The following is a 57,671-nucleotide window of genomic DNA, read 5'->3' as shown; positions in this document are numbered from 1 at the left end:
GCAATGTATAACCATCTTTATCCTATTCCAGAGGGTAAAGAAAACTTTATAAAATGGAATGTTCCTAGATGTTACGATTATTAAATTACTAGAAAAATAATAATAAAATACAGTTTTAGTTATCGAAAATTTAAAATATTTATGGACTTGGAGGAAAAGTTTGGACTATGAGAAATGATATCTTTATAAATGAAACTGTCTTAAATAGTTTTGTAGATCAAATCCCAAGAAATTTATATCCGAGAGATTATAAAAAAAGAAAAACAGTCTCTTATAGCTTAGCAGGTATAAAAGCAGATATTAGCGAAGAAAACGTAGTTCGAAATATGAATAACCATGAAAAAATTGAGCTACTGTTAAAATATCTTAAAAGTAAGGATGCTTTACAATATAGTAGACCTAGGGATATGTATGATTCATTTAATAATAATGGAAAAGCATTTGTTCTTGAAACAATGAAAGCAACACAAATAATATTTCCACCGGAATCTTTAAAAGATACTCCTGACCTTAAATATTTTGCTCTTTGGATTTCCGATCCTAATACAAGTGATATTCAACATGGAGAAATAATTCATAACTATACTGGAACATTTTTGTATATTACTCAAATGTGGCTAGATAATGGTTGGTATTCGCCTATACGGTCTGGATGTTCCGCACTTCAAGCAATAGTTAACTATTTAGAAGGCAGACCAATACTGAATACAATTCTCCATGGAGGACGTGAGAAATTTGGTAGAAGTAATTTTCAACACCCTATAGATAAATTAATTAGTTTAGGTGCAAAGAAAGGGAGTGTAGACGTCAAGTTGAATTTTACACTTTTTGCTCATTTCCTTTTTACACTTTTGCTAAAAAGATGCTTTTCCGATTTTTCATTCGATGACTTTCTTCATCTTCTTTCCCATAAATGACTTCTACACGATGAAGTAATCGATCCAAAATGGCCGTTGTTATGCCTTGATCCCCAATTAAATTCCCCCATTCATCTGGACTTTTATTGGATGTTAGAACGATTGAACTTCGTTCGTATAGATGGTTGATCAAATGAAAGAATAAGTTTGCCTCTCTCTGGTCCATCGCCATGTACATCAAGTCATCAACGATGACCAGGTCTGCACTTCTGAGTCTCTTAAGCTGCGCCTTTGACTTGTTCAAATACTCCTCTGTTTTTAAGAGCTGGATAAGTTCTCCCATCGTGACAAAGTAAACGTGAAATCCTCTTTGGACTGCTTCAAGCCCTAACCCAACGGCGATAAATGTTTTCCCTATGCCTGGAGGCCCCAAAAGGATTAGGTTGTACTGCTGCTCCAGCCAGTTCAATTCCCTAAGCTGGTTCAACTGACGGGCAGTCAACACATTTTGTCCTTCCAATTCGAATTCCTCTAACGATTTCACAAAGGGAAAGCGAGCCCATTTCATTCTTTTCTCTAGACTTTTGGCTTCTCGTTTGACCAATTCATACCGGGTGATGGCCTCTAAAAATTCCAGATAGGTCCACGATGCCTTTTCAGCTTCGCGGAGAAGCCGTGGCGGCTCCTCCGCTGTTTCTGCTAAACGTAACTGACGGAATTGATTCTGCAGTTCATTCACTGTTTTATTCATCATGCCCGCCCTTCTAAAATAGAGGTGTAGGTATTTAGAGAACGGGCAGAGGCCTTGATTTCGGAATGTCTGGCCGAGTGGGCCTGAAGAGCTTTGATTTCCTGCACCGGGACATGACTGGATGTATGATAATGATGGGCCATATCCCGGAAATTGGCACTATACAATCTTTCTGTCGAGCACCTGGTCATAACCGCATCGATACTGGCTGAATACTTTTGGATCACCTCTTGAATGATGGAGAAGTGATCCCGCCGATACCTAGGGTATCGCTTACTGATTTCATCAAGATAGACGGCTGCTTGCCTCTGATCGGTAAAAGAGGAGATCAACCGTTGTTTTAATTCATCGATTCCTTTCGAGCGATCACGTGTATGGCTGCGATTCTGAATCAGCTTTCCTTTCTCTAAGCTGATTTCATGCTCGGCCAAGATCTCCCCTTCGACTTGTTCTTGAATGATAAGTGTTTGGGATTCTCCTGCTTTAACTTCAATGAAAACAAGGTTTTCAGAATGGGTTTGATAGGTCCCAAGCGGGACCAAATACCGATTTGACTTATAACGTATCGTGTTGTCCTTACTAACACTTCTTGTTATACTTTGGGTATGGGTGCTTTCATAGGAAAGCAGCGAAGAGACTGGCTGTAAGTGTTGCTTTTCGAGGAGAAACACTTCGGCTGGTCTTTTTTTCGTTGTTTGATGAACCTGATGGTAGAGCGCGCTGATTCCAGTCCTCTATGTCGCTGAACACTCGGCTGTCCGCAAAATTGCCTTTTATGTACTTCACCACGTTTTCAATCATGCCCTTGGATTCCGGATCAGCTCGTCTGCATAGATGGACCTTAAACTTGCGTTCACTCACATACCGTTGAAATTCAGCGGTTAAAAGCAGTTGTCCTGCATTCTCGCTGACTGCGATCAAGTGATCCTGATCATAGACCATCTCTTCTGTACGTCCTCCATAAAATTGAAAGGCATGCTCATGGCACCGGATCGCATCTTTTGTGGTGAAAGGACGCGTCTGCCATTCCATGTATTTTTGTCTGGAATGCGCCATCACAAACGCAATGAAGTGCAGCTTGATTTCCTTGTTGTCGCTCGTCCTCTGCTCTGTTTCTCCCCAATCAACCTGAAGCTGTTTGCCCATTGGCTGTTCAGGAACGGCTTCATACTGGCGAACGGTCACTTTCTTTTCAATCTGATAGATCTCCCTTATTTCTTTTACATAAGAGCGTACCGTACTTCCTCCGACTGCCAGCTCAGGATATCTCTCAAGCAGCCAATCATGATTTTGTGCACCACTCAAATGAGGGTACTCTTCTAACTAGGCAAGGATCCATTCTTTATATTGGTCTAATTTTTTCTTTCTCCCATGTGGCTAAACCGAGTAGGCCCTCGCTTCCTCCAATGTCATCTCTAGATATTTATAAACCGTTGGTCTTGAGATCTTAAGCTCCTTAGCGAGTTGTGCTACTTTAAATTTCCGTCTAATCAATTCCTGAATCTTTACATACAACACTAACTTATCCTCCAAAATCCTATCCTCCAGTAAAATAACGTCTCCAACTATTTTACTAGATTATTAGGGTAATAAAGCAAAAGTCTAACTAAGCAAAAACTGTTAACTTTATTCTAGCGTTTACAAGAATTTATGAAAACGTTAATTATTGTTATGGATGAAGATGAGTTTGGTAGAAAAATACTAGATAAAATTAGAAAAAAAGTATAACTCTATTGGCTGGCCTGCAATTATTTTGCGGGTTTTTTTATTTCAATGTTACAATTTCGATGTGTAAGGGATTAATACATAGTAAAACAGTATTTTGGGCAACTAGATTTATTTTTATTAACAAGGTTATTACAAGGAAACCTGTTTTATCAACGTTTAGGAAAGATTTAATGATGGAGATAACAGAGAAAAACGCAATTATCTTTAAAGTGAGCCCATTAGGTAACAAGATAAGAGACAGCAACAATCACTGTCTCTATCTAATGTATCTTATAAATATCCTTTTTCCTTTAAAAATACATATGACAGGGCACCTACGATGATATGATCTAAGACATCAATTCCAAGAATCTTCCCTGCCTCACTTAACCTTTTAGTCACTTCAATATCTTCACGACTAGGATCAGGCTGGCCGGATGGATGGTTATGTGCAACGATAGCACTTGCGCAGCTACGACGGATTAAGTGTTTGAACGTTTCGCGCGGATGTACGATGGATGCATTCAATGATCCAATAAAGACAGTCTCTTTGAAGATGATCTCATTTTTTGTATTTAATCCTAGAACCACAAAATGCTCTTGGCTAAGGTACTTCATTTCGTTAAGGTAATTATAAGCATCTTCAGGTGAGCGAATGGTAAAGCGGCTTTCAACAGGACATGGATTCATACGAGCCAGCTTTAACGCAGATAAGATTTGTTTCGCTTTTACTTTACCAATCCCATTGATTTGTAGTAATTCTTCCTCTGTAACATCAAGTAGTTCTTGGACAGAAGGATAACGGGTGAAGATTTCATTTACGACATAGCCATCTTCCTTCTCACGAATAGTTGAAGCCAGTAATAGTTTAAAAGTCACTTTATCAAATATATTGTTCATGATATATTCCTCCAATTTGTTTGATAGAATTAAAAAAGGAGAGACGATGATCGTCCCTCCGATTGAGTGAATGAATCTGATGCGATATACTGTTGTTAAGAATTTCAGTTGTAGATGAGTTCATTGGCAGATGATCTCATCTATTTTTGTGCAAAAAAAGCCCATTGACTGCAGATGCAACCCATGAGCTTCATTTAGTATATTGCCAATTCTTTCATCTCCTTAGAGACATCCTTTAACTGAAGTAAGTCTTGAATGAAATTAGATGCCTGCTTTTTCGTTAGCTTTGTACTGTGTTCGACTTGGTACATCATCTGCATCATCTCTTTTGCAACTTCGGGACGCATATTGAGTTCAGCAACGATGCGGAAAATGGTCTGTAGCTGGTGCTTGGTTGCTACTGCATCAGCCCCTTTAATCGGTAGTTGTTTCGGAAAATCCTCTATGTCTTGTGTAAATAATCCACTTGCACGTGTTGCTGATAAAACAGCATCAATCAATGCTCGTTTCTTTGCCATCTTCAAAACGGTGTTGACGATGGTAAATGGATTCTGTTGATTATTGAAGGTAGCTTCTTTACTATCGCATGATCCAATTCCTTCAGCCTCAATTACTCCATTATCCTTTCTTGTAAGTGTCATCTTCACTTCATAAGCAAATATACCAGTATCCCATTGTTCGATGCGGTTGACCACGTCAACGGACTTTGAAAATCCAAAAACATCACAAAGCTTTTCAGCACCAGGCTTTAACAGTGTTGGTCTTGAGAAGCCATCTATTAAACCATAGTCGATGCCTTTAACCATTACCTCTTCAACGAATATTTCTAGCTCCTCAATTCGACGTTTGGACTCTGATGATGATACAACCACATTTGGTAACGAAGATGTGCTAGAGTATTCACTACTAGAAAATGGAACTACATTATTAATGGATGAATGATTCTTTGGCTTCATATGAATGTTTTCACCTCCTTTCAATAGATTAGTATCTTTTTTGAATGATATCTGCCAGTCTTGATAAGCCTTCAGATGTTTTTCAAATAAGTAATTTACTCGCATCATGACCAAGTTGGTTTCCTTTGCTAATAGTTTTATTAGAAAGGGCTGTTGCAATTGACATCATAGTCGTGTTGAGTCATTTAACTTTTCTAGATTGCTAGCTACCTTTATCAACATGTCTTCGCCTTTAGCTTCCATCTTTGAAGCAGCGTCCTTCAGTACATTACTAATATGATGTTTCGTTTCCACTTGCTCTTTAAACTCTGACTCATAAGCTGACTCAATCTCATTTATTGCTGTTTCAACTTTGGATCTCGTAACAAGTAGATGAGCAAGTTTTACATAATCGTTTTGTTCTACTACATCTGCTATTTCATCCGAAATGTTTGCATGTTGGTTTAATAGATTCTGGTGTATTTCCTTTACCTCAATAAGTGATATACATCGCTCATTAGATGATTCACGATGGTATTGCTTTACACGTGTCATATTTTTCTCAATAATCATTTTCCTCCTATAAAGTTTTGATGGTTTCGTTTCCAATTACTGTTGATTAAAGTAGTGATAGCCTTTTAGAGTTAACTTTAGTAGTAAGCCATCCGATTTACTTCTCTTGGTAAGAATGAGGTAAGATTCCTCAAGTTCTAATAGATTTACATTTTTGATGTCGTACTTTACTAGTAACCTGGCTGGAACCCATTTGTTTAGTTCTTTTGCCTTGACTAGAATTTCTACTAATGACTGGTTCATCTCATTAACCTCCTTTGATATGCGCTCCTCTCATCATGCAAGTCGTCTCTGTAAAACAAAAAAACGCTATCTATCCAAATGGATAAACAACGGTCTTATAAAAGGGGTGGGGCATGAAACGGGAGGGTACCCCCCTTACATTTATAAAACGTGGAGGTGCCAAAAAAATTTGTATATTTTTCCATCCCTATTGAGTTACGAAAGTACTAGAGATAAAATAAAGATAAAGTATAAAAAAAGTAAGAGTATTGAGGTGGCTTCCGTGGAAGTTAAACTATTTCAGAAAACACAGAGAGATTTAGCAGGATCGATTAATTTTGTTATAGATAAATATTGGAATGACGAGATAGACGAAACGAAAATGATTGAATTGATTCAAAAGTTGTATATAACTAATACGCGCAAATTTTTTAAAAATGGTAAGTATACAACCATTATTCGTCAACAATGTGGAAAGAGAAGACTTGAAGTCATTGATCAAGTACTTAATCAAACTAACGTCATTTAAGAAGGTAAGGTGAAGGAATATATATGGAATATTCCGCAGGTTTTACGAAGGAAAAGTGGTCTGAAAATGAGATTGAAGTTGTTTTAAAGCTCATGTCAGAAGGAAAAGTGAAGAAAGAAATATTAGATGAAGTAATGGAGCAAAATTCATTTCAGTTAAGGAGCCCAGTAAGTATTAAAAATCGCTTTAATATGGTCTACAATCGAGCAGCTGTCCTTGACGATGAAATGAAGAAACACTTTTTAAACGCAAGCGACTATGATCGGAAGGCATTGACATTATACTCATTTTTAAAAGTATATCGAATACCATTAGAGTTTTACATAGAAGTTATTGTATTTAAGTATGAACAGCAGGAGCCTTTATACAGTAATGACTTTCACTATTTCTTTGAAGGGAAAGCTAATGTAAGTGAAAAAGTCAGTAGTTGGAGACCCGAAACCATCAAGCGGCTTGTCAGTTCATTGGTATTGTTTTTCAGGGATTCAAAGATGATTGATAAGGTTGAACCAACAAAGTATCAAGTTAAACCGATATATATGAGTCAGTCATTAAAAACATATGCAGAGAGGAATGCTCCTCTATTATATTCTTTTACAATTCTAGAAAAGGTGAATGAAGAATGAAATCGACGTATGAACGATTAGAACAAATGGAAAAGCGGATTCAACAAGATAGCTTTACAAACCCAAGAGGCATTGGAAGTGACATTCCTCATTTTGTCTTAGACTATCCTCCTGAAGATGAATTACAAGTTCGTGTGTACATAAAGAACATGTTGAAAAGAACAAAAATGGAAATCAAAGAAGTAAATTTATTTGAATTTCTCCTTTCATTGTTTGATGAAGATGAGTTGGATGAACTATTTGAAATGGAAGAAGAGGAAGGATTACAAGGCTTGATTGATGTATTCGAACCGATATTAAATGAAAGCAATACAATGATCCAACAATTTAAAGACATAACAGAAAATGCGGAGCTTATTTTTATTACTGGGGTTGGTTCAGCGCATCCATTTTTGCGGTCGAGTCAATTACTAAAAGCCGTCTCTAGTAAAGGTTATAAAAAACCAGTCGTATTATTCTATCCGGGTGAATTTACAGGATTGCGATTAAAACTATTTGGCATTCTTGACTATGAAGATGACTATCAATTATCACGTATTTCCTAGGGGGTAGGGACATGAAAATTAAAGATTTATTTTTAAAAGATATATTCCGTCCAATTAATAATGTTGTTCAAGCTGAGCAAATGGATGAAAAAACAATTGAAAATGAATTGGATGAGTATGTATTAACAGAAGAAAGCGAACATTATTTAGAACGTTTTTATCGTAATTATCTTGCCATTTATAAACAGCCATCAACTAAAGTCGGGGTTTGGATATCAGGTTTCTTTGGATCCGGTAAGTCTCACTTTTTAAAAATCTTATCTTATTTGTTACATAACCAAACGATTTCAGGTAGAACACCTGCAGATTACTTCAAAGATAAAACAAAGAATCCAGAGTTGCTTAAAATGATGGAAGAAGTATCTGCAAAAAGAACAGATGCCTTATTATTTAATATTGATTCAAGATCAACATCCTCATCTAAAGATGCACAGAAAGAACGTATAATTGAAGTTTTCTTACGAGTGTTTAATAATCATTTAGGTTATTCAGATACATTGTGGGTTGCTGAAATGGAACGTCAATTAGATGATGACGGAAATTATGAATCTTTTAAGCAAGCCATTTACGCCCAACACGGAAAGCCATGGGAAGAATTTCGATTAAAAATATTATTACGTAAGAGAAAAGTTATACAAGCACTTGAATCAGTCGGCTATGATCAAGATACTGCAGAGACGTTCTTTGATATGAGTAGAGAATGGTTCTCTATTGACGCACAGCGAGTAGCTGAATTAGTAGCAGATTATTGTAAAAAACAAGGCCGGGATTATCGAATTGTATTTCTTGCAGATGAAGTAGGACAGTATATCGGTAGTAATACCAGTTTAATGCTTAACTTGCAAACGATAACGGAAAAACTCGGTGACTTATGTCAAGGTCAAGCATGGGTAATTGTAACATCACAAGAAAAACTAGAAGCAACTGTTTCAGATCTTGATAGTACGAAAGACTTTTCAAAAATCCAAGGACGATTTGAAACAAAAATCAATTTATCCAGTGCGAATACAGATGAAGTTATCAAAAAACGTTTGTTAGAAAAAGAAGACGTTGGTGCAGATACATTAATAACGATTCATGATCAAGAAGGAAAATTAATTCATAACCGTTTAGCGTTTGATAAGCAAAATACACAATTACGTTCAGGGTATCGTTCAATAGATGAATTTGTATCCTTTTATCCTTTTGTTCCTTATCAAATAGAGTTATTACAAAAGATTTTCACGAAAATCCGTAATTTAGGAGAAGGTGGACAGCACACTTCACGTGGTGAACGTTCATTACTTAAAGCATTTCAGGAAGCAGCACAATTAAATGCTGGGGAACCTATCGATAATATGGTAACCATGGCGGAATTTTATCCTTCGATACGTGATTATTTAGAATCGGCAATCACCAGTACAATAACAAGAGCTCAGGATCGAGCGAGAAATAATGAAGGTTTAGAAGAATATGACGTAAAGGTTTTGCAAGTGCTTTATCTAATCAAAGGGATTGATGATATAAAATCCACACCTAGTAATATCGCAACCCTTATGGTTGAGACAGTTTATGATGAACGTCAGCCTTTAGAGTATCGCATAAAAGAATCCTTGAACCGACTTCAAATGGCAATGTTCATTGAACAACATGCAGATGGGTCATACTCATTCTTATCAGATGAAGAACAAGAAATTAATCGTGAAATACGTGTAGAAGAATATAATACTGCTTCTGTTAAAGAACGGTTAGGTAACCTTTTTTTTAATGTGATGTATCGCTTTACCAAGTATGAATATAAGTATAAAGAACAAACTAAACACTTTGATTACAATAAACGATTTGATAACTACATGAAAGGTCAGATGAATCATGAATTAACGATGCAAGTGTTCTCTGAAGGCATGACAGATTCAGAAGCAGCGTTACAAGCTAACTCTGGTCATTTAATTATTCTTTTAGACAAAGACCTTGTCGCTGAAGCAGAAAGTGCTTTAGCCTATATTCAACAAGTGGATAGCTATGTACGTCGTAAACAGTCAAGCACGACTAGCCAGCAGCAGAAGAGAATATTTGATGCAAAAATTGCTGAAGTTGATGAATATGCAGATAAGGCAGAAGAATTATTAAATAAAGCGTGTGAGAAAGCAGAATTTTATATCCAAGGTCAACGTCGTGATTTTAATGGTGCTTTTGAAAGTAAAGTTAGCCAAGCTATGGATATGCTGATTCGCAACACATATACAAAATTTCACTATATTGAGGATCCTATTTCATTTAAAAATAGTAAAAATGAGTGGATGCAAGTTGCAGAAAATTTAGGGCAACAAAGCTTATTTAGTGACTTAAACAAAAATGCAATTGATGAAGTCAAGCACTTTGTAGAGGAACTTGAACGTTCCCATGACCAGCGAACATTAAAACAAGTCATACAAAAATATAAGGCTGTTCCATATGGATGGGAAGAACAAGATACAATTGGTATTCTAATGGGATTAATGAATGCGGGAAAAGTTCGTTTTACTTATGCGGGTGAAGCCTTTAACCCAAACTCCAATCAATTCTATGATCGACTAGAAAGGGTTTCAGAACGTGATCGTATTGTTGTTTTACCAATCGTTGAAATGGATTATCACGTTAAACAAGAGCTTATTGCATTAGTTCGTGATTTCTTTTCGAATACACAAACATATGACACGTATGATGCTTATGAAGAAGTTATACGCGAGAAGATTGACGAAGAATTTGTTCAACCGATTGAAAAGATTCGAGGGAGAAGACGTCAACAAGAACCAACAAGTGAGTATCCATACCCAGGTGAAAGTGATATACGAACAATTGTAAATGGTACTCAAAAATTACTAGCTATCCGTGATCCCGAACAATTCTGTCGTATGTTTATTCAATATGAAGATGATATAGAAAATTGGTATGACATTTTAGAGACACTCCAAGGATTCTATGAAGGAAATCCTATCGTTAAATTTGACGAAGCGGTTCAAGCTCTAAAAGACCATAAGCAAGACTTAGAAATCATCCATAATGAAGAATTAGAAGAAACAGCTCAACGAATGAAACACATTTTACTACAGGAAGAACCTACAAAGGAAATAAGTCAATTACCTAAGTTGACAGATGTTCTGAAGAATCTAATTCAGGAAGAAACTAATAAACAAAAACAGGCGGTAATGGTTCAAGCAGAAAAAACATTGCAGCAACTTGAAAACTTAATAGATCAATATCGTCAATCTGAAAGCATTTTAGAATATATTCAATCACGAAAAAATCAAGCCACTCTACTTTATGAAAAAATTAAGAAGAGTGAACGTATATCTAGCACTCGAATCAATCAACAACAGCTTAGTGAGCTTGTTGAAGCAACAAAAGCAAAAGCACGCCAGATGTTCAATGATTTAATAGATGACCCAGATACAGTTAAGAGACAACCGAAGAAAATTACAGAGCAAGAATTGTATACCTCTTTCTTTAGTCAGTTAGATAAAATTGAGTCCGAAGAAGACTTAGAGCGTGCTATTGAAGCATTGAAGAAAAGTCTATTAAAAGAATTACAAACACACTACTTCTTGAAATAATAAATCGTGGGGCGGATGGTTATCTGCTCCTCTACATATAGAGGTGAAACAATGAATAAGGCGGAATTAAAGAAATTTGCTGTAGAAGCAAGAGGAGACTTAATGGCTAAAGTCTCATTAAAAGCAGAGCAATATGGTATTACCAAAGCTAATCAGGATTTAAAGATTGAAGAAAACTATGGAAAATTATTTATAAACGGTAATCCCTATCCAATTGAAAGAAAGCACGCTTTTCATACGTTAAAACAACGATTACAATCTGCTGGTTATGATCAGCTTATTGAAGAAGTGGCATATACATGGTTTAACCGAATCATTGCGATTCGTTATATGGAAGTGAACAATTACTTGCCAGATCGAGTAAATGTATTATCAAGTAGTACAGGTAAAAACGAGCCAGATATTTTACTTCAATATGAAACGATGAACCTTGATGTGGATTATCAACAAATAAATGAATGGATACAAAAAGGTGAAAGTGAACAAGCTTATCGTAAATTATTTGTCGCTCAATGCAATAGCCTGAATAAACTATTACCTTTCTTATTTGAAAAAATTGATGATTTTACAGAACTATTATTACCCGACTATTTATTAGATCAGGAATCTATTATACGCAAAATTGTAAATGGTTTATCTGATGAAAACTTTTTCCAGATTAATGAAGACGGTTCTCGCTCAGATAATGTTGAAGTATTGGGTTGGCTTTATCAATACTACATGTCTGAAAAGAAGGAGCAGGTCGGTGGACTAAGAAACAATGCTGTTAAGAAAGAAGATCTTCCTGTTGTCACACAGTTATTTACACCAAAATGGATTGTCCAATATATGGTACAGAACTCTTTAGGAAAACTATATGACGAAAAATATGAAGACAATAAATTAGCTCAGAATTGGGAGTATTATTTAAAACATGAAGAAAATTACCATTTGTACCCTGAGTTCGAATCATTAGAGGATTTAAAAATTATGGATCCGGCATGTGGATCTGGTCATATCCTTATATACGCTTTTGAAATGTTATATGACATGTATGAAGAAGCGGGATATCCATCAAGAGAAATTCCACAGTTAATTTTAGAAAAAAACTTGTATGGTCTAGATATTGATAAACGAGCTCAACAAATTGCGAACTTTGCATTGTTAATGAAGGCTGCTGAAAAACAACCACGTTTTATCTCAAGATTAAGTCGTAAAGGGATAAGTCCAAAGTTAAATGTATATGAAATTATTGATGTAGATCAGTCTCTATCTCAAGAAGCTATAGACTATTTTGTAGAGAATGAAACTGAAAGATCATTATTTAATAAATTATTAAGTCAGTTTGAAAATGGAAAACAGTTTGGTTCATTAATCATTCCATTAGAAATCCCTTACGAAGAATGGATTATTCGGGTAGATAACTTAGAAAAACAACAAGATGATTTAATTGAAGAATCTTACTCTAAGGAATTAATAAATAAGCTAGTCCCAATTTTAAAACAGGCTTATTTGTTATTTCTAAAATATGATGTAGTTGTGACTAACCCACCTTACCACAGTAAATATAATAAAGTGTTAAAACAATTTATTAACAAGTACTATGAAAATTATAAGTATGATTTATATTCTGCATTCATTTATAGGGCAAATCAAATGGTAACAACTAATGGGTTCTCTGCCCTAATGACCCCTTTTACCTGGATGTTTATATCTAGACACGAAAAATTAAGAGAGTATTTAATTAAGAATACAAGTATCTCTAGTTTAATCCAACTTGAATATTCCGCATTTGAAGAAGCCACTGTTCCAATATGTACTTTTGTCATACAAAACCAAACCCATAATACATTGGGACAGTATGTCAGGTTATCACAATTTAGAGGTTCAAATAATCAGCCAATGAAGGTTAAAGAAGCGGTAAAAAACAGAGAGATAGAATACAGAAATGTTTATGAATCTAAGAACTTTATTGAAATACCTGGTTCTCCTCTTGCGTATTGGGCTAGTGAGCAAGAAAGACAGCTATTTAAAGACAATAAATTAGTTGGAGATGTTGTAACATCACCTAGTCAAAACGTAACTGGAAATAATAGTATGTATTTAAGGTTTTTCTGGGAAATAGACACCTTGAAGCATTTTTTCAACGATGGATATTGGCGTTTTTATGCTAAAGGCGGTGGCTACAGAAAGTGGTTTGGAAATTTACTCGAATTAATTAATTGGTCACCCGAGGCCAGGGAGGTTTATAGGAAAGGACATGCTTCTCAAATTATTCCCGAAGAATTCTGGTATAAACATGGGATTACTTGGGGGTTAATTACAAGTTCAAACGCAAGCTTTAGAATGTTACCTAGTCATGCAACATTTGATAAGGGAGGTTCTTCGATCTTTCCCCAAAATAACGATGAAAATTTACTGCATTATATTTTGGCTTTTTTAAATTCTAAAACAGCTTTTTATTTATTAAGTTTTTTATCTCCAACTTTAAATTTCCAAGTAAGGGACATTAAATCCTTGCCCTTAATTCAAGAGAATGGAGACAAAGTTATTAGTATAACAAAAGAATTAGTTCGTTTATCGGAAGATGATTGGAATTCCTTTGAAACTTCATGGGAGTTTAAAAAACACCCATTTTTACTTTGCAAAGATAACAAGGATAGTAAGCTACAGACAGCATTTTGTGGATGGAAAGAATTAAGCGAAAATCGCTTTAATTATCATAAAGAGAATGAAATAAAACTAAATGAGATTTTTATAGAAAGTTATGGTCTTGCTAATAAGCTTTCTCCTGAAATCGAGGAGAGTGAAATTACTATATCAATATCAAAACGAGAAAGAGATACAATATCGTTTTTATCTTATTTTATTGGCTGTGTTTATGGGACGCTATTCCCTAGATATAGACGGTCTTGTGAATGCAGGTGGTAAGGTTGATGAATCAATATATGAGACATTCAAACCCAATAAGGATAGACTCATTCAAATAACCGATGACCATTATTTTGACAATGATATTATTGTACGTTTACGTGAGTTTTTATCCGTTGCATTTAGTCCAGAGACTGTAAATGAAAATATTCAATGGCTAGCAGAATCGTTAACACTGAAGAAAAATGAGTCGCAGGAGGAGCGGTTACGTCGTTATTTCATAGATGAGTTTTTCAACGACCATTGTAAAACTTATCAAAAACGACCAATTTATTGGTTAGTGGATTCCGGTAAACAAAAGGGATTACGTACACTAATTTATATGCATCGTTATCAACCTGATACTATGGCAACAATTCGTTTTGAACATTTACAAGAGATTCAATCTAAATATCAAAATGAAATAGAAATGATTGATACACGTTTAGCAAATCCAAGCATATCGGCAAGTGATAAGCGGAGCCTTGAAAAATCTAAATCAGCTTATCAGAAAAAAATTGAGGAGCTTCAAGAGTTTGACAAGAAATTAGCGACGTACGCAAATGAACAAGTTGACATTGATTTAGATGACGGTGTTAAAGCGAATTATGAAAAATTTGGAGATGTGCTTGCAAAGATTAAATAGCTGAAAGAGGAGGAGATTCTCCTCTTTCTCTTTACATAATGAGGTGGAATCGGTGGATATGATTGAAAAGTTACAAGAGAAAATAAAACAAGAAAGGGATACGAAAAAACGAGCAATTGTCTTTTGGTACGATCCTCAGGCGCAAGTAAGTTTGGATGAACTAAAAGAACAGCTGGGTGATATCGAGGTAAGAAAATTAACTAATCATAATTGTTTTCAATTAAAAGTTGAGATTGAAATACAAAGACCAACAGAGTCGTTTTTAATTTATTCTGATGTAGCGAACCCAGCCGACAAAGAAAATATGTTATTGGATATGTTGTTGTACAGTACAGAGTTCAAAGCAGATGAAACTGCTATGTTAACTGAAACATTGCAAGTATCTGACAGTGTGTTGCGTCCTAAGATGGAACAGTATCCTTTGTTCTTTGATAGTAAAGAACGTAAAAGAAGATTAAGTAAAATCTTGCCTAAACAAGCTGATGACTATCATTTTGAACTTAGTATGATGGCTACTATAGTAAAAGCACCGGTACCTGATTTACGTGTAATTGTCCGACTGCTTCTTTTGGAAGGACTACGTGTGGAAGAAAGTGAACTATTGAAGCAAATAAAACGTAACTTTTCTATAGAACGTACACTTGAGATAATCGGCCGCTACTTTGGCGTATCACTAGAAACAGATAATGAACCATTAATGGAGCTATTAAATGTTCTCATCTATCAACATTTCCGGCAGAATGCAGGCTTTACTGCTGACGATTGGGAGGTTAAATGGGCATCATCATCACCTAACGTCTGTGCATTATTCATTGAAGAGTGGTTACAACATAGTGATAGGGATGTACTAGAAGAATATATCAAAGAATGGGAAAGAGTATATAACGTAAGAGATGTGTTATCTAAACAGGATATAGAAAACTACCAACGAGTAGATACTTTCCCGGTCGTTGATGTGCTTATCATTGAGAAATGCATCGATGAATTATTTCATCAAACAATTCAAATAGAAGAACGATTATCCTTAATTGAACAACGTTTACATAAATATTGGGGTTCGAAAGATAAAATAAAGGCCCTTTATAACACGTTATTTGAAGCAATCCGAATTGAAAAGCTAAAACCCGTTATTAATTGTATCCATCTACAAGAAGATTTTTATGAAAGTTATGGGAAATCATTATATGAAATCGACCAGGCCTACCGTAAATTTATGTATTATTTTACGCGCCTTGCTGCGAAAGAAATGCTTGAAGAAATCGCAAGCCGATTGACTAATTGGTATGAAAATGAATACCTACGTCGACTTTCAGAGGAAATGAATTTTAGACTGGAAGAAGGGTATGTATCCAAACTAATGCCTCAACGAGCATTTTTTTCTACGATGATTCGCCCTATATTAGAGAAGGAACAAACAAGGATTTTCGTCATTATTTCAGATGCTTTACGATTTGAAGCGGGTTATGAACTTCATGAAATATTAAAGAAAAGAGAAAATGGAAAATCAAGCATTGATCCTATGGCAGCAAGCTATCCAACGTACACGCAATTAGGGATGGCATCATTGTTACCACATGGTGAACTTTTAGCAGACGATAAGAGAGGTATCTTGGCTGACGCACTATCAACAAAAGGGTTAGATAATCGCCGACACATTCTACAATCAGTTGAGCGGCAAACTGAAGTTTTAAAGTTAAAGGAACTTCTGGATATGAAAGCAAGTGAAGCCGATCAATTGTTGAAAGGCAAGAGACTAGTATATTTATATCATGACCACATCGATGCTCTTGGAGATTCAGCAAAGTCGGAACGTGAAACTTATGGAGCAGTTCATCAGGCGATACAAGATTTACAATATGCGGTTGATCGATTATCACGTCTTCAAGCGAAACGTATTTTTATAACAGCGGATCATGGTTTCTTATTTCAATTTAAACAAATTGAAAACCATGGAAAAATTTCTGCTGTTGAAGGACAAGTTATGGATCATAACCGTCGTTTTGCTATTGGGCACAATTTAAACGTTCCTGAAGGTTCGATTAAATTAACTGAACGTCAAACTCCGTTACAAAATGTTGAGGTTGTTATGGCGAAAAGTCTAAACCGATTCAAAACAGGTGGAGGTCTTCAATTTATCCATGGAGGAGCATTACCACAAGAAGCGGTTGTCCCATTAATAGATTATCGAAGAATTGAAAAAGGGCAACCTGTAGATATTGCGGTAGCAATGGTCAATAAGGTCGTTACAAATTATCGTATTTCGGTTTCTTTTTATCAAGAGCAGAATATTACGGATATCTATACTTCACGAAAAGTTCTTATGGCGTTTTATCAAGGTGATGAACGGATTTCTAATGAGGTTGAACTTGTATTTGACTTAAAAGGTGAAAATCGTGATCGGAATAGACAAGTAACGTTTAATTTGATTGAAAAGCATTATAAGATTGGTGAAACATGTAAATTAAGAATCGAGACTGTAACCAAGAAAGGTCAAGAACCGTATTTAGAAGAAGAATTTACTTTGCGCTTATATGAAGCATTGTATTAATTTTTAAAAGAATGGGGGTGTTATCTTGCTAAGAAAAGGTGAAATTGTAGGTGCATCATTTTGGCCAGAACCTGTTCAAATCAAACATATTGAGAACATTGATGATGATCTGTATTTAGTCGAAGCTGTCGGGCGAGAGTCAAGTCAATTCTTCGAAAATTATCTGGAGAAACATCAATTACAAGAAGTTGAACGTTTTTCCGATGAAGATGCTTCAGATAAATTGAGAGATAGATTTCAACATTATCTGCAATATTATGTTTTGCGAACAGAGAAAGAATACTCTCAGTCACGGGCTCGTGGCAATAAGAACCTGATACCGTTGCCACACCAAATCGAGGCTGTTTATAGCAAAATGCTTCAAGCTCCCCAAGTACGTTATTTATTAGCAGATGATCCAGGTGCAGGTAAAACGATTATGTCTGGCATGCTTATCCGTGAATTAAAGGCACGAAACATGATTCGAAAAACATTGATATTAGTACCTCCTCTTGTATTGAAGCAGTGGCAAATGGAATTAAAGGAAAAATTCGATGAAGACTTTTTAATCATTACACGTTCTTATTTAGATGCTTCAGGTGAATTGAACCCTTTTGATATGCATCAGCAAGTTATTGCATCGGTGTATTGGGCCTCTAGAGAAGATATTAAAAATATAATTATTAACTCACAATTTGACTTAGTCATAGTCGATGAAGCGCATAAAATGGCTGCCTATACTGTCGGGCAAAAGAAACGTAAAGTGAAGCGGACTAAGATGTTTCAACTTGGTGAAAATTTATTAAGGCATACTGAGCATACCCTTTTATTGACAGCGACTCCTCATAAAGGGGATAAAGAGAATTTTCGTCATTTGATGAGTTTAATAGATCATGATATCTTCTCACAATTGAATCGAAGTGATTCTATTTTTGAGAAAAGTAACCCCTATATAATTCGTCGTTTAAAAGAAAAAATGGTTAATTTCGATGGAACCCCCCTTTTCCCGAAACGTACAACGAAAACGTTAGGATTTGCACTAAGTCCAGCAGAAAGTGATTTGTATGAAGCTGTCACTGATTATGTAAGACATTACTTTAATCGGGCCAAGCAAAACAATAAACCAAATGTTGCTTTTGCAATGATGATCTTGCAACGACGATTAAGTTCATCCGTTGAAGCAATTTATTTGTCGCTTGTACGTCGGAAAGATCGGTTGCAGAAGGTATTGGAAACAGGACAAAAATTCCAAAAGATGATGTTGGATTATGAAGATTACGAAGACAGTTCACTTGAGGAACAGGAATTGCTCGAAGCTTACGCTGAAGGAGAATACGAAGAGCTTGATTTTGATGAATTGCAAGTCGAGATAGAAATGTTGGATCAACTGATTCGTAAAGCTAATGTCATCAGACAGAGTCAAAATGAGCGTAAGTTTCTAGAGCTTGAAAAGACATTATTTGGTGCTAATGGATTGTTGGCACAAGATGAGAAGATTTTAATCTTTACTGAATCAAAGGACACACTTAATTACCTAGAGAAGAAATTGAAAGCATACGTTCCAGAGATAGCCAAAATTGTTGGTGACTTTTCTATGGATAGACGACAAGAAGAGGTAGAGAAGTTTCGGAATGATGTGCAAATCATGATTGCAACAGACGCTGGTGGAGAATCTATTAACCTGCAATTCTGTAATCAAATGGTCAATTATGATATTCCGTGGAATCCAAATCGTTTGGAACAACGTATGGGACGTATTCACCGTATCGGACAAAAAAATGAGGTCTTTGTCTTTAACCTTGTTGCCACCAATACACGTGAAGGTGACGTATTAATTCGGCTACTTACCAAGATGGAGCAAATGCGAGAAGACCTTGGACAAGATCTTGTTTATGATTTTATAGGTGAAGTTCTAGAGGATCGCCAAGCCGATTTATCTTCAGTAATGGAGCAAGCGATCTCAGGCCGAGAAGATTTAGACGAAATTATTGCAAACATGGAAAAAACATTATCCGAAGAACACAAGCGTTTATTAGAACTCGCTCAAAATGAACGTTTAGATGATAACTTTGACCTTCCAGGTGCAAAACGTTGCTTTGATGAAGTATCAATAAACAGCATACCTAATCGGTTTTATGGACGCTTTGTGATTGATGGATTAAAAAACACAAGAACTAGATTAAACATTTCTGCGGATCAGACAACTGCCCGTATTGATCGTTTTCCAAAGCGGATTCGTGATTTTGCACGTGATCATAAATTGATGTTTAATTTTGATGATTCTATACGCTTTGCTTTATCTTTATCGAAAGTCTCAAATTTAATAACGATGATTGAAAATGATAATCCTTTGTTTAACTTAGTGATGAAACTGACAGCGAAAGAAATGCAGCAAGCTGTACTTCCTCTTTATGAAGTGAAGGCATCCATCCCAGAATCTATGACAATGGAATTAAATCAAGTAACAATTGTGGACGGTAATGGCCGAGAACTTGAACAAAAGCTAATGCTGACTGGTAAACGTAGTAATGGTGAGTTTATAGAAATATCACCATATTTACTGTTTGGTCAAGCAATGAATGTAATAAATACGTATGACTATGAAGATCAGGAAATCAAACGACATGTAATTAAACATGCTAGAAGACTATTAAGGTCTATTCAACGTAAACGTGAAGATTATGCAAATAAAAAGAGGGTCTTCTTGAGAAAATCTTTCGAGGATCAAATGGAAACCTTACAAGATCGATTGAAGAAGTATCAGGAAGAAAATGTAGAAGGTAAAAACAGTGCTTTAATTAATCAAACTTACGCACAAATAGATGAAATGGAAGATCGGAGTAAAGAACGTTTAACTGAAATTGATCGTGAGCGATCGATACAATTAAAGCCAGTAAAAAGGATAACTCAATTTAGAATTGAACCAAATGGCACTGCTAATGACCGTGTAATACCAGAAGACTACTTCTCAATGATTGAAGATTATGAAATTAGGCAAGGAAGAATCAACGTAAGAGTACAACAAGCACTTGGGTTAGTAGATTTTATCAGCGAGGAAGCGAATGGTGCAAGTCGACTTATTGTGGTTACGAACGATATACATCAATTCAAGAAGCAGTTGATAGAGGAAGACTATAATGCAATCAAGAGTCGCGTAGTTGTTTATGAAGTAAGAGAAAAACAGATAATAGAACATCAATTAGACCAAGGCTTGATGTTTGTTTAATGAGGGGGATAAATAATGAAGAGATGGTGGATGATACGTGCTGGTGATGATAATGAATTGATACCAGTATGGAAAGAACATGGTATCGCATCCGTTGGATGGCCTAAGCTTGGAAATCCAATACAATATAGAACTAAGGATGAGATGGTTGCCAAGTCAAATATTGTTTTTGCTGAAAGTAAGCCTAACTCTAGGAGAAGTTGGGTTAACCAAGTATGGCGTTTTAGTAGAGAAGTTAAAAAAAATGATCGGGTGATTACTTACAATAAGGAAAAACGGGATTACATGGTGGGAACTGTTTTAGAATCACATTTTTATGATGAATCTGTAGGGAATCCTGCTTATCCTAATAACATTAAAGTGGACTGGGAAGAAATTACGGTTGAAAGGGATTCTTTGTCACAAGCTGCCAAAAATAGTCTCGGATCAGTTTTAACGGTGTTTCGTGTAGATGAGTGGGGAAATGAAATTGAAAATTTAATAGAACATCCATTTACAGACCCAGAACCTATAGACGAGGTAGAAGAGAAAGAAATTATAGAAGACCTTGTCAGTAAGGCCTTAGTAATGGTGCAAGACAAAGTAGATAAGCTTGATCCGTGGCAAATGCAAGAGTTGGTTGGTGGTCTCTTGCAAGCAATGGAGTATAACGTTCAGGTAAGTCCAAAAGGGCCAGATGGTGGAGTAGATGTATTGGCCTATAAAGATGCTTTTGGTTTTGAAAAACCAATCATTAAGGTTCAAGTTAAACATCGAAAATCTTCAGCAGGAGCACCAGAAATTCAGCAATTACTAGGAGCAAATCCTATTGATGCTAATAGTTTATTTGTTTCAACAGGGGGATTTACTTCACATGCTGAAGCAGTAGCTAAACATAACTCTGTAAGATTAGTAGATTTAGAGGAATTGGTTGATTTAGTAGTGAAATGGTATGACAATATACCTGATGATGTTAGGGCATCGCTGCCACTGCAGAAGATGTATCTACCTGAGTAAAAGTGGTTTAGTACAAAATCTTATTAAGTATCAAACTGTGAGGTGACAGAAATGAACTGGATGGAGAGAGTGAAGAAAAATATATTCCCTGTTAGTAATGAAAAGTATAATATAAGAAAAGCTTTGGACGAGTGGATATATGAAGGGAATATGTTTGATGTAGAAGTTGCAGATGAAATATGTGAGCTATGTGACCAACCACATATAAGATATCAATTTGAAATTGTAAACACTCAAAATGATAATTCGTTATTAATTGGATCAGAGTGTATTACTAGGTTTAGAATTTCAGTAATAGATGAAGCAGGAAAAAAATTATCATATGAAGATGCAAAGAAAAAAGTAAGTAAAGATAGAAGCAGACTTGTTACAGAAGCAAAGGAAAAAAGTGTCCTAAATGCTTTGGTTAAATTAGCTACTATTGATAATGAATTTGCTATAGAAGATTTCATTCAATACTTTAAAGAAAGAAAAGCCTTTACACCTAAACAGTTGACTTTCCTTGTTTGGAGACTTGAAAAAGCTAAGATTGTGTTTAACAAGTCCCATTTCAAGCTAACAATTAAGAAAAGTCGAGAAAAAGAACAGTTATTGAGTTTAGAGGACTGGAGATTAAGAAGTATTTGGGATTGTTTATCCAGTAGTCAGAAACAATTTATTTCTGAAAATAGAATTTTTAGGTTCTAAACTTAATTTCCAACTTCAAAAGTGGTTGTAGTTAAGGGATTATAGTTAGAGTTAATTGGAAAAAATAAAAATAATTATTTGTTATATGGTTGGACTTCATAGTTGTTTCTTATAAGTCTGTATATCACTTTTCTGATACACATGAATATCCTAAACCAAATTAAACAGGAATTTAATCGCAAAGGAGGTGCTATTAACTTGGCTACTGCTGAACAAATTAAGATGTTAATTCAGTCTCATTATGAAAAAAATGAAGAAAGGTTTAAAACGGTCGTCTTGCAACTTGCCGCATATGAAGCCAAAAAAGGCCATCAAGCCTTCGCACGTGATATTAGAGATTTACTGGAAAAATCAAAAGTAAAAACTGATAATATTTTACCATTTAACAGACAGTTAGATGATTTGATGCTAACTGATATAAGTGAGAAAAAGCTTAATGATTTAGTCGTAAGTGAAGAAATTAAATCCCGCATAGAAAGAATATTACTTGAATTTTGGCAAAAGGATAAGTTAAGAAAACATGGTTTAACCAATAGAAGAAAAGTATTGCTGACTGGTCAGCCTGGTACTGGAAAAACATTAACTGCTTCTGTGTTAGCAGGAGAAATAAATCTTCCATTCTGCACCATAGTAATGGATAAACTGGTAACGAAATACATGGGAGAGACTAGTGTAAAGTTACGACAAATTTTTGATTTTATCCACAATAATCCTGCTGTTTATTTATTTGATGAATTTGATACTATTGGTACAGAAAGAAGCTTAGATAATGACGTTGGTGAGATAAGAAGAATTTTGAACTCATTTTTACAGTTTATAGAGCAAGATGAATCAGAGAGCATAATTGTTGCCGCAACAAATAACCCCATGTTACTAGATCATGCCTTGTTTAGAAGGTTCGATGATGTTATTCATTATACATTACCTGACAAAGAACAAGTAAAGAGATTAATTAATAACAGACTTGGAAAGTTTAAACCTAAAAATGTCTCATTGGATAAAATAGTTGAAAGTGCAATTAAGTTGAGTCATGCAGAGATATCTATGGCTTGTAGTGATGCTGTCAAAGAAGCAATATTACTTGATTTGAATGAAATAAATGATGAAATAATTTTAAGAATGATTAATGAAAGAAAAGAAGCTTACAAAAGGAGGGATATCTAAAGTATGGGCGTAAATAGATACGATAATTTGTTTATCCAAAGAAATATTAATCCATTTCCTTACACTTCGAAAATAAAAGGAAGAGATAAAAAACTACCTCCTAGAGATCGCGAAAATCATGGCCTTCGTCTTCAACGTCAATTAGACCATTTGTGGCAAGAAGCAAAGGAGCAAGATGATTATCGAACTGCAGTTTCTTTACCAATCCGTCAAGGGACATACATTGAATTTGAAAGTTTACCTGACTTTGATTTAGCATCAAAAAGTTTAGAAGATAGAGCAAAAGGTATTAGACTTTTAAATGTAAGAACAGTAAAAGTTCAAGAGAAAGAAGTTAAAAAAGCAACTGTTTTTGTACCTAAAGGTAAAGAAAATAATTATTTGAAAAAAGTTGAAGAATATCTTAATAATGAAACAAAAACTGGAAAACCGAAAAATCAAAAGTTGATTAATAGCATTGAGAACATTAAATTGGCGGTTCTGGAATCCTTTTGGCCAATAAGTCAAATAAAATGGATACCTGAGGGAAAACCAGAATGGTGTGAAGTATGGCTAAGCAGTGACCTAAAAGAGGTGGAAGAAAACTTCAGAAGACTCATATCTCAAACTTTAAACCTGCCTTTACAGAAGGAGGCACTACGTTTTCCAGAAAGGACTGTTGTATTACTAAAAGCCAATAGAACTCAGCTTATGGAATTAATTTTATTGAGTTCTGATATAGCAGAGATTAGGAAAGCTGCGGAAATTAATAGCTTTTTTATTGATATGGAAAATAGCGAACAATCTGACTGGGCTAGAGAACTTGTTGAACGAATTGAAATAGATGACGAATTAGATGTATGTATATGTATTCTGGATACAGGAATTAACAATGGTCATGTCATGATAGAACCATTACTTAGAGATGAAGATCGTAATAGTTATGACGATGCATGGGGTCTAGATGATCACAATGGACACGGGACAAAAATGGCAGGTTTGAGCGCTTTTGGAGATATTAAAGCTGCATTAGAAGAAAGTGGCAAGATAAAAATATATCACAATCTAGAGTCAAGTAAAATTATACCTAATACTGGCGAAAATGACCCGAAGCTTTATGGTGCAATTACCTCAACTGTTATTAGTAATCACATGATAAATAATCCACACAGAAAAAGAATCATTTGTATGGCGGTTACTGCTCCAAAATATGAAACTGGTGATGGAAGTCCATCTTCTTGGTCTGCTGCTATAGATGAAACAACTTCAGGTTTTCTTGATGAAGAAAAGAAATTATTTATCGTTTCTGCAGGAAATATTAACGACAATAATGAATGGACGAATTATCCAGAAAGTAACATGAGTCTATCTGTACAAAATCCTGCACAATCTTGGAACGCTTTGAGTGTTGGTGCTTATACTGAAAAAACAGAAGTAGAAGCTAGACAACATAAAGGTATGAAAGTTGTTGCTCCAAACGGTGGACTATCACCTTTTAGTTCAACATCTTTGGTTTGGGATAATAAGTGGCCTATAAAACCAGAAATTCTTATGGAAGGAGGAAACGCACTTAAAGATTCATTTGGATGCTATACTTCAGAAGAACTATCTTCTTTAACAACATACTATAAACCTTTTGAAAGACACTTTGATTACATAAATGCAACAAGTGCAGCTACTGCTAAAGCTGCTTGGATGGCAGCGCGAATTCAATCTAAATATCCTGATGCATGGCCAGAGACTTTAAGAGGTCTTATGGTTCACTCTGCGGAATGGACAGAAACGATGAAAAGTCAGTTTTTAGAAGGAACTCAAAAGAAGGATTATAGAAAATTATTAAGAATTTGTGGATTCGGAGTGCCGGATCTGAATAGGGCAATCTATTGTATGAATAATAGTGTAAATCTTATAGTACAATCTGAGTTGCAACCGTATGATAGAAAGGCAGATGGATCTTATAAAACTAAAGACATGCATATACATGAGTTGCCATGGCCCAAAGACATTTTGTTAGGCATGGGTGAGAGCAATGTCAAAATGAAAGTAACTTTATCATACTTTATTGAGCCTGGGCCTGGTGAAATTGGATGGAAAGATCGATATAGATATCCATCGTGTTTATTAAGGTTTGATGTTAATGGAACTGATTCTAAAGAATCTTTTTTACAGAGGATCAATGCTGCCGCAAATTCTGATGATAATGACTTAGACAGTGGTGGCGGTAATGTGAAATGGGTTTTAGGGAAACAAAATAGACACTTAGGGTCTATTCATTCAGATTTATGGGAAGGTACAGCTGCTGAATTAGCGACGAGCAATTTTATTGGTATCTACCCTGCTGTTGGATGGTGGAGAGAAAGGTCTTGGATTGGTAGATGGGATAGGAAGATAAGATACTCATTAATAGTATCGCTTATCTCAGAGGAAGAAACAGTAGATTTATATACTCCTATTATTACAAGTATTAAAACTACAGTTCCTATTAAAATATAAATAGATACATAAGTGTTATAAAATAAAGGCACACAAAAATGTGTACCTTTATTTTTATGTTCTATTTTACCCTATCCAATGTTACGGTGAGCCTTATCATAAGTAGTTAAATGGGATTTTATTATATAGATTTTTGTTTAGAAAGGAGTGAGCATCATGAAGTTTACCAAATCTCAAATGAAACAGTTGATTAATGACAACAAGGAATTGCAAATACGTTTAAAAGAGTTGATGGAAGAACATCAGCTAGAGAAAAACTTTGCTCTCAAGGCTTTGTACCATACAGAGGTTGCGGAAGGCGGAAAGTATCAACTAGCATACCAAGTACTCGACTCGCCTAAAGGGTAGAGAATTAAATGGCAAGCTCCATGTACTGGTTTGGCACTGCTATTTATAGAGGATGGGGGACAAGGTAGGTGGAACACGACATACGTTGCTATCTGCCCCCCTTGGTCGGTGTCACTATTACATAAAAGAAATACACTCTATTGAAGTCTATTAGTGATTATTTAATTTCCTTCTTTCGCTTTTCCTCAAGTCCAATCCAAAATTTCCATCCGTTATTAGATTGGCCAGAACATAAATCCGCTGGTGTACTTGGGCTGGTAAATTCAACATCGTGTAATAGTTGGGCTTCATTATCCCTTATTATTTCAGCTTGTTCGGTATCAATAAAATTTTGAAAGTGGCGCATATAGCGATTATAGAAGCGTCCCCCATCACTCCAGGATCTCGAAGAGGTTATAGGCTGTTTAATTACTGATCCTTTTTGCAAAATAAACTTTCCATCTTGTAAATAGATGCTCGCCCTATAAGGTTCAGGAGCATGAAAATATTCGGTATGATTACTTACCTCTATCCCAATTGGTTGAAAGGATATCCCAAGGGCTTCTAGTAAAAATTCAATTTGTTTGGCAAATGCCCTAAGTGTTGACCGGTTGAATACATTTAAGTTCGGTTCAACTTGGCGAAGATCACGATTTTCCAGGTTAAACTGCGTTTTTGCGAATTCCCGGATGAATTGATACTCCAAATAATCAATACTAAGTTTATCAAAACTATTATTATCAGTGACGAAAAGAATTCCAAATTTCCAGAACTCTTTTTCGCGTAAGTGTGATTTGATTCGTGTTATCCCATTAACCGATTGGCCTATATATACGCTAGGTTCTTCCAGATCCGAAAATAAAAAGTAAACAGCATAGTTATTTGCGTATTCTAAACTCTCGACCTTCTGCATCTGACTTTTTGTAAAGTAGAATCCCCGAATTTGACTAGTAGAATCCTGGATGACTTTTAAAGAAGATGCGTTTGCAGAATCAGGAAAATACAACAGGACAGTGCTGTCTTTTTGGATAAGATATTCCTCCTTGGAAATATAATTCCTGGATGATTTATTAAGCAAAATTATGGTTGGTATATTTGATGCATGCATCATTAATTATTAAGATTGCTTAATGTCGATTGTCATAGAGGATCTGGCTTTGTACCATTATCAAAGTCTTTATTGTTTTCAGGTAAAAGAGATTCAATTAATATTTCTATCGCCGCCCATAACACTTTCTCTAATATTTCTTTAGTCAATTCAGCAGAGCTAATGTCCTTAACCCAATTGAATATTTTCGACAAAATATTATTCATTGTTTTTCCACCACTCTTTATCTAACATATTTTGAGCTATTTGAGCAATTTTTTTATATTTTTTGTTGTTTGCTACTTTTTTAAGCAACGAGATTTTTAGATTGATATTAGGAATTTCTGGATTTTCATTTAACTTATCTATTGTGTGATTTCGTAGTTCATCCACATCGAAGGGATATTCATTTACTATTATTTTTGTTAACTTAGCTGGAGATTTAGAATTATTAGACTTAAATAATACTCGTTTAACTGCTTTTTTTACTAAAGATTCTAAATAACTTTCAAACTCAGTAAGGTTTTTACTATTAATTGTACTTAGTTCTTCTGGATTCTGTTTTTGCTTTACTTCATCATTTAAAGTTGGAGGTCGCATTTCCAATCACTCCTTTATTTAAGTATATAAATCTACTTCCCTATTAGATTATTGATAACCATGATTATTAAATCTGACTTAACCCAAGTATTTGAAGCTAACTTCTATTTCAGATTCCTCTTATATTCCCCCTTTAGTGGATTAAATCAGTACTCAACCAAATTCTAATCTCATTGTGAAAGAATGTATCGTGACATGTAAAAAACTAGTTCTTTTTAACTACTTATCTGGTAAAATAAATTAGATTTATATTAACTAAAAGACAGAAGGTATAGATTATGAGAACCGTTATGAGTTTTTCAACTAAACAGCTTTTTAATTAGACAGAGCTTATTGTTTACCAATAATAAAAAAGGAAAACAACTTCAATATAAATTAATGGAAATGGGAGTATTAGAAACTATGAGTTTACTAAGAGAGATTGGGAAATTTGCAGGGAAAGCAGCTGGGGTAGTAGTAGGGGGACCTATTCAAATTGTCGGTGAATTAACAGGGGTCGAGATAATTGAAGATATCGGAAAAGGTGTTAGGAAATCATCTGAATTTGCAGGTGATACCGTCGGACAAGTTGCTTCAGGAGCGGTTGATACTGTATCTGGGATTATTAACGATAACCCTAAACAGCTAGACAAGGGACTAGGAGATATGGGAGGTGCTGTTACTAGAACGGCAAAAGGCGTGATGGTAACAGCAAAGAATACGATCCATAATGGTGGAGAGGTAATTGGTGGCTTTATCGATGGTGATAACGATAGGATAAAAGGTGGAGCATCCTCCATAGTAAAAACTGTGGCAATAGGAGCTTTAGCAGTTGGATTGGTAGATGTACTGGACGGGGTTGATGGGGTAGAAGCTGCTGAGAATGATTCCTCAGAAGCTAATTCAGATAAAGTAAATTTGCATAATGGAGAAAAGATAGAAACTACCAACGATCATTTAGCTGGATTGGATCATCCAGAAACGGGTGTTCCATTTTATGAAGAAACAATTGAGCTACCAAATGGTGAGACTGTTATAGGTATATTTCCTGATTTTGATGTTGAATATGGAGTAATTATTGATCAAAGTTTATATTTACAATCCGATTATGTTCAATTTAGTTATGCGAATCAGGAACTTTATGATGCTATTATGAAAGATCCTAACTTAGCCAAGGACTTAAGTTTAAATGAAGAAGATGTACAACTTCTAAAAAGTGGTGATACTCCAGAGGGATTCACTTGGCATCACAATGAAGAACCAGGAGTGTTACAACTAGTCGACGAAGAACAACATACCAATACGGGACACACTGGTGGCCGAGAACTTTGGGGCGGTGGTAGTGAATATCGTTAAATGAACGATAATTTCTGATTTTTTCCGGTTAAGTGATGTCAACTGCACTTGAGAAAATGTTATATGAAGCAGGCTGCTTATCAGGGGTATGTTTATGACACAAAAAGTTTTTATCAACCAACCGCTTCTCAGGATATCTCAACAAACGCGAAAACATGGAATGCGAAATTTTGGCATTGCAGTGAATCCGTTCGAAAGCAAATAGCCATCCTCCAATCGGAGAATGGCTATTTCCATTAAGAAACCTGCCGTTTAGGAGCTGCCTCTTCCTCACCAGTTCCCATTTTCGCAAAGATGTTGGCTAAAATAGAGCCTGAGATATTATGCCAAACACTAAAGATTGCGCTTGGTACAGCTGCCAGCGGGGAGAAGTGGGCTGTTGCAAGCTGAGCACCTAACCCGGAGTTTTGCATGCCCACTTCGATGGAAGTGGTTTTGACACTAGACAGATCCATTCGCAGAAGCTTGGCTAAGGCGAATCCGAGTAGAAAGCCGAGTACATTATGCAGCACCACGACACCGAAGATGGCTAGTCCGGTCTGCGCGATCTGCTGCTGACTGTTGGATACGACAGCTGCTACGATGGCTATGATTGCCACAGCTGAGACGAGGGGCAATACTTTCACGCTCGCTTTGGCTTGTCTGTTGAAGAATCGTTTCACCAGCAGTCCCAAAGCAATTGGGATGATGACGACATTCACGATCGAGATAAATAGGGAGACGGGGCTGATTTCAATCCATTCGCTCGCGAATAAAAGAATGAGTGCAGGTGTTACAACCGGTGCGAGTACAGTTGTTATTGCTGTAGCCGTTACGGATAAGGGAACATCCCCTTTGGCGAGAAAAGTCATGACGTTAGAAGACGTTCCGCCAGGACAGCAGCCTACAAGAATGACACCGACCGCTACTTCTGGAGGCAGTTGCAGCCCCTTTGCCAAAACAAAAGCAAGCAGCGGCATGATCAAGAACTGGGCGACTACAACCACCATCACCTCAAATGGACGTTTTACCACGCCTTTAAAATCGCTTGCTGACAGCGTCAAACCCATACCAAACATAATAATCCCGAGCAGCGGGGTAATAAACGGAACAATCCACGTAAATCCTGCCGGCAGCATAAAAGCTACCACCGCAAACAAAATGACCCAATAGGCAAAGGTACTTGAAACAAACTGACTAAATCGTTCTAGCGTTTTCATTCCTCACATCCTCATTCAACTGTTTGTGAGATTGTATAACACCTTTCGATATATTTCAATATTTAGATTTTTTAGAATTAGTGAAAGAAGTTCGACCGCTAGGATAGTCTGTGATCAATTAAATAATTTATCGATTCATCCATATCATGTCGAAATAGTAGTTCTTTTTAACTATAATTCTGGTAAAATGAATAAGGTTTGTATAAATAAACTAAAGACTAGGAGATATAGATTTTGACTATCATATTTGAGTTTTTGAAAAAGAGATGGACGTATGTATTAACTGCAATCATTGCGCTGGCTGTTGGATCATTGATCGGTCCATCACAGGAACAATTGACTATTGCCGATGCGAAAATAACCGGTTTGGAAGAACAGCTTGTTGAAAAAACGGCTGCAGAGAAAGATTTGGAAAAGGACAATGAAAGCCTGGAGCAACAAGTAGATGCAGCAGCACCGTGGTTTAAAGAACAAGAAGAAGCAAAAGCCAAAGCAGAAGCTGAGGCAGAAGAGAAAGCCAAAGAAGAAGCAGCGGAACAAGAGGTGAAACTGCAAGCTGAGGCTGAGTCTAGTGAGGAAGCTGAGCTCATGGATGCACTGGAGATACCAGGGGGAGAAATAAACGAAGATGGAATAAAAAAGATCGTCGATAATCACTTGGGTGGCGAATATTCTTTTGATAATGGAGAGATAAGTGCTACAGCTGACTTATCAGGATATGACATAGGGTCTCCGGAAGATGTGGCAGTTTCCAGTTATGCTAATTTATCGGATGAGCTCTTATACTATACCGGCTGGGAAACCCTTACCGTTACTTTTCTAAATGTGGGCACCATTAGCATGAATCGCAGTGAGAAGGAAACAAATGAATATGGGGATTACTTTCCGACGATGGAAATTGAGGAAAGGCTCGGATTTTAGGGGATGGGGTTATAGGGCTTGTCTTAATCGTAGTAAAGGGTCTGAGTTTTAAGGTCCTTTTACTTTTTTTTGCATGATTTTATCATATAAGACATACCTCTTCTATGATAAAATCAGTGTAAAAAATAGGTAAAAGAGGTAGGGACCAATGAATTTGTTTAGATTTGATAAAAAGACCGGCAAAAAAATTTCAAGATTCAATTCCGACTTTATTATGTCTCGGGTTATTCAAACGGAAAAGGCTGCTCATATAGGGTGTTATCACCAGGCTGTTGCTCCTCAACTCCTTCTTATTATGGTTGGCGAAGGATATGTTAGAGGAAAAGAAGAGGAATATGTCAAAGTGAAAGCTGGGGATGCTGTTTTTTTCGAAAAAGATGAATGGCATGAAACAAAAACGATAGATGGATTGACTGCTATTGTAATTGAGAGTGAGGAATTAACACCTTCAACTTATATGCCTTTTAAAGAGGGAGTTTCATCTAATAAATACTAGCGCACTACTGTTAGTAGAGCATCTGTTGTGCCCCATTAAGATTTCGTACTTAGCCACATCCTTAAACAAGAAGCACCTAAGAGGCAAGTAACCGGTTCTTTGGTGCTTTTTTCAACTAGACACCTGCAGCTCCACCCTCCTTCCGGTATCTACTCACCCTTTGGCCAGTCTGCGTTTTGCAAGGTATCGTTTCGCAATCTTAAACCTTACCCCGTCTATTGTTTCCATAAATCACTCCTCCCGCCCATACCACTCCTCTAGAGTCATCATCTCGAAATCCTCCTCAACATCCAGCCTGAGGGGAGCAATGAATTCCAGTGAATTTCCGTCCGGGTCCTGAAAATAAAGACAGGCATGGGCTTGCGGGTGATTCGGGAGTACCAGGGGCTGGCGTTCCGGTGGAAAGCCGAAAGCTTCCCTGACGCTGATCCCTCTTTCTTTTAGCCAATTCTTCGCCGCTGTGATCTCTTCTGCTTCTACGTGAAAGGCAATATGCCTGAGGGAAGGGTGGTATGGGAGGTGTACGTGCTCTGTTTCCCACAATCCAAGCCAGCTCTTCCCCTTTTCAATCCAGATAAACGATACTTTCTCACTTACATATGCGGTTTGTAAGCCAAGCTTCTGATAAAAATGGATCCACCTCTCCATATCGCTCACAGGCAGATGTGCTTCATATAATCCTTTAATCATAATCGGACCCCCTTTTGCTCTATCGTATCTTTTTTTACAGAAAAAGGGCTCAGGTATAAGTTTGAAAGTGGTCTAAGACTTTTGAATGAGGAGAGTCCGTTTTCCTCCACAACTCCAGCACTGGAGGGCTATTCTTTTTCCTGTATATTCTAAAAAACAACAAATTTTAATATATAGTGCTATTCAATAGTCATACATTTATGGTTTATGTTTCCAAGTCAGGGGGAAATGTACTATCGGAACGGAATTGAAACATTATTGAAATATTTTTAATTTAACGGATTGGGAGGATTATGAAATGATGAAAAAAGGTAGTTTTCTAGTTTTGACGGGTTTGCTGATGACAACTGCAGCAGGATGCAGCATAGGCGGCCTTGGGGAGAAGGCAAACGCCGATGGCGAGGGCAGCAGTAAGAGCAAGTTTATGGAAGTGTCAGTGACGGACGCGTCATACATAATGACAGGGGAGGATGACGGTGCATCGGAAGCGGATACAGGTCTTCTGATGGTCAATCTCAAGGTGGAGAACACGTCGGACAAATCTCTTAGCATCTCTGGCTCGGATGGGATCAAGCTATACAAAGGGGAAGAGGAACTGAGCGCGAAAAGTGGTGTTTACTCTACCGATCTTGGACTGGAGCCAGACGTGTCAGGGAGCATTGGTGCCAAAAAAGTAAAGACGGTCCCTGCTTTTTTTGAAGTGGAAAAGGGAGAGAAGTATGAAATTGGCATCACACCGCGCACGGACGATTATGAAGATAAGCCAGAGGAAGTCACATTAAAGCTGGATACGGAAAAATATGCAGACAGCCTGGAGGAGATGGAGAATCCTGCGAAAGCTTTGACTGCCTATATCGAGACCATTTATCTGGACAAAGAAAATCCGGATTATGAAAAGTTTGTCACCGCTGATAAGCAGGCCCTTCAGGAAGAAGCAAAGAGAAGCTTCAGCGACGGCATGGACCTCATTGCCTATGAGTCCATTCCAGAGCAGGAAATGGACAAGCACTATACGAGCTTCAAATCTGTACTTGCTGAAAAAGGAGAGCTTAAAGCTGAGGCAAAGGCATTTGCCAATGACCGGGCGGTCGTAAAGCTTGAGTACTCTACCGTATCACTGAGTGATGCATATGAACCGATTAAGGATTTACGAAACGAATATACGGACAAAACGGATGACTACGACTCGAAGAAATCCCAGAGCTATGCTATGGAAAAGTTCGATGCTGTACTGAATTCACTGGATGCCCAGCCAGGGAGAAACCCGCTGGAAATTAAGATGATCAAAAAGGATGGCAAGTGGACGGTTGATACAGAAGATTACAACAGTGACCAACTTGTAAAAACATTTGCACAAGGAGACCGCTGATTAAAGGAGCAGGGATGAAAGTGAATAAAAAGTGGATTATTGCAGCTTCAATTGCTGGCGCACTCGTTTTCGGTATCGTTATCGTGGTTACTGTTATGCAACTGGCCCCTTCACCTGGTGATGCAGTGGAACAGTTCGCAAATGCTGTGGATAAGAAACAGCCAGAGGAGCTGAAGGAGATCATCAAGCCGGATGATCAGAAGGCACCTGTGAACGATGCCTCCTTGACGGCACTCATCAATTACCTCAATGAGAATAACAACAGCTACAAGGTGATAAAGGACAGCCTGGATGAGCAGGTGGAAGATAAAGATTTCTCTGCAACCGGCCAGCAGATCAGCTTGATTGAGGACGGGAAAAAATGGGGTATATTTCCAGACTACAAATTACAAGTTCAAACCGCTTCCATTAAAGTGACCGGGCAGAATGACGGAGATGCGGTAGACGTGTCCATCGGGAAGCTAAGCGGTTTGAAAAAGCAAAAAGATGAGGACATTTATGGCCCTCTGCTTCCCGGCAGCTATGATGTTTTGATGACTGTCAAAAACGACCTTGGAACCTTCATGGAAGAAAAGAAAACGGAAGCCTGGGGCAATAAACAGGTGACCGTTGTGATTGACAGCCATAAGCTGGCAAGGGAGGACAAAGATGTTCAGAAGGAGCTCCTTGCTGCCGTTGACGTATTCAACAAAGATATGTCTGTGTTTCAAACCTCGGGCTTTGATATAAGCACACTCACCAATGTCACGGATGAGGTCAAGGAAGACACTTCCTTTGTTCAGGATGACTTTGAATTGATCAAAGACTATGTCGATGAAATGCATTCGCAATATCTGGGTGCTGTTGTCAATCTGGATGATCTGAATGTAGACAGCTTTGATAAGAAGTGGTCGGCGGAAGTATCTGCCCTCGTATCTTATAACAGTAAATTGAGGTACAGGGAGGAAAAAACCTTTGAAGACCTCTCTTATCAATCGGTCCGTGAATACTCCCTCCAATATGATCCGAAAGCAAAAAAATGGCTCATTGCTGATTTAATGGAAAGGGAGGCTATCGGTTCCGAGGATGAAGATTGGGACAATAAGAAGGAACTGAAAGTGGAAAATCCGCCTGTATTGAAATGGAGCAGGAATGACGAGAGCATCAATTTGTGACCATGTGGGGAAGCATGCATATTGAACCGATATGCATGCTTTTCTTTTTGCTTTTCAGGGCTATCTTAAAATAGTTATCTGTTTTCGGTACCTTTAAGACCTCTGACGCTTTCCTATGCTGCTTATTAAGTTAATTAGTAACTTGAAAAATAGTACAAATCGCGGCAGGCCCTCCTATTCCTTTAAAAAGATTCATCTAAAAAAAATCATCACTAATTATGTGATGAGGACAATATAATTAATTTCTTTTCATATAGTTAAGTACAAGTCTCCCAATAAAAAGAATGAAAGCTACAAATCCAATAAAGCCAACAGCCATCCATACTGGATAACTACTTTGAAGCATTCCTATAGCAAAAAGTATTAAAGCTAATAAAGCTAGTATACCAACAAAAAAATTATTCTTCATAAAAGCACTACCTTCCCATTTTTATTTTGAGTTTATCAATCATTGCCACTTCAATATTTTCATATTTCGATAGCCAGTCCGAAGTTGAACCTCCATCTATATTTTTTCCTTCATTTATTAACGTTACATTATCTGATATTTCTTGGAAAAAATGGATGTCATGAGTAGTGAAAAGTATAGAACAACCACGAGACCTATAATCTTTGAGAGTGCTTTTCAAATGGTTTACACCCACTATATCTAAACCTAAAATAGGTTCATCAAGAATAAGTAAAGATGGATTATATAAGTCTATGATGGCTAAAGACAATCGTTGCTTCATTCCCTTTGAATAGTTTTTAACCAACAAATCTTTTGAATCTTCTAATCCATTTTCCTTAAGTATGCTAAGTGGTGTTCCATTTTTTGGGGATTTCCATTAATATAATTCATATAAGAGAGATTCTCAAGTCCAGTAAGAAAGTTGGATAAGATTGGTTCATCGGGCAAGTGGCCTATTTTTCTGCGCGTATTTTTAGAATATGGGATATTTAATACTTCATCTTTAAATAGGATCTCCCCACTATTAAGTTCACTTATTCCTAGTATTGTTTTTAATAAACTAGTCTTACCTGCACCATTGGGACCAAGAAGAGCATGAATTTTGCAGCTCCCTATCTCTATGTTAAAATCGTGTAAAATCTTCTTATTCTCAATCCACTTAGGAGGAATGATCATTCTGTTTATGCTGATCGAAAAAGCATCGCAGAATTCGGAAGCCGTAAATCTACCAAGCGGAGAGCTTACGGAAGTTATGACCAAGTTCAATGAGGAATTAGATAAGGCAAGCATGAGAATCATGATTAAAAGGCTCCATTAAAGTTCAAACGGGGTGACCTTCGAAATGCTAAAAATCCTTTCCGGATTCCCATTGCAGTGGCTATAGCTGCTAGAGCGGTGGCAGATACGGTAATCCAGGTTAAGGCTTCACCAGAGATGGAGAAAGTTTCAAGAATTTCTGGATTAAACAGACCTTGTGCGGGAAGCAGGCGGAAGGTTCTTGTCCTTCCTTCGGTACTGCCTTATAAATTCCCTCAAGACACCTGCCGCTTTCCTATTCTGGCAATAGATTCTATCGGCAACACAAGAATTCAGTACATTTAAGCTTTGCGACCGCCCCGCCGATCCAGGTCACATTCATCAGGTTGCCCTGATGATAGACCAGTCCGCCTATTTTCCTTTCACTATATTAAGAATGATAAAAAACAGGAGGCATTGTGAGTTGAACAATAATTCCGGGACAAAAGATGAAATAAACGATTTTTTTAAGAATCATGCTGAGTATTGGTCAATTGTAGATATCAAAATAGACTATATGAAGGAATCCATCCGGTTAAAGTTAGTCTCCACTAGTAATCAGGAATTATTAAAAACATCTATCCAGTTTAATCAAGTGTTGTCTTACTATGTACACCAGGAACCTGTTTATGAAGGCTTTAGATTAAATTCATTCGGAGACAATGATTATCTGCTATTGTCCGAGATTTCTTACCATCCGGAAGGTTTTGGCCAAATATTTATTAAAAGCTTGGACTCGGAATTAAAAGAGATAGAATCTTTAACTGCTCCCACTAATTTCTTTTTCCAAGTGAACAACAAAGATTGTTTTTTTATAGAAGCAAATTCACTTATTATAAATGGCAAACAATATAGGAATTTACTTAAGGACGAGACTATTCTTAAAAAACCATACTAATTATTTAATCTTTTTCTTAAAGTAACGGGAGATGCTTCTTTGAAAAAAAAGAAGCACCAAAGAACCACCCAACGGGCCTTCGGTACTTCCTAAAAAAAACCCCATCAAGACACCCGCAGCTTCTCTCTCCTGCCGGTGTCTCTTTCCTTTTGATCCAGCCGGTAGCTCACAAACGTCAGAACGCTTGCAGCCACCGCTACCAGTCCGCCGACCCAGGTCACATTCGCCAGGCTGCCCTGATGGTAGACGAGTCCGCCTAGTGCGGAACCGAAGGCGATGCCTACGTTGCTTGCGACGGGCATGAGGGAGGCGGCAAGGCCTGTTGCTTTTGGCTGGTAGATCCCGGCTAGGTCGATCAGGTAAAGCTGGGTGGATGTGGTTAACAGAATCGCCATCAAGGACATGAGTCCGATGTTGATCAATCCGAGCAGCAGATCGTTTGTCGTCCAGTAGAGACTGATCAGGACGATGGCCTGGATGAGAAACACGAACCGGAGCCGGCCGATGGCGTTGCGGCTCGCGATTTTGCCGGCCAGGATGTTGCTGAAAATTGAGATGAATCCGTAGCCGAACAGGATGAGGCTGATTGACTGGCTTGGCGCGGCCATTTCATTCAGGATGGGGACCAGGTAGGTGAACACAACATAGGTTGCTCCGAATCCAAGAGACGGGATGAAAAAGGCCATCAGGATTCTTGGATGTGTCAGCAAAGAGAACTGGTCACGGATCGAGCTGCGGGCCTGGTTCTCCATATTAGGCAAAATGAAAAAAGAGGCGGTAAATGCAAGTAGCCCAAGCAATGCAGTCAGCACGAAGGTCGCGTTCCAGTTGTACCAATCTGCGATGACCGTTCCAATCGGCACGCCGGCTACGTTTGCTAGCGTAAAGCCGCCAAAAACAAAGGAGATCGCCAGGCTTCGTTTGGCTACGGGGATCGTTTCACTCGCGACCATCATCGCAAGCGAGATCAAAACCCCTGTCACGATTGCTGTCAGCATCCGGAGCCCAAGAAGCAGGATGTAGCTTGACGCAATGACGCACAATGCATTCAGAATGATGAACGACCCGATCAGAAACAGCATCCATTTACGCTTTGGAAAATGGCTCGTTGCGGACATGACGATTGGTGTCGCAACGGCGAACGTAATCGCAAAAGCAGAAACGAGAGTACCTGCTTCTGAGTTGGATATATGAAGGCTCGAGGAAATCTCGGTCAGGATCCCGACAATCACAAATTCACTCGTGCCGAGAACAAAAGTTAATAAAGCCAAGGTTAAGATGAGCAGCCAGTGCTGCTTCGTCAGTTCTATGGTGTTCATGGGTACCTCTTTTCCAGTCAAATTAGACGAACAATTTTACTATAATAACATAAAGAGTAAAAAAAGGGAGGCTGTAAATGCCTCCCAGTTAAGCATGAAAGAACGTTATAATTGAATAGATGTGAACGTTGATCATACTCCGAGGAGGTCTGCTTCAAGAGCAGCCTCCTTTTTAAAATGGAATGCAACCATTTCCGGCCTGGCTTTATCTAATCTTCTGAAAACAAAAAGGAGGTGGCTTAAATGGGGACGATAAAAGCGCTGGTGAAAAAGGCGAAAAAAGGGGACGGGGAGGCCTTTGTTTCACTTGTGAAGCAGTACGAGGATGTGCTGTACCGGACGGCAAGCCGGCTGCTGAACAATGAGGAAGATGTGGCGGATGCGATGCAGGATGCCATCATTTCAGCTTATGAGAAATTACATACATTGAAAACGGATGAGTACTTTAACACGTGGATTTATAAAATCCTGATTAATAAATGCAACAGCCTGCTCAAGAAGAAGGAGAAGGTTCTAACGATCGACGATCATCTGCTTCCTCAAAGGAGGAACGATGACTTTCAGAAGGTAGAGCTTGAAGATGCGCTAAACAGCTTAGGTGACAAGTATAAATTGGTTCTTACCCTGTATTACATCGTCGGATTGAACTGCAAAGAAATCAGTGAATTTTTAAAGGAGCCTGAGGGGACGGTCAAATCCAGGCTTTCGAGAGCAAAAGCAATTCTAAGGTGCAATTACTATAACGAGGGAGGGTTACGGTATGAAAAACAACTTTGATCAGGAGTTTCATCAGCTGATGACAGAAAATAAGGAAATCCCTGCGAGGGTGAGAAAATCGATTGATGGCTCTTATGATTATATCCGAATGGCATCAAAAAAGAAGAAAAAGGCATCGATTTGGAAGAAAACTGCAGCTGCTGCCTGTGCATTGATGGCAACGGGGATGTTTCTATCCAATGAGCAGGTAATGGCAGGCATTACTGATTTCTTCGCTTTTGGAGACCAGGGTATCAAGCAGGCCTTGCAAAATGGATTCGCCCAAGAAGATCATCACGCAGTTGCGAATCAGGGGGTGGTGATCACGCTGGACAAACATTTTTCAGATGCCAATAAGGTCGGTTTACGCTTTGAGCTGGCATTCGATGACCCTTCCCTCCTTAAGAATGCAACAGAAGTAACCCTTGATTACCGGTTGAAAAATGGTGATGGGGAATATGTAATCGAATCGATTCCGGATACGAAACCGTTAAAGGGTGAGCAAAAGGTTTTGTCAGGGGCGGAAGAAGCCAACCCTGTTCTGGATTCGGAGAGCGGGATTGCACAGTATGAAGTCCTTATGAGCTCCAACGCAGGGAATCTGCCCGAATTGAAAGGTGCCGTAATCGAGGTGGAATCGGTCAACGTCTTCTCCTCTTCCGGGAAGTTGAAGAAAGCGGAAGGGAACTGGGATCTGGCTGTAGCCAATACGAAGCAAACGAAACCAAAAACGATCCATTTCGCGATGAAGAATCCGTCTTCAGTTATCCAAGTTACAAAAGCAGCTGCCAATCCGACATCGCTCAATCTGATCTTTTCAGTGGATGGAATTCATGAGAATGAAAATGCATTTGCAAATCAAATGAAGATTGTCGATGAAAAAGGCATTGAATATGCAGCTTCAAGTTTCAGCATGAGTGAAGAGAAGAACAAAACCATCATCTCAACGAACTTTCCAATAACCTCTTACAATTCGTCCAAACAGCTAAAGCTTGTGATCAATGGGATTGGCAAAGTGGAACTGGTGAAAGAATAGAAGCAGGGCCTGTCACTCCGATTAGAGGTGACAGGCCCCTTTTTAACTAAGCTGTTTACTCAGGTGTTTTTTTGTTACGCTTCCGCTTGAATGAAACTCCAGAGGATAGCAACTCAAATATCTAAGCTCCGTTCTCAATCCATTTTTCTCTGTAAGTAGTGAAAATTTCTTCTCTTTGCATAAAGATGCCTATACTGATTTCTGTGATAAAAATCGGCAAGTGGAAGAATTGCTCCTATTAATTCCGTGCGTCTTCATTAAATCACCAAGAAGATCTTTTGAATTACTGTTTAGAATATAGTCGATGTTCCAGTCACAATAAGCTTGTGCCACATGGTTCAATAAGTTTTCGGTTAGTTCGGCCAGATCTTCAAAAGACAAATGAAGATCTTCTAAACTTTTATTGGAAACAAATTGCACTTTTATAAAGTTATTTGTGGGTTCAAACAGGTCTTTTTCCTCGTCCCTTAACCATGGATAATCCTGTACTGTACTTGGTCTTTTTTTATCTGCAAGAATCAAATAATTCATACTGTCTGTATCTTCTATCATCACATTCCAGATTTCAATTGTTTCTGAATTGTATTCTCTTTTCAATATCATTTTCTCCGCCTTTCACCAATGGCTCTTTAGTTTCTCTATTGCCAGCTTCAATTTTTCCCTATCGTATCACAATTAGTGTTTGCAGAAGGAATTCTCTTGGCTGCATGGAATTGTAAAATGACCAACCGAGCGGTGCCTCTGCTAATAAAGGAGGAAGATATGTGCTGTTTATGCTGATTGTTAAAGCTTCAAAAAACTCGGAAGCCGGAAATCTGCCGGACAGTGGGCTGATGGAGGCGATGACAAAGTTTAATGAAAAGTTGGTTCAGGCGGGCGTAAAGGTTATGGCTAAAGGACTTCATCCGAGTTCAAATGGGATCCGCATTTCGTTTCCGGAACAAGGAAAAAATCCGGTGGTAACAGAAGGGCCCTTTACGGAAGCACAGGATTTGATCGCTGGATTTATCCTGATTGATGTGAAATCCATGGAAGAAGCAAAGGAGTGGGCCTTCCGGATGCTGTTTTAGCTCGAAAACGAACACGTTCAGGCAAAAGTATCACTATATGTAAAATATTGCTATAATAATAGTTGTATTTATTGATATCTTGACAGTAAAGGGGAGCGACTCATGGCTGATCTGAATGAAAACCCGTTAATGATGGGTGATGAACCAGCACCAAAAATGAAACCGGAACGAAAAGAGGGCGAACCAACAGCTGCCTTTAAGGGAGCGAGCTGGTCAGCATTGGTCATTGGAGTGGCCGCTTACTTGATTGGCCTGTTCAATGCAGGCATGCAGCTGAATGAAAAGGGGTATTACTTTGCGGTGCTCATATTCGGCCTGTACGCAGCGGTATCCCTGCAGAAGGCGGTAAGGGACAAGGAAGAAGATATTCCCGTTTCGGGGATCTATTATGGCCTCAGCTGGTTTGCGCTGATCACTGCGGTTGCCTTGATGGCGATTGGCCTTTATAACGCAGGAAGCATTGTGTTAAGTGAAAAAGGTTTTTATGGAATGTCCTTTGTATTGAGTATATTTGCAGCGGTGACCATTCAGAAAAACATCCGGGATACGCAGGCAGCCAGAGGAAGAGATTAATTGGATTGGGGCATTGCTGCTTGCAGGAGTGCCCCGTATTTGTTTTGGAAAATGGGATTAACAAGCCGTAATAAAAGGGGTAAGAACACTTGTGAAACTCTTCCTGTAAACCGATCATACACAAGACAACATGACTAGGAGAGTAAAAGATGAAGAGAATGTTATTTTTTATTGCGATCACTTCGATTGTATTTTTAGGCGGGTGCGGTTTTAACACGGATCAGATGGATGAAATGCTTAACGCGCTTGCTGAGGATAAGAGTGTGAAGGAATTCGTGAAGACTGTTGGATATAAGCAGCTGGAAGGTCCAGTTGAAGACAGCACATATGGGGATGAGGGCGACGTCTCTTATTCTTATGAGATAAATGGGACTCTCGTCGATACATTCGACAAGGTATCCGCTAAGGAACAGTTTGCCTTTATGGAATCCGTTATAAAAAAGCAGAAAAATTCGCAGGTCCCATTGAGTATACAGAAGGAGAAGTATACTGCGGGAGCGATGAAATCAATTGCAGCATTGACTATATAGAATTTCAAACGGCTGACCATACGTACAAGGTTGAGTATTGGAATGCCAGCCATTACTTATATAAAGACGATGAAATCGTATATGATGCATCTGCTATTGATGGAAAATACATCGACCCTTCTCTAGAGAAAGAAGAGACAGAGACAGTCCCTGAGACCAATTATAATATAACTACAGCAGATGGCGATGATTGGGCGGGCTATGACGAAGGTGAAAAATATAGTGTAGTGAACGATTCTCTTAAAGCCATCCGGGAGAGCGGAATGCAGGTCGAGTTTGATGTGGATTGGTTTATAGAAGCTTTGGATGCCTACTATGGAGATGGCGGGGAGAATCTCTCAGATGAACGGATTTTGGATATCGTGACGATGTCGGGTGTGGCTGGGGAGATGATTCAAGATCCGAAATAACAGATTCAGCTCTGCGATAAGTTAAAATTTTCTTTAAAAGGGAATTCAAATACATAGTTTAAGGATCTTGAACAAGGAGTGATCCACATGAACCAACTGCTTCAAATGGGGGCCAACACAACATTAAGCTCTCCAAAAGGCTATGTCACGGTCAGCTATGAAACATCCAACGTGATTGATATTTCACTAACGGCATTTCTGTTAACCGAGGCAGACAAGGTCCAGGGGGACAGCGGGATTATTTTTTACAATCAGCCGCAGAGTCCGTCCGGTGTCGCCACCCTGCTGCCTTCCGAGAATGCAGGCAGCCTGAAGGTACATACTCTGCATTTTGACATGAGCAAAGCTCCTGCAGGCATCCAGAAGATCGCAATTACGCTGACGGAGGACAACCATTCAGGCTTTGCGAATGTGCGAAATTTGAAAGCTGCCATCCGCACGGATGAGACGGTGATCGAGTTTACTCCCTCGAGCTTCACGAAGGAAAACGGGATTGTGGTGCTTGAACTGTACGTTCGAAACGGCCAGACGAAGGCCAAATCCATCTGGCGCGGCTTCGACTCCGGACTTGATGGTCTGTGCAGAAATTACGGGGTCGAGGTCGAGGAGGAGCCAGCCGCTGCCGAGCCGGAACCTGTAAAGCAAGCGCCAGCTCCCGAAAAGAAAATTCAGCTCGAAAAGGTAAAGGGTCAGATCAATCTCGATAAAGGCCAGAAGCCGGTCATCATTGAAAAGACACCGGAAATCACAGCTACCGTGTCATGGAAGACGGGGACCGATTATGATATTTACGCACAGGTCTATACAAAAGACGGCCGGCAGGTGGATGTCGCGATGTTCGGGGCGAAAAAAACCCCTCCCCTCCAGAGCTTTGCCAATGGAGCCGTCGAGCATATGGGAGATGTGAGGCGCGGCAAACAGGCGATCAAGACGGAAATCATCAAGCTTAGGCTGACCGATGAAATCCTTGCCGTCGTTCCTGTCGTCTACTCCGCCCAGTCCAACGGGACAGGCTCTTTTTACAGATACAAGGTGTCCATGAGCATCGACAACCATAACGGAACATCCGTCACCATCTCTGCCAAAAATGCCAACAACAACGACATGATCTATACATGTGTACCCGGAATTCTTCACAACACCCCGGACGGCATCATCATCAGCCCTCTGGAGCTGTATAGCGCACCGAAATCCGAGTTCAGGCCGAAGCTTGTGATGGGAGCCGGGAACATGGTCGAGGTATTGATGGATCAGGGGCCGAAGAATAATTTTAAATAATAAACTATGGACTTATCCTGTGTAGGTAAGTCTTTTTCTCTTCCCTCTCGTACTATATTTTTATTAGCTAAAGGACATACTTTAAAGGTTTTTATAGAACATAAGACTTGGGTGGTTTATAAGGATAGATTATAGAGTCCAATGGACTAATAAACAAGCTGAATATAGATTAGGAGATGAGTTTTCTTTTTTAAATTCCATCTTTTGATATGTTTTCTAACCATACTAAGTATTGGTAACATTAAATATATCTACTTGAATTTTTTGAAAGGTTGTGAAGAGATGACACGGAGAGCAATTCAGTGGGTAGCGTTTAGTGTCTGTATAGTAACATTAGTCATACAAATTACTAGTTTAGAAACAGGAATCTTAGAAGATTTCAAGGATTTAATCCTGCCAGTAGGGTTTGGGATTGGTATTTTGTTGTTAGTGGTGAGCTTTTTATTAAAGAGGGACAGGAATTACAACTAAATTACATTTTTGTTAAATATATATAGTTTTTGCTTTTTTAATTGTACACTTGAGGTGTCAAACAATTAGCTACACCTTAAGGAGGAGCTTTACATGAAAAAAAGAATTGTTTTGTCGCTCGCATGTTTTATGGCTTATAACACCATTTATCCCTTAGCACCTTCTGTCTCAGCTAGCAGTGAAGATTCTGCCCAAATTAAAAGTGTTGATGAAAACAGAGTAGTTTTTGAAAATGGGGAGAACTTGGAAAGGAAAGTGGATCAAAACGGAGAAGAGCTTTATATAGCTGGTGCCAATTCAAAAAAATACAGCATTCAAAAAGCCAACAATGAAATTACTATTACAGATCTCGACTCAGGTAAAACCGTACAAAAGATAGACTTAGCGGACAGTGCTCCTAAGAAAGTTGAAAACGTAAAAGAAAGTGAAGTTAGCAAAATCGCAGCTTCTGGAAGCAAATATGAATATGCCTATCAGCATAAGTTAAGCTCAGAAATTTATGTAGCTTCTGCAAGCGTAATCGCAGGCATCATTGCATCAATTGTAGGTGGTCCAATTACCGGAGTTATTACGACAATTGCAACAGGTTATGCCGGTTATAAAGCTAAGAAAATTTACTACTATGAAATTGTCAGCCGTTATGTATCCGGAAATACAATCCATGTTAAAAAGCAATACAATTTTTTTAAGTATCATGATTACACAAATTATCTAGGTACAACAACTAAATATAGTAGCTATGTTGGAGGACCAAGATAGGCTTTCCTTTGGAATAATAACTGGAACCCCATGTCTTGCAGAATCAAAAATTGAGCAGAGGAATTTCCTCTGCTTTTTAAGTGTCTGGGATAGTTAATGTAAGAGTGTAGTTGATGAATAGATATTATATTTCAAAATGAATCTATGCTTTCATTCATCTATATAGACAACTAATATAATTTCTACAAGCCTTTTTAGATTCTTTACCACTGCAAGAGGATACAAAAGGACGCATCCTATCACCGGATAAGTCCTTTTTTAATTTTCCCACAAATCTGCGTTATTTTCATGTTAAGAAACAGCTGAACTTGTAAAGGCCCTGACGTATCCAACTGCAGCAGTAATTCACCAAATCCGTTCCGTTCCCCCACTCTTTTCTGGAAAAAATTACAAACAGACAGGCTGATTGGCACACATCCTTTCACGCTGACCGTTAAAATGAGCTTAGTTGGAGCATGATTACCAGAAAGGAAGGATAAATAGGTCTGAAAATGAAAAGTTTAACCTTTTAATAGAATTTTTACATCAAAGTGTTTCTTCTCCTGACCCTCTATTTTCTTCTACTTTCAAACCCCTGGCAGACATGGGAAAAAGCTGAAACACCAGCTCATTTACAAATTATTAACTTGCTGAAGAATCCGCAGAGACCCTACCATGATAAGTGAAGCTTCGTTCAATTAGACGCGGCATTCCCCCTTCACCGCGTTCCTTACTTTCCTGCATTTTTTTATCCATTGTGTTTTAAAAAATTACATAGAGGAGGCATATTTATGCTGAAAAAATCATTGTTTTTTGTTCTTGCTCTTGTCCTGACGTTTTCGGTTTTCCAATTGCCTGAAGCATCCGCACTTCCTCCCGGCACACCATCCAAGTCCTCAGCCCAGTCCCAGCTGGATGCGCTGACTGTGAGAACAGAAGGATCCATGACTGGATACTCACGCGACAAATTCCCGCACTGGATCAGCCAGGGATCAGGCTGTGATACCCGCCAGGTGGTCCTTAAGCGTGACGCTGACTCCTACAGCGGCAGCTGCCCTGTGACATCCGGAAGCTGGTATAGTTATTATGATGGTGTGACAGTGACCTCTCCATCAGACATTGACATTGACCACGTTGTTCCATTAGCTGAGGCATGGCGTTCCGGTGCAAGCAGCTGGACCACAGATGAACGTGAATCCTTCGCCAACGACTTGAGCGGCCCGCAGCTGATCGCTGTAACCGCAAGCTCAAACCGCTCAAAGGGTGATCAGGATCCGTCCACATGGAAACCAACAAGATCCGGCGCTCATTGCGGATATGCAAAATGGTGGATCAATACGAAGTACCGCTGGGATTTAAGCTTGCAGTCTTCTGAGAAGACTGAATTGCAGGGTATGCTCAACAGCTGCTCTTATTAAATCATAATGAAACGTACTCCCGGCGGAATGCTGGGAGTACTTTCAGTAATTTGAATGGAGGAATAGACATGGAACAGAAATCAACGGTTTTCACCGCCACCCACGGAGTCATGACAGCAGAAGTCGGCGTAATCAGCGGGGAGCTTGAATTGCGCACCACCTGTGAAGAGGACGGATCCCTTACCCTTGCCATCACGTATGTCGGCGCAGAAGAATGGTACACGCTGCCGGGTGAAGAATACCGCCTGCATGATCCGCGTGACCACGAGGTTGTTCACCGCATGCTAGCTGCTGTGCTGGAGCGCCCTTGAACCTTCCGCTCCATCCACCCCGCTTGAGTCCTCTCTCATTTCACTTTCCTAAAAAAATAAAATGCTAAGCAATTCCATTTTGCTGACAGAGGAAAAGCGTTATACTTAAGTGGTGTATTTGCTCTGAAAGGAGAAATGAAGGATGAAATTATTTGCACTAGATATGGATGGGACAACATTATCGTCCACAAATGAAATCAGTCCCGAAAATATCCAAGCGATTCAAAAAGCCCGGGAGCTTGGGCATAAAGTAATGATGTTATCAGGCAGGGCACCGGAGTCTATCCAGGAGGTTCTGAACCGCTACAGCCTGGATCTGCCGATGGGTGGAAGCAATGGAACAGCAGTGTTTGCGGATGGAAAGCTGCTGGAACTGACTTCTTTGGCAGCCTCACAAAACTCAATCATCGCGCAAACAGCAGAACTGGAAGCTGTTCCTTATAAAATTTATACGAATAAAGGAATCTATTTTCAGCGGGAATGGCCGGAACGGCTCCAGCGCACGCTTGATTCAGAGGCAGTGCCGGAGGAATATTTCGGGGACGAAAACTTCGGCAAAATGACTGCTATTCCGGATGCAGCGGGTGGTCTTCAGGCATTCGACAGCATTCAAAGCCTGCAGGAGGATGAAGAACTATCGATTCAGAAGTTTTTCCTGCTCACCCTCGATCCGGTTCAAAAGGAACGGCTGCTGACCGCGCTGAAAAACATTGATGGCGTGTACGTCACTTCCTCTTCTTCTTTTAACATCGAAGTGATGAACATCAACGGGAATAAAGGGAACGGCTTGAAAGTGATGGCAGAGTATTTAAACATACCGCTTGAAGATACGGTTGCGATCGGCGACCAGTTCAATGACCTGCCGATGTTTGAAGCAGCAGGATTTGCTGTTGCCATGGGGAACGCTGTGGAAGAAATCAGACAGCAGAGCGACTATGTCACGGCCACAAATGACGAAAACGGTGTGGCTCTTGCGATTGAGTATGTATTGAATAAGCTTACTGTACCGGAAGGTATGGCGTAAAAAAGGGACTGTTTCAAAAGTCCTTAAGAGCGTAAATCATGGAATGGAGAACCCCCGAACGCACAGTTTGGGGGTTTTGTACGTAAAAATCACAATATTTTCAAAAGTTCATTGACAATGATTATCACTAAAAATATAATTTTATCAGGTGATTGAGAATGAGTTTCATTCTCTTAGTAAAAAATACGTCCATAGTAAGGGGAAAAAGAACATGAAGCACGTAAAGCCGGTGTTATTTTTATTGCTATTGTCAGTGTTTGTCCTTGGATTAGCTGCGTGCGGCCAAACGTCAGGAGCTGGCCAAACAGAGAAGTCGAAGGAATCAGCAGCAAAAGAAGAGAAGAACGCGGGTGCCGTAAACGTCTATACGACAAGGCATTATGATACAGATGCAGAGCTATACAAAAAATTCACTGAAGAGACGGGGATTAATGTAAACGTTATCTCTGGAAAAGATGAACTTATTCAGCGCTTGAAGGATGAAGGAGATGCAACAGAGGCTGATGTATTCATTACAGCAGATGCCGGAAATCTTGCTCGTTTAAAGGCGGATGGGCTGACACAGTCCATTGAAAGCGATGTATTAACAGCCAATATTCCGGAAAAGCTTCGTGATCAGGAAAATCACTGGTTTGGTTTAACGAAACGGGCCCGTGTCATCGTGTATTCGAAGGATCGTGTAAAGCCTTCTGAACTATCAACCTATGAAGCATTAACGGAAGATGCATGGAAAGGCCGCGTCCTGATCCGTTCCTCTGAAAACATCTACAATCAATCCCTTCTGGCTTCATTTATTGAACTGAATGGAGAAAAAGAAGCGAAGAAGTGGGCAAAAGGCATGGTAGCGAACATGGCGAGAACTCCGGAGGGCGGAGATACAGACCAGATTAAAGCCATTGCTGCCGGTGAAGGAGACGTGGCTGTTTCAAATACGTACTATGTAGGCAGACTGCTGAACTCCGCTGATCCGGAAGAAGCAAAAATCGGGGAGCAAGTAGGAGTATTCTTCCCAGATCAGGATACAAACGGTACGCACATTAATATCAGTGGTGCAGCTGTTGTGAAAAATGCAAAGAACGCGGATAATGCGGTGAAATTTATGGAATTCCTCACAGGTACAAAAGCTCAGGAGCTTTTCGCTGAGGGAAATAATGAGTATCCCGTTAATCCGGAAGCAAAGATTTCTGAAACATTAAGCTCATGGGGAGAATTTAAGGAGCAGGATATCAATTTGTCTGTTCTTGGTGAAAACAACACGCGTGCCATCCAGCTGTTTAATGAGGTGGGCTGGAAGTAAAAATAAAAGCTGTACCATATCTTCATTGTGGTACAGTTTTTGTCTTGAAAAAAGTTCCGTTTAATGTAGGGAAGTGTAGCCATGAAATTCGTTCAGCATGCTAAGGCACAGATTAATATGTGGTCTATATTAAGCTTTTTGTTCATCCTGATCATTCTGCTGCCGAACATCTTCATCGCCATTCATTTATTTGCGGAGCCCAATGAAAATTGGCTTCATATTAAAGTATATTTATTGGGCGACCTGTTTTACAACACAGCTGTATTACTGGTTTTCACCGGGGTTTTTACACTCCTGATCGGTTCGAGCCTTGCGTGGCTGATAACGGTGTATGCATTTCCGTTTCGAAGCTTTTTTAAATGGGGACTCATCCTTCCCTTGGCGATCCCGCCCTTTATCGGTGCCTATACGTATCAGGGGATGGTTAGCTATACCGGGTTCATTCAATCCATTCTTCGCAATACGTTCGATCTGCCAGTCAATCAGAAGTACTTTTCGATGATGTCGATGGAAGGAACCATTTTTATTTTTACCCTCTTCCTTTTCCCGTACGTGTTTGTCATTACAAAGAGTTTTATTGAAAATCAATCTTCCTCTATTTTCGAGAATGCACGTTTGCTTGGAGCCGGTTCCTTTGAAACATTCATAAGAATTGTCCTTCCCTTATCCAGAACAGCGATCGGCGGCAGCTTATCCATTGTCATGCTGGAAGTGATCAATGATTATGGAGTGGTTAAATATTATGGAATCCAAACCTTTATCACATCGATCTTTCAAACCTGGTTCGCGATGGGGGATAAAGAATCAGCCTTCAAGTTAGCCGGGACATTGATGGTGGTGGTTCTTTTCATTTTAGTGCTGGCCAGAGTCCTGCGGGGCCGAAAGCAGTACAGCTATTCCACAACAAAATTTAAACCGGTCCAGCCAAAACAGCTAAAAGGGACGAGAGCATGGGTTGCGTTTAGTTACTGCTTTGCGGTTTTCAGCCTTGCTTTTCTTATTCCATTTGTACAATTAGCTGTCTGGATGTTCATGACCTATGACCGAATTTTAACGGCAGAATTTTTCAGCCTTGCTAAAAATTCTTTTACAACTGCTTCTGCAGCTGCCTTCATTATTGTCATCGTCGGGCTGATTATTGCGAATTATTCACGGATACACCGCGGGCTGCTGCCTAAATTGCTTGCAAGGGTGACTGTATTAGGCTACTCCGTCCCTGGTGCAGTGATTGCCATTGGTGTGATGACGATCTTTCTGTTCATCGACCGCAATCTGAAATCTCTTTTCACGCTATTCAATATGGATACAGCCTTTGTGCTGCGGACGAGTATTGTCATGCTGATTTCCGCCTATGTCATCCGCTTTTTGGCGGTTGGGTATAATTCAATAGAGGCTGGCTTTGAAAAAGTCGGCACCACTTTTACAGAAGCATCTAGAACACTTGGCTTATCAACCTTCCAGACGTTTCTGCGAGTGGATGTTCCGATGGTAAAAGGGGCGGTGATTGGCGGGTTTATCCTTGTGTTTATTGATATTTTAAAAGAGCTGCCCTTAACCATGCTGCTTCAGCCCTTTAATTTTCAGACGCTTGCTACCAGAGCTTTCCGCTATGCAAATGACGAGATGATCAGTGAGGCCGCATCTGCATCGCTGCTTATCATTCTATTAAGCGGAATGTGTATCTTTCTTTTTCATAAAGTACTAGATGGAGGGAAGTCTGATTAATGTTTGTACAAATTGAGAATCTCGCCTATCGGTATCAAAATGCAAATCAGCCGGCGATCCAGGATTTTTCACTGTATATGAATAAAGGAGAGATCATCGCTATTTTAGGGGAGAGCGGCAGTGGCAAGAGTACGGTTCTACGGCTGCTGGCAGGATTGGAAATTCCCCAGGCAGGTTCCATTTCCATCAACGGCCGGCAAATAGCCGGTGACCATACATTTATCCCGCCTGAGAAAAGAGGAATAGGGATGGTCTTTCAGGATTATGCCCTGTTTCCCCACATGACGGTGGAGAAGAATATTTTATTTGGCCTCCGTCATCTGAAGAGAATGCAAAAGCAGGAACGGCTTGCTGAAATGCTTGAGCTGGTGAACCTTTCGGATTATAAAAAACGCTATCCTTATGAATTGAGCGGCGGCCAGCAGCAAAGGGTCGCACTTGCACGTGCTTTAGCCCCTGCACCTTCTCTCATGCTGTTTGATGAGCCGTTCAGTAATCTTGATGCAAGTCTTCAAGTGAAAATCAGAGACGAACTGAAAGGGATCCTTAAACAAACGAACAGTACGTCCATTTTTGTCACGCATGACCAGGCAGATGCAGCTGCACTGGCCGACCGAACCATTTTTATCAAACAGGGAATGGTGAAAAATGCTGAACCGGCCCCAAATAAAAGCTATTCTCTCGTTTAAATGCTCTTCTATTAGAAAAGCAGGCTCTCACTAGCAGAAAGCCTGCTTTTTTTATGTTAATTATTCAAGTCATACATTCCCGGAGCATGTTCATTCGGCATGTCAGGGAGCTCCGGCACAGGATAGCCTTTTGGTGGTTCGATGACGGACAGTTCTCCGCCGTTTCTGCTTGGTGAAGTACCGGAGAAGACTTCTGAAATCAGCGTGTCATCGAGTCTGAAGTTAAACTGGGCGTTGTGGAAGCCCATATCCACGTATTTCCGGCATTCAGGGTATTTGTTCAAATCGTAATTCGGGATCGGAAACAGCTTCCCCCAGTCCACTCCCAGCGTTTCCAATGCTTTCGCGAATGCATTTTGATGGGCGTTGTCCCGGACGATCAGGAAAGCGATCGTCTCACGCAGTGCTTTATTGCTGCTCATCTCATAGATCCTGGATTTCTGCAGCACTCCGGTAGATTCCAGAACGACGTTGTTTAAAAGGTTGGCTGCAAGGTTGCCGTGATCATACACCCAGGATCCGTTCCAAGGGTTTCCGCCGGCATCGACCGGCAGGGAGGCTTTTGCCCCCATAATATAGTGATGAGGATTGGCGCCATCGGCGATCACATCACTAAGCGGGGCACCATCAGATGCCTGGTTTCCAGGCTCGGTTCCCCCGGATTCGTTCAGCAGCTGGTTGATTGTGGACTGCACCAGTTCCACATGGCTCAGCTCTTCCAGGAAAACGCCACGGATCAGGTCACGGTACTTTTTCGCCTTCCCTCTGAAGTTCGCACTTTGAAAGGAAAACTGCATCATCGTCCTCATTTCGCCAAACTGGCCTCCAAGCGCCTCCTGCAGCACCTTGGCAGCATGCGGATCGGGCTTATCCGGAACAATCATGTTGATCAAATCTTCTTTGTAAAAATACATACGCACGTTCCTCCTTTGTGTCACGGTTCCTATATAATTTGGCTCCGATTTGGTTTTTTATACCAAGAGGAATTGCTCGCATGCTAAAAATTGTTTTTCATGGAATTATATGAAAGAATGCTGTTAACGAATGGTGGCAGGGGGAGTCCGGGTTGGAGATCAGTAAATTCTTTATTAAGAGGCCTATTTTTACGCTGGTGACGATGGTATTTGTGCTTATTTTAGGAGGGGTTTCGTTCATAGGCATCCCGCTTAAGCTAATTCCGGAGCTGAATCCTCCGGTCGGAGTTGTGGTGACGAGCTATCAGGGAGCGGGACCGAACGAAATCATGGAGAAGGTGGGAAAGCCCCTCGAGGAGTCGCTTTCCACGCTTGAAGGGCTGGACCGCATTACCTCTACCTCTGAGGAGAACTCCAACCTGATCCTGCTGCAATTTTCCTGGACGACAAACATTGAGGATTTAGAGAACGAGATTATCGAGAGGATGACGGCCGCTCCGCTTCCGGATGGAGCTGACAAGCCGAGGTTTCTTAAATTTGATCCGGCCCAGTTTCCGGTGATCCAGCTGTCCCTGTCTTCAGAGAATGCCGAAAGCAGGGAACTGCAGGCATTGTCAGAGGACCTGGAGGAGGAACTTTCTAAAATAGAAGGAGTCGCAAGTGTCAATCTGACCGGCACATTAACCGATGAGGTGGCGGTGGAGCTTGATCAGGACAAGCTGAAAGAATACGGTCTGTCCCAGGAGGACCTCGTAAATGTCATCCGGGCCAATTCGGTGTCCTCACCAGGGGATCCGATTGTGACGGAAGGCAGGGAGCTAACGGCCAGGACACTCAGTGTCATTGACTCGGTGGAGCTGCTTGAAAATCTCCCGATCACCAAGTCCCCGGAAACAGGTGAAGACGTTTTGCTTAAAGACGCAGCGAAGGTTTCCTTGAAGCAGAAGGAACAGGAAACCATTACCCGGGAAAACCAGAAGCCTTCCCTCCTTTTAAGCGTTCTTCAGCAGTCTGATGCCAATACGGCAGCTGTTTCAGCACAGTTTCAAGAAGAGCTAAAACAGCTGCTGAAAAATGATAAATATAAGGATATCCGCTCCGATGTGATTTTTGACCAAGGTGAATACATTGATCGCGCCATCGGCAATATGCTGAGCACCCTGCTGATCGGCGGGGCACTGGCGATGGTCATTCTCTTTCTGTTTTTACGGAATATCAAAAGCCCTTTGATTATCGGGATCGCGATTCCGTACTCGGTCATCGTTACCTTTGTGCTGATGTATTTTTCGAAGTTTACCTTGAACATTATGACGCTCGGCGGACTGGCTCTCGGCATCGGGATGCTGGTCGACAACTCAATCGTGGTCATTGAGAACATCTACCGCCATCTCGCTATGGGAAAACCGCCAAAGAAAGCCGCTTACGAAGGTGCAAAAGAAGTAGGGCCGGCCATCATCGCGTCCACTTTAACAACGATTGCCGTTTTTGTACCAGTCGTTTTCATTACCGGGCTGATCGGCGATTTATTTAAAGAGTTCTCTTTAACGATTGCCTTCAGTTTGTTTGCGTCTCTAGTTGTGGCTCTGACCGTCGTACCGATGCTTGCGAGCAGGCTTTTGACAAAACCGCCCCGTGTGACGGAGGAAATCCGGCGCCAATCCTCCTTTATGAGAGGGTATGAACGGGCGATCGCGTGGTGCCTGAGCAGGCGGTTCCTTGTACTGGCTATTGCCGGTGTGCTTTTTGCCGGAAGCATTTACGGCCTCACAAAAATCGGAGCAGTGTTCCTCCCGAATTCCGATGAAGGGTTTTTCACCATCCGGACGGAGCTTGAGGCGGGAAGCTCTCTTGAGGAGACGGAAAAGACAGTCGATGCCATCGAGAAGTACCTGGCAAAGGAAAATGCAGTAGACGTTACCGTCAGCTTGATCGGGACCACTCAGGAGGAATCCTTCCGGGGAACGAATTCTTCGAATATAGCGGAAACATACGTCAGGCTGAAGGAAAAGCAGGACCGGTCTGTAACAACATTTGAACTGATCGATCAGGTCAAGGAAGCCGTTGAAAAAGAAGCGGCGAACAGCAATTCCACTGCGAAGCTGAGATTTAACCTGCAGTCGACAACCGGTTCGACCCCGAATACCCTGTCCTTCAATGTCAGGGATTCAGAAAAAAACCGTCTTGATAAAACGGTGGAGAAAATGGAAAAGGCAATAGAGGAACTGCCGGAGGTTAATGCGGTAGAAACCGATTTAAATACCATGACGGATGAGCTACAGATTAATGTCGACCGGAAAAAAGCCTTCGACCAGGGGCTTACGCCTGCACAGATCGGAATGGCGGTCGAAACGGCGACAAGGGGGACGAACGCTCTCCAGCTCGATAATAAGGAAGATGAGGAACTCTATGATGTGACGGTCCGCTACAGCGAAGGGGTGACGGAGGATGCCGGAGCCCTTGAAAACCTGCTCATCAAAAAGCCGCAGGGCGGATTTGTGGAGCTAGGGGACGTTTCGGACATCTCACGAGGCAAAACCCAGGCCTCGATCCAGCGGATTGATAAGCAGGATGCAGTGGAGTTTTCGATTCTTTACAAGGACACAGCAAACTTAAGTGAAGTCTCAGACAAGGTGGACGAAGAAATTAGCAGCCTGAACCTGCCGGATGAAACGGAGATCACCTTCAGCGGAGACAGGGAGCTGCTCGAGGGATCCATCGATGATATGATTCTCGCTTTGGTGCTCGCGATTATTTTCGTATACATCGTGATGGCCGCCCAGTTCGAGTCGTTTAAATATCCGTTCGTCATCATGTTTACCATTCCACTGATGGCGATCGGGGTCGCAGCCGCTCTGCTGCTGACCAACACCGCTATCAGCCTGTCGTCTGTCATCGGCATCATCGTGCTTGCCGGCATCGTCGTCAACAACGCCATCGTCATCGTCGAATACATCAACCAGCGGAAGGAAATGGGCATGCCACTGAAAGAAGCCCTGATCGAAGCCTCCTCCGTCCGGCTCCGCCCAATTCTCATGACAGCCCTCACCACCATCCTCGGCCTGCTCCCGCTCGCCTTCGGAATCGGCGAGGGCACAGAAATCAACCGGCCTATGGGCATCACCGTAATTGGCGGACTCATAACGAGCACGCTTTTGACGCTGTTTGTGATTCCGGTGGTGTATAGTTTGTTTGACGGGGGGAAGAAGGAGAGAGCATAAATAAATTCAAGGTAAACCAAAGAAAAAGGCAGACCTTCGTCTGCCTTTTTCGTACATTATTTATAACAAATGCAATTAAGGGTACCATTTTAAAGACCTAAGGGAATCAAAAAAATATGATCAATGTATGTCAAGAAAGCAGAAAAGATACGATATGAGCTTGCGTTTGAAGAAGAATTTTTTACAAATGATGTGTGTTATAACATCTTCGAATAGGTATATAAATTCCCTTTTTCATTGCGGACAGTTACTATAACTTTGCTTCCATTCTTCCAAATACCTAATTTGAAACTAATATTTATACCCCAGTTAGACCTTGGATTAATAGTAGTGGAAATCCCGGAATTCTGAAGTGATTCTTTGCTATAGCTAGTAAATAGAGAATTCCCTTCATAAATTTCAATTTTTTCAACGTATGCCTTTTCTTGATATTCATAATTTAGTATATCTATTTCCATACTTCTTATAACATTATTAATTATTACTGATCCATATGCATTCAAATACAAATTAGGCTGATCAGAAACAATTAATGTTTTTGAAGTGCTAATCCCATCTGCCGTGGCAGTAATAGTGACAGTTCCCTCAGACACTGATGTTACCAACCCGTTTTTATCTATAATTGCCACTGATTCATCTGAACTGCTCCATGAGAGGGCTTGGTCCGTTGCATTACTCGGATTGAACGTAACAGTTAATTGCCTGCTAACTCCTGTTTTCATAGAAGAAGGCATATTAATTTCTAAGCTGGATACTTTAATTTTTTTGACTGTAATTATGCGGCTAATTTCTGAAGTGTTACCGGCTCTGTCCGATACGCTATATGTCACTGTGTAATTACCTTCAACAGTGGTATTTACAGATCCGTTCGTGCTAATAGCAGGTGTAAGGTCTCCATCATTATTATCAGAAGCAGAAACGCCAGCTAGTAAATCAAATTCTGTATTTAATCCAATTGTAATGTCTTCTGCTCCCGAGAATGCAGGTTTAATATGATCAATGACAGTTACCTTTCGTTCTGCTGAAACAGCATTCCCTGATTTATCGGTAACGGAATAAGTTAATGTGTAAGAACCGGCTTTATTAACATCAACTAAACCTTCAATTTTGATAGCAGAAGTTAGATCTCCATCATTGTTATCAGAAGCAGTGACACCAGCTAAAGGATCAAAAGCATCATTAAAATTAATTTGTTTATCCTGTGTTCCGGTAATAACGGGTTTGATGTTATCAATAACGGTTATCTTACGTTGGGCAGAAGATGTATTACCGGACTTATCGGTGACTGAATAAGTTAACACGTAGATTCCCGCTTTATTAATATTGACTGAACCAGTAACTTTAATAGCGGATGTGAGATCTCCATCATTGTTATCAGAAGCGGAAACACCAGCTAAAGGATTAAAAGCATCATTAAAATTAATTTGTTTATCCTGTGTTCCGGTAATAACGGGTTTGACGTTATCGATCACTGTTACCTTACGTTCGGCAGAAGAGGTATTACCGGACTTATCGGTAACGGAATAAGTTAACACGTAGATTCCCACTCCATTAACATTGACTGAACCAGTAACTTTGATAGCAGAAGTAAGATCTCCATCATTGTTATCAGAAGCAGAAACACCAGCTAAAGGATTAAAAGCATCATTAAAATTAATTTGTTTATCTTGTGTTCCGGTAATAACGGGTTTGATGTTATCAATCACTGTTACCTTACGTTGGACAGAAGAGGTATTACCGGACTTATC

The 57,671-nt window shown here is 39.5% G+C and carries 53 protein-coding genes and 1 pseudogene (1 of these 54 running past the window's edge); 36 read left to right on the top strand and 18 right to left on the bottom strand.

The window, feature by feature from the left end; genetic code table 11:
• Positions 1-84, top strand: partial view of a DUF6602 domain-containing protein gene (locus GKZ89_RS11960; protein WP_155112645.1) — the 3' end only. It extends 681 nt beyond the left edge of the window; only the last 84 of its 765 coding nucleotides appear in the window; the start codon falls outside the window, past its left edge; its stop codon occupies positions 82-84.
• An 83-nt stretch (positions 85-167) separates the two neighbouring features.
• Entirely contained in the window at positions 168-917 is a 750-nt protein-coding gene (locus tag GKZ89_RS11955) for a hypothetical protein (RefSeq protein WP_155112644.1), read from the top strand.
• On the opposite strand, the gene istB is transcribed toward GKZ89_RS11955, so the two are convergent.
• From istB to GKZ89_RS20905, 6 genes and pseudogenes are all read right to left on the bottom strand, one after another.
• On the bottom strand, positions 844-1,608 hold the full coding sequence (istB, locus tag GKZ89_RS11950; RefSeq protein ID WP_155112700.1) for an IS21-like element helper ATPase IstB: 765 nt from the start codon (positions 1,606-1,608) through the stop codon (positions 844-846). The two genes, GKZ89_RS11955 and istB, sit on opposite strands and share 74 nt — an antisense overlap.
• Positions 1,608-3,126 (bottom strand): annotated as a pseudogene (istA, locus tag GKZ89_RS11945) (IS21 family transposase). Before istA ends, istB begins: the two are co-directional and overlap by 1 nt.
• A gap of 480 nt (positions 3,127-3,606) precedes the next feature.
• Positions 3,607-4,215, bottom strand: a complete 609-nt coding sequence (gene radC, locus GKZ89_RS11940; protein WP_155112643.1) for a RadC family protein — start codon at positions 4,213-4,215, stop codon at positions 3,607-3,609.
• Positions 4,216-4,409: 194 nt separating this feature from the next.
• Positions 4,410-5,279, bottom strand: a complete 870-nt coding sequence (locus GKZ89_RS11935) for a hypothetical protein (protein WP_155112642.1) — start codon at positions 5,277-5,279, stop codon at positions 4,410-4,412.
• Positions 5,280-5,336: 57 nt separating this feature from the next.
• Positions 5,337-5,723 (bottom strand): hypothetical protein, encoded by a 387-nt coding sequence (locus tag GKZ89_RS11930; protein WP_155112641.1) that lies wholly within the window; start codon positions 5,721-5,723, stop codon positions 5,337-5,339.
• 36 nt (positions 5,724-5,759) lie between these two features.
• Entirely contained in the window at positions 5,760-5,966 is a 207-nt protein-coding gene (locus GKZ89_RS20905; RefSeq protein ID WP_162356778.1) for a hypothetical protein, read from the bottom strand.
• 262 nt (positions 5,967-6,228) lie between these two features.
• Between GKZ89_RS20905 and GKZ89_RS21045 the strand changes: the two genes are divergently transcribed.
• The 13 genes from GKZ89_RS21045 to GKZ89_RS11870 all read left to right on the top strand — a co-directional run bounded on the left by GKZ89_RS21045 (position 6,229) and on the right by GKZ89_RS11870 (position 26,172).
• On the top strand, positions 6,229-6,474 hold the full coding sequence (locus tag GKZ89_RS21045; RefSeq protein WP_162356776.1) for a TIGR04540 family protein: 246 nt from the start codon (positions 6,229-6,231) through the stop codon (positions 6,472-6,474).
• A gap of 23 nt (positions 6,475-6,497) precedes the next feature.
• Positions 6,498-7,100, top strand: coding sequence for a DUF1819 family protein (locus GKZ89_RS11920; protein ID WP_155112640.1), 603 nt, complete (start codon positions 6,498-6,500; stop codon positions 7,098-7,100).
• Positions 7,097-7,645, top strand: a complete 549-nt coding sequence (locus tag GKZ89_RS11915; RefSeq protein ID WP_155112639.1) for a BREX protein BrxB domain-containing protein — start codon at positions 7,097-7,099, stop codon at positions 7,643-7,645. The genes GKZ89_RS11920 and GKZ89_RS11915 overlap by 4 nt, the downstream gene beginning before the upstream one ends.
• 11 nt (positions 7,646-7,656) lie before the next feature.
• On the top strand, positions 7,657-11,217 hold the full coding sequence (brxC, locus tag GKZ89_RS11910) for a BREX system P-loop protein BrxC (protein ID WP_155112638.1): 3,561 nt from the start codon (positions 7,657-7,659) through the stop codon (positions 11,215-11,217).
• Between the two features lie 51 nt (positions 11,218-11,268).
• Positions 11,269-14,127: a BREX-1 system adenine-specific DNA-methyltransferase PglX gene (gene pglX, locus GKZ89_RS11905; RefSeq protein WP_241680230.1), complete on the top strand. Its 2,859-nt coding sequence runs from the start codon at positions 11,269-11,271 to the stop codon at positions 14,125-14,127.
• Positions 14,078-14,752 (top strand): BREX-1 system adenine-specific DNA-methyltransferase PglX, encoded by a 675-nt coding sequence (locus GKZ89_RS21230; RefSeq protein WP_241680229.1) that lies wholly within the window; start codon positions 14,078-14,080, stop codon positions 14,750-14,752. Before pglX ends, GKZ89_RS21230 begins: the two co-directional genes overlap by 50 nt.
• A 58-nt stretch (positions 14,753-14,810) precedes the next feature.
• On the top strand, positions 14,811-17,300 hold the full coding sequence (gene pglZ, locus GKZ89_RS11900; protein ID WP_155112698.1) for a BREX-1 system phosphatase PglZ type A: 2,490 nt from the start codon (positions 14,811-14,813) through the stop codon (positions 17,298-17,300).
• A gap of 25 nt (positions 17,301-17,325) precedes the next feature.
• Positions 17,326-20,505 (top strand): DEAD/DEAH box helicase, encoded by a 3,180-nt coding sequence (locus tag GKZ89_RS11895; RefSeq protein WP_155112637.1) that lies wholly within the window; start codon positions 17,326-17,328, stop codon positions 20,503-20,505.
• 15 nt (positions 20,506-20,520) lie between these two features.
• On the top strand, positions 20,521-21,501 hold the full coding sequence (locus GKZ89_RS11890) for a restriction endonuclease (protein WP_155112636.1): 981 nt from the start codon (positions 20,521-20,523) through the stop codon (positions 21,499-21,501).
• A gap of 51 nt (positions 21,502-21,552) precedes the next feature.
• Positions 21,553-22,188: a hypothetical protein gene (locus GKZ89_RS11885; RefSeq protein ID WP_155112635.1), complete on the top strand. Its 636-nt coding sequence runs from the start codon at positions 21,553-21,555 to the stop codon at positions 22,186-22,188.
• A 198-nt stretch (positions 22,189-22,386) separates the two neighbouring features.
• A complete protein-coding gene (locus GKZ89_RS11880; RefSeq protein WP_155112634.1) occupies positions 22,387-23,352 on the top strand; it encodes an AAA family ATPase in 966 nt (321 codons plus the stop codon).
• A gap of 3 nt (positions 23,353-23,355) precedes the next feature.
• Positions 23,356-25,824 (top strand): S8 family peptidase, encoded by a 2,469-nt coding sequence (locus tag GKZ89_RS11875; RefSeq protein ID WP_155112633.1) that lies wholly within the window; start codon positions 23,356-23,358, stop codon positions 25,822-25,824.
• Between the two features lie 156 nt (positions 25,825-25,980).
• Positions 25,981-26,172, top strand: a complete 192-nt coding sequence (locus GKZ89_RS11870) for a hypothetical protein (protein ID WP_155112632.1) — start codon at positions 25,981-25,983, stop codon at positions 26,170-26,172.
• 157 nt (positions 26,173-26,329) lie between these two features.
• On the opposite strand, the gene GKZ89_RS11865 is transcribed toward GKZ89_RS11870, so the two are convergent.
• Genes GKZ89_RS11865 through GKZ89_RS11855 form a run of 3 tightly spaced genes read right to left on the bottom strand, consistent with a single transcriptional unit; the run spans position 26,330 to position 27,838 of the window.
• On the bottom strand, positions 26,330-27,262 hold the full coding sequence (locus GKZ89_RS11865) for a GIY-YIG nuclease family protein (protein WP_155112631.1): 933 nt from the start codon (positions 27,260-27,262) through the stop codon (positions 26,330-26,332).
• 29 nt (positions 27,263-27,291) lie between these two features.
• The gene (locus GKZ89_RS11860) at positions 27,292-27,465 is read right to left on the bottom strand and encodes a hypothetical protein (protein WP_155112630.1); all 174 of its coding nucleotides are present in this window, start codon (positions 27,463-27,465) and stop codon (positions 27,292-27,294) included.
• Complete coding sequence (locus tag GKZ89_RS11855; RefSeq protein ID WP_155112629.1) at positions 27,458-27,838, bottom strand: hypothetical protein; 381 nt, start codon at positions 27,836-27,838, stop codon at positions 27,458-27,460. The genes GKZ89_RS11860 and GKZ89_RS11855 overlap by 8 nt, the downstream gene beginning before the upstream one ends.
• Before the next feature lie 333 nt (positions 27,839-28,171).
• On the opposite strand from GKZ89_RS11855, the gene GKZ89_RS11850 reads away from it, so the two are divergent.
• Positions 28,172-29,173: an HNH endonuclease gene (locus GKZ89_RS11850; RefSeq protein ID WP_155112628.1), complete on the top strand. Its 1,002-nt coding sequence runs from the start codon at positions 28,172-28,174 to the stop codon at positions 29,171-29,173.
• Between the two features lie 236 nt (positions 29,174-29,409).
• Here GKZ89_RS11850 and GKZ89_RS11845 read toward each other — a convergent pair whose 3' ends face one another.
• Positions 29,410-30,372, bottom strand: a complete 963-nt coding sequence (locus GKZ89_RS11845) for a bile acid:sodium symporter family protein (protein ID WP_155112627.1) — start codon at positions 30,370-30,372, stop codon at positions 29,410-29,412.
• A 234-nt stretch (positions 30,373-30,606) separates the two neighbouring features.
• On the opposite strand from GKZ89_RS11845, the gene GKZ89_RS11840 reads away from it, so the two are divergent.
• On the top strand, positions 30,607-31,293 hold the full coding sequence (locus GKZ89_RS11840; protein ID WP_155112626.1) for a hypothetical protein: 687 nt from the start codon (positions 30,607-30,609) through the stop codon (positions 31,291-31,293).
• 148 nt (positions 31,294-31,441) lie between these two features.
• Complete coding sequence (locus GKZ89_RS11835; RefSeq protein ID WP_155112625.1) at positions 31,442-31,789, top strand: cupin domain-containing protein; 348 nt, start codon at positions 31,442-31,444, stop codon at positions 31,787-31,789.
• A 231-nt stretch (positions 31,790-32,020) separates the two neighbouring features.
• On the opposite strand, the gene GKZ89_RS11830 is transcribed toward GKZ89_RS11835, so the two are convergent.
• The gene (locus GKZ89_RS11830) at positions 32,021-32,479 is read right to left on the bottom strand and encodes a VOC family protein (protein ID WP_155112624.1); all 459 of its coding nucleotides are present in this window, start codon (positions 32,477-32,479) and stop codon (positions 32,021-32,023) included.
• 298 nt (positions 32,480-32,777) lie between these two features.
• On the opposite strand from GKZ89_RS11830, the gene GKZ89_RS11825 reads away from it, so the two are divergent.
• Together GKZ89_RS11825 and GKZ89_RS21225 are read left to right on the top strand one after the other, a co-directional pair.
• Positions 32,778-33,848, top strand: a complete 1,071-nt coding sequence (locus GKZ89_RS11825) for a DUF5105 domain-containing protein (RefSeq protein ID WP_155112623.1) — start codon at positions 32,778-32,780, stop codon at positions 33,846-33,848.
• 14 nt (positions 33,849-33,862) lie between these two features.
• On the top strand, positions 33,863-35,002 hold the full coding sequence (locus GKZ89_RS21225) for a TcaA second domain-containing protein (RefSeq protein ID WP_241680228.1): 1,140 nt from the start codon (positions 33,863-33,865) through the stop codon (positions 35,000-35,002).
• Positions 35,003-35,240: 238 nt separating this feature from the next.
• Here GKZ89_RS21225 and GKZ89_RS11815 read toward each other — a convergent pair whose 3' ends face one another.
• Genes GKZ89_RS11815 through GKZ89_RS21410 form a run of 3 tightly spaced genes read right to left on the bottom strand, consistent with a single transcriptional unit; the run spans position 35,241 to position 36,251 of the window.
• Complete coding sequence (locus tag GKZ89_RS11815) at positions 35,241-35,411, bottom strand: hypothetical protein (protein ID WP_155112622.1); 171 nt, start codon at positions 35,409-35,411, stop codon at positions 35,241-35,243.
• Positions 35,412-35,418: 7 nt separating this feature from the next.
• Positions 35,419-35,760 (bottom strand): ATP-binding cassette domain-containing protein, encoded by a 342-nt coding sequence (locus GKZ89_RS21415; protein ID WP_155112621.1) that lies wholly within the window; start codon positions 35,758-35,760, stop codon positions 35,419-35,421.
• Positions 35,761-35,774: 14 nt separating this feature from the next.
• Positions 35,775-36,251, bottom strand: a complete 477-nt coding sequence (locus GKZ89_RS21410; RefSeq protein WP_155112620.1) for an ATP-binding cassette domain-containing protein — start codon at positions 36,249-36,251, stop codon at positions 35,775-35,777.
• 421 nt (positions 36,252-36,672) lie between these two features.
• Between GKZ89_RS21410 and GKZ89_RS11800 the strand changes: the two genes are divergently transcribed.
• A complete protein-coding gene (locus tag GKZ89_RS11800; protein WP_155112619.1) occupies positions 36,673-37,146 on the top strand; it encodes a YxiG family protein in 474 nt (157 codons plus the stop codon).
• 104 nt (positions 37,147-37,250) lie between these two features.
• Here the strand turns inward: GKZ89_RS11800 and GKZ89_RS11795 are convergent, their stop codons facing one another.
• Positions 37,251-38,465 (bottom strand): MFS transporter, encoded by a 1,215-nt coding sequence (locus GKZ89_RS11795; protein WP_155112618.1) that lies wholly within the window; start codon positions 38,463-38,465, stop codon positions 37,251-37,253.
• 243 nt (positions 38,466-38,708) lie between these two features.
• On the opposite strand from GKZ89_RS11795, the gene GKZ89_RS11790 reads away from it, so the two are divergent.
• Complete coding sequence (locus GKZ89_RS11790; RefSeq protein ID WP_155112617.1) at positions 38,709-39,242, top strand: RNA polymerase sigma factor; 534 nt, start codon at positions 38,709-38,711, stop codon at positions 39,240-39,242.
• Entirely contained in the window at positions 39,226-40,257 is a 1,032-nt protein-coding gene (locus tag GKZ89_RS11785) for a DUF4179 domain-containing protein (RefSeq protein ID WP_155112616.1), read from the top strand. Before GKZ89_RS11790 ends, GKZ89_RS11785 begins: the two co-directional genes overlap by 17 nt.
• Before the next feature lie 189 nt (positions 40,258-40,446).
• Here GKZ89_RS11785 and GKZ89_RS11780 read toward each other — a convergent pair whose 3' ends face one another.
• On the bottom strand, positions 40,447-40,854 hold the full coding sequence (locus GKZ89_RS11780; protein WP_155112615.1) for a hypothetical protein: 408 nt from the start codon (positions 40,852-40,854) through the stop codon (positions 40,447-40,449).
• Between the two features lie 167 nt (positions 40,855-41,021).
• Between GKZ89_RS11780 and GKZ89_RS11775 the strand changes: the two genes are divergently transcribed.
• The 12 genes from GKZ89_RS11775 (at position 41,022) to GKZ89_RS11720 (ending at position 51,791) form a co-directional block, all read left to right on the top strand.
• A complete protein-coding gene (locus GKZ89_RS11775) occupies positions 41,022-41,327 on the top strand; it encodes a YciI family protein (protein ID WP_162356762.1) in 306 nt (101 codons plus the stop codon).
• A 102-nt stretch (positions 41,328-41,429) separates the two neighbouring features.
• On the top strand, positions 41,430-41,900 hold the full coding sequence (yiaA, locus tag GKZ89_RS11770) for an inner membrane protein YiaA (protein ID WP_155112614.1): 471 nt from the start codon (positions 41,430-41,432) through the stop codon (positions 41,898-41,900).
• A gap of 149 nt (positions 41,901-42,049) precedes the next feature.
• Positions 42,050-42,430: a hypothetical protein gene (locus GKZ89_RS11765; RefSeq protein WP_155112613.1), complete on the top strand. Its 381-nt coding sequence runs from the start codon at positions 42,050-42,052 to the stop codon at positions 42,428-42,430.
• Positions 42,431-42,657: 227 nt separating this feature from the next.
• Positions 42,658-42,840: a hypothetical protein gene (locus tag GKZ89_RS11760; RefSeq protein ID WP_155112612.1), complete on the top strand. Its 183-nt coding sequence runs from the start codon at positions 42,658-42,660 to the stop codon at positions 42,838-42,840.
• Positions 42,841-42,927: 87 nt separating this feature from the next.
• Positions 42,928-44,118, top strand: coding sequence for a TerD family protein (locus GKZ89_RS11755; protein WP_155112611.1), 1,191 nt, complete (start codon positions 42,928-42,930; stop codon positions 44,116-44,118).
• A gap of 564 nt (positions 44,119-44,682) precedes the next feature.
• Positions 44,683-45,348: a hypothetical protein gene (locus tag GKZ89_RS11750; RefSeq protein ID WP_155112610.1), complete on the top strand. Its 666-nt coding sequence runs from the start codon at positions 44,683-44,685 to the stop codon at positions 45,346-45,348.
• Between the two features lie 770 nt (positions 45,349-46,118).
• Positions 46,119-46,745 carry an HNH endonuclease family protein gene (locus GKZ89_RS11745; protein ID WP_155112609.1) on the top strand — a complete coding sequence of 209 codons (627 nt, stop codon included), beginning with the start codon at positions 46,119-46,121 and terminating at the stop codon, positions 46,743-46,745.
• A gap of 68 nt (positions 46,746-46,813) precedes the next feature.
• Positions 46,814-47,056, top strand: a complete 243-nt coding sequence (locus GKZ89_RS11740; protein WP_155112608.1) for a hypothetical protein — start codon at positions 46,814-46,816, stop codon at positions 47,054-47,056.
• A gap of 142 nt (positions 47,057-47,198) precedes the next feature.
• Positions 47,199-48,080, top strand: coding sequence for a Cof-type HAD-IIB family hydrolase (locus GKZ89_RS11735; protein ID WP_155112607.1), 882 nt, complete (start codon positions 47,199-47,201; stop codon positions 48,078-48,080).
• 211 nt (positions 48,081-48,291) lie between these two features.
• Entirely contained in the window at positions 48,292-49,377 is a 1,086-nt protein-coding gene (locus GKZ89_RS11730; RefSeq protein WP_155112606.1) for a Fe(3+) ABC transporter substrate-binding protein, read from the top strand.
• A gap of 81 nt (positions 49,378-49,458) precedes the next feature.
• Positions 49,459-51,102 carry an ABC transporter permease gene (locus tag GKZ89_RS11725; RefSeq protein ID WP_155112605.1) on the top strand — a complete coding sequence of 548 codons (1,644 nt, stop codon included), beginning with the start codon at positions 49,459-49,461 and terminating at the stop codon, positions 51,100-51,102.
• Positions 51,102-51,791, top strand: a complete 690-nt coding sequence (locus GKZ89_RS11720) for an ABC transporter ATP-binding protein (RefSeq protein WP_155112604.1) — start codon at positions 51,102-51,104, stop codon at positions 51,789-51,791. Before GKZ89_RS11725 ends, GKZ89_RS11720 begins: the two co-directional genes overlap by 1 nt.
• 56 nt (positions 51,792-51,847) lie before the next feature.
• On the opposite strand, the gene GKZ89_RS11715 is transcribed toward GKZ89_RS11720, so the two are convergent.
• Positions 51,848-52,705: a manganese catalase family protein gene (locus GKZ89_RS11715; protein ID WP_155112603.1), complete on the bottom strand. Its 858-nt coding sequence runs from the start codon at positions 52,703-52,705 to the stop codon at positions 51,848-51,850.
• Positions 52,706-52,857: 152 nt separating this feature from the next.
• Between GKZ89_RS11715 and GKZ89_RS11710 the strand changes: the two genes are divergently transcribed.
• A complete protein-coding gene (locus tag GKZ89_RS11710) occupies positions 52,858-55,923 on the top strand; it encodes an efflux RND transporter permease subunit (RefSeq protein WP_155112602.1) in 3,066 nt (1,021 codons plus the stop codon).
• Positions 55,924-56,120: 197 nt separating this feature from the next.
• On the opposite strand, the gene GKZ89_RS11705 is transcribed toward GKZ89_RS11710, so the two are convergent.
• The coding region (locus GKZ89_RS11705) for an immunoglobulin-like domain-containing protein (protein ID WP_155112601.1) at positions 56,121-57,671 on the bottom strand (1,551 nt) is incomplete at its 5' end.

Origin of the sequence: Metabacillus mangrovi (genome assembly GCF_009711125.1) — a bacterium.
GTDB classification, from domain to species: domain Bacteria; phylum Bacillota; class Bacilli; order Bacillales; family Bacillaceae; genus Metabacillus_B; species Metabacillus_B mangrovi.
The sequence above is the reverse complement of the archived record's forward strand: the minus strand, read 5'-3'. Positions and strand labels throughout refer to the sequence as shown.

Coding starts and splice junctions, on each gene's coding strand:
- GKZ89_RS11955 (WP_155112644.1), top strand. CDS start 168: ATGAGAAATGATATCTTTATAAATGAAACTGTCTTAAATAGTTTTGTA.
- istB (WP_155112700.1), bottom strand. CDS start 1,608: ATGAATAAAACAGTGAATGAACTGCAGAATCAATTCCGTCAGTTACGT.
- radC (WP_155112643.1), bottom strand. CDS start 4,215: ATGAACAATATATTTGATAAAGTGACTTTTAAACTATTACTGGCTTCA.
- GKZ89_RS11935 (WP_155112642.1), bottom strand. CDS start 5,279: ATGATGCGAGTAAATTACTTATTTGAAAAACATCTGAAGGCTTATCAA.
- GKZ89_RS11930 (WP_155112641.1), bottom strand. CDS start 5,723: ATGATTATTGAGAAAAATATGACACGTGTAAAGCAATACCATCGTGAA.
- GKZ89_RS20905 (WP_162356778.1), bottom strand. CDS start 5,966: ATGAACCAGTCATTAGTAGAAATTCTAGTCAAGGCAAAAGAACTAAAC.
- GKZ89_RS11920 (WP_155112640.1), top strand. CDS start 6,498: ATGGAATATTCCGCAGGTTTTACGAAGGAAAAGTGGTCTGAAAATGAG.
- GKZ89_RS11915 (WP_155112639.1), top strand. CDS start 7,097: ATGAAATCGACGTATGAACGATTAGAACAAATGGAAAAGCGGATTCAA.
- brxC (WP_155112638.1), top strand. CDS start 7,657: ATGAAAATTAAAGATTTATTTTTAAAAGATATATTCCGTCCAATTAAT.
- pglX (WP_241680230.1), top strand. CDS start 11,269: ATGAATAAGGCGGAATTAAAGAAATTTGCTGTAGAAGCAAGAGGAGAC.
- GKZ89_RS21230 (WP_241680229.1), top strand. CDS start 14,078: ATGGGACGCTATTCCCTAGATATAGACGGTCTTGTGAATGCAGGTGGT.
- pglZ (WP_155112698.1), top strand. CDS start 14,811: ATGATTGAAAAGTTACAAGAGAAAATAAAACAAGAAAGGGATACGAAA.
- GKZ89_RS11890 (WP_155112636.1), top strand. CDS start 20,521: ATGAAGAGATGGTGGATGATACGTGCTGGTGATGATAATGAATTGATA.
- GKZ89_RS11885 (WP_155112635.1), top strand. CDS start 21,553: ATGAACTGGATGGAGAGAGTGAAGAAAAATATATTCCCTGTTAGTAAT.
- GKZ89_RS11875 (WP_155112633.1), top strand. CDS start 23,356: ATGGGCGTAAATAGATACGATAATTTGTTTATCCAAAGAAATATTAAT.
- GKZ89_RS11870 (WP_155112632.1), top strand. CDS start 25,981: ATGAAGTTTACCAAATCTCAAATGAAACAGTTGATTAATGACAACAAG.
- GKZ89_RS11865 (WP_155112631.1), bottom strand. CDS start 27,262: ATGATGCATGCATCAAATATACCAACCATAATTTTGCTTAATAAATCA.
- GKZ89_RS11860 (WP_155112630.1), bottom strand. CDS start 27,465: ATGAATAATATTTTGTCGAAAATATTCAATTGGGTTAAGGACATTAGC.
- GKZ89_RS11855 (WP_155112629.1), bottom strand. CDS start 27,838: ATGCGACCTCCAACTTTAAATGATGAAGTAAAGCAAAAACAGAATCCA.
- GKZ89_RS11845 (WP_155112627.1), bottom strand. CDS start 30,372: ATGAAAACGCTAGAACGATTTAGTCAGTTTGTTTCAAGTACCTTTGCC.
- GKZ89_RS11835 (WP_155112625.1), top strand. CDS start 31,442: ATGAATTTGTTTAGATTTGATAAAAAGACCGGCAAAAAAATTTCAAGA.
- GKZ89_RS11830 (WP_155112624.1), bottom strand. CDS start 32,479: ATGATTAAAGGATTATATGAAGCACATCTGCCTGTGAGCGATATGGAG.
- GKZ89_RS11825 (WP_155112623.1), top strand. CDS start 32,778: ATGATGAAAAAAGGTAGTTTTCTAGTTTTGACGGGTTTGCTGATGACA.
- GKZ89_RS21225 (WP_241680228.1), top strand. CDS start 33,863: ATGAAAGTGAATAAAAAGTGGATTATTGCAGCTTCAATTGCTGGCGCA.
- GKZ89_RS11815 (WP_155112622.1), bottom strand. CDS start 35,411: ATGAAGAATAATTTTTTTGTTGGTATACTAGCTTTATTAGCTTTAATA.
- GKZ89_RS21410 (WP_155112620.1), bottom strand. CDS start 36,251: ATGATTCTCATGCTTGCCTTATCTAATTCCTCATTGAACTTGGTCATA.
- GKZ89_RS11795 (WP_155112618.1), bottom strand. CDS start 38,465: ATGAACACCATAGAACTGACGAAGCAGCACTGGCTGCTCATCTTAACC.
- GKZ89_RS11790 (WP_155112617.1), top strand. CDS start 38,709: ATGGGGACGATAAAAGCGCTGGTGAAAAAGGCGAAAAAAGGGGACGGG.
- GKZ89_RS11785 (WP_155112616.1), top strand. CDS start 39,226: ATGAAAAACAACTTTGATCAGGAGTTTCATCAGCTGATGACAGAAAAT.
- yiaA (WP_155112614.1), top strand. CDS start 41,430: ATGGCTGATCTGAATGAAAACCCGTTAATGATGGGTGATGAACCAGCA.
- GKZ89_RS11765 (WP_155112613.1), top strand. CDS start 42,050: ATGAAGAGAATGTTATTTTTTATTGCGATCACTTCGATTGTATTTTTA.
- GKZ89_RS11755 (WP_155112611.1), top strand. CDS start 42,928: ATGAACCAACTGCTTCAAATGGGGGCCAACACAACATTAAGCTCTCCA.
- GKZ89_RS11750 (WP_155112610.1), top strand. CDS start 44,683: ATGAAAAAAAGAATTGTTTTGTCGCTCGCATGTTTTATGGCTTATAAC.
- GKZ89_RS11745 (WP_155112609.1), top strand. CDS start 46,119: ATGCTGAAAAAATCATTGTTTTTTGTTCTTGCTCTTGTCCTGACGTTT.
- GKZ89_RS11740 (WP_155112608.1), top strand. CDS start 46,814: ATGGAACAGAAATCAACGGTTTTCACCGCCACCCACGGAGTCATGACA.
- GKZ89_RS11735 (WP_155112607.1), top strand. CDS start 47,199: ATGAAATTATTTGCACTAGATATGGATGGGACAACATTATCGTCCACA.
- GKZ89_RS11730 (WP_155112606.1), top strand. CDS start 48,292: ATGAAGCACGTAAAGCCGGTGTTATTTTTATTGCTATTGTCAGTGTTT.
- GKZ89_RS11725 (WP_155112605.1), top strand. CDS start 49,459: ATGAAATTCGTTCAGCATGCTAAGGCACAGATTAATATGTGGTCTATA.
- GKZ89_RS11720 (WP_155112604.1), top strand. CDS start 51,102: ATGTTTGTACAAATTGAGAATCTCGCCTATCGGTATCAAAATGCAAAT.
- GKZ89_RS11715 (WP_155112603.1), bottom strand. CDS start 52,705: ATGTATTTTTACAAAGAAGATTTGATCAACATGATTGTTCCGGATAAG.